The organism is Arthrobacter sp. GMC3, assembly GCF_002929305.1.
In the GTDB taxonomy this organism is placed as follows: domain Bacteria; phylum Actinomycetota; class Actinomycetes; order Actinomycetales; family Micrococcaceae; genus Specibacter.
The window spans coordinates 1-57671 of sequence record NZ_PJIO01000003.1 but is presented as its reverse complement, the minus strand read 5'-3'; the positions used below and the strand labels follow the sequence as shown (position 1 = coordinate 57671).

47 protein-coding genes (1 of these 47 running past the window's edge) are annotated in these 57671 nt (G+C 62.4%); 35 read left to right on the top strand and 12 right to left on the bottom strand.

Going from position 1 to position 57671, the window contains the following annotated elements; translation table 11 throughout:
• The 11 genes from CXQ94_RS06375 to CXQ94_RS06325 form a co-directional block, all read left to right on the top strand.
• Positions 1-814: the 3' portion of a dihydroorotase gene (locus tag CXQ94_RS06375; protein ID WP_104087404.1), read on the top strand. It extends 512 nt beyond the left edge of the window; 814 of the gene's 1326 nt are visible here — the last part of the coding sequence; the start codon falls outside the window, past its left edge; the stop codon is at positions 812-814.
• The gene (locus CXQ94_RS06370; RefSeq protein ID WP_258066803.1) at positions 814-1356 is read left to right on the top strand and encodes a hypothetical protein; all 543 of its coding nucleotides are present in this window, start codon (positions 814-816) and stop codon (positions 1354-1356) included. The genes CXQ94_RS06375 and CXQ94_RS06370 overlap by 1 nt, the downstream gene beginning before the upstream one ends.
• The gene (gene carA / locus CXQ94_RS06365; protein WP_104087403.1) at positions 1349-2533 is read left to right on the top strand and encodes a glutamine-hydrolyzing carbamoyl-phosphate synthase small subunit; all 1185 of its coding nucleotides are present in this window, start codon (positions 1349-1351) and stop codon (positions 2531-2533) included. Before CXQ94_RS06370 ends, carA begins: the two co-directional genes overlap by 8 nt.
• Positions 2533-5844 carry a carbamoyl-phosphate synthase large subunit gene (carB, locus tag CXQ94_RS06360; RefSeq protein ID WP_104087402.1) on the top strand — a complete coding sequence of 1104 codons (3312 nt, stop codon included), beginning with the start codon at positions 2533-2535 and terminating at the stop codon, positions 5842-5844. The genes carA and carB overlap by 1 nt, the downstream gene beginning before the upstream one ends.
• On the top strand, positions 5834-6673 hold the full coding sequence (gene pyrF, locus CXQ94_RS06355) for an orotidine-5'-phosphate decarboxylase (protein ID WP_104087401.1): 840 nt from the start codon (positions 5834-5836) through the stop codon (positions 6671-6673). The genes carB and pyrF overlap by 11 nt, the downstream gene beginning before the upstream one ends.
• 153 nt (positions 6674-6826) lie before the next feature.
• Positions 6827-7165: an integration host factor, actinobacterial type gene (gene mihF, locus CXQ94_RS06350; RefSeq protein ID WP_104087400.1), complete on the top strand. Its 339-nt coding sequence runs from the start codon at positions 6827-6829 to the stop codon at positions 7163-7165.
• Positions 7166-7188: 23 nt separating this feature from the next.
• A complete protein-coding gene (gmk, locus tag CXQ94_RS06345) occupies positions 7189-7788 on the top strand; it encodes a guanylate kinase (RefSeq protein WP_104088393.1) in 600 nt (199 codons plus the stop codon).
• 34 nt (positions 7789-7822) lie between these two features.
• Positions 7823-8080, top strand: coding sequence for a DNA-directed RNA polymerase subunit omega (gene rpoZ / locus CXQ94_RS06340; protein WP_104087399.1), 258 nt, complete (start codon positions 7823-7825; stop codon positions 8078-8080).
• Between the two features lie 32 nt (positions 8081-8112).
• Positions 8113-9411 (top strand): phosphopantothenate--cysteine ligase family flavoprotein, encoded by a 1299-nt coding sequence (locus tag CXQ94_RS06335; RefSeq protein WP_104088390.1) that lies wholly within the window; start codon positions 8113-8115, stop codon positions 9409-9411.
• Between the two features lie 76 nt (positions 9412-9487).
• Entirely contained in the window at positions 9488-10690 is a 1203-nt protein-coding gene (metK, locus tag CXQ94_RS06330; protein ID WP_104087398.1) for a methionine adenosyltransferase, read from the top strand.
• 154 nt (positions 10691-10844) lie between these two features.
• Positions 10845-12983 carry a primosomal protein N' gene (locus CXQ94_RS06325; RefSeq protein ID WP_181034102.1) on the top strand — a complete coding sequence of 713 codons (2139 nt, stop codon included), beginning with the start codon at positions 10845-10847 and terminating at the stop codon, positions 12981-12983.
• On the opposite strand, the gene CXQ94_RS06320 is transcribed toward CXQ94_RS06325, so the two are convergent.
• The 6 genes from CXQ94_RS06320 to CXQ94_RS06295 all read right to left on the bottom strand — a co-directional run bounded on the left by CXQ94_RS06320 (position 12980) and on the right by CXQ94_RS06295 (position 20583).
• Positions 12980-14575: an APC family permease gene (locus CXQ94_RS06320; RefSeq protein ID WP_104087397.1), complete on the bottom strand. Its 1596-nt coding sequence runs from the start codon at positions 14573-14575 to the stop codon at positions 12980-12982. The two genes, CXQ94_RS06325 and CXQ94_RS06320, sit on opposite strands and share 4 nt — an antisense overlap.
• Before the next feature lie 208 nt (positions 14576-14783).
• Positions 14784-16499, bottom strand: coding sequence for an HNH endonuclease signature motif containing protein (locus CXQ94_RS06315; protein ID WP_104087396.1), 1716 nt, complete (start codon positions 16497-16499; stop codon positions 14784-14786).
• Between the two features lie 142 nt (positions 16500-16641).
• Positions 16642-17697 carry a glycosyltransferase family 1 protein gene (locus tag CXQ94_RS06310; protein ID WP_104088384.1) on the bottom strand — a complete coding sequence of 352 codons (1056 nt, stop codon included), beginning with the start codon at positions 17695-17697 and terminating at the stop codon, positions 16642-16644.
• 47 nt (positions 17698-17744) lie between these two features.
• The gene (locus tag CXQ94_RS06305; protein WP_104087395.1) at positions 17745-18680 is read right to left on the bottom strand and encodes an alpha/beta fold hydrolase; all 936 of its coding nucleotides are present in this window, start codon (positions 18678-18680) and stop codon (positions 17745-17747) included.
• A 9-nt stretch (positions 18681-18689) separates the two neighbouring features.
• Positions 18690-19523, bottom strand: coding sequence for an aldo/keto reductase (locus CXQ94_RS06300; RefSeq protein ID WP_104087394.1), 834 nt, complete (start codon positions 19521-19523; stop codon positions 18690-18692).
• A gap of 49 nt (positions 19524-19572) precedes the next feature.
• Positions 19573-20583: a sugar-binding transcriptional regulator gene (locus CXQ94_RS06295; protein ID WP_104087393.1), complete on the bottom strand. Its 1011-nt coding sequence runs from the start codon at positions 20581-20583 to the stop codon at positions 19573-19575.
• Positions 20584-20780: 197 nt separating this feature from the next.
• On the opposite strand from CXQ94_RS06295, the gene CXQ94_RS06290 reads away from it, so the two are divergent.
• The 8 genes from CXQ94_RS06290 to holA all read left to right on the top strand — a co-directional run bounded on the left by CXQ94_RS06290 (position 20781) and on the right by holA (position 32536).
• Entirely contained in the window at positions 20781-22475 is a 1695-nt protein-coding gene (locus CXQ94_RS06290; RefSeq protein ID WP_104088381.1) for a glycerol-3-phosphate dehydrogenase/oxidase, read from the top strand.
• A gap of 82 nt (positions 22476-22557) precedes the next feature.
• Positions 22558-23307 (top strand): MIP/aquaporin family protein, encoded by a 750-nt coding sequence (locus CXQ94_RS06285; RefSeq protein WP_104087392.1) that lies wholly within the window; start codon positions 22558-22560, stop codon positions 23305-23307.
• 45 nt (positions 23308-23352) lie between these two features.
• A complete protein-coding gene (gene glpK, locus CXQ94_RS06280; RefSeq protein ID WP_104087391.1) occupies positions 23353-24867 on the top strand; it encodes a glycerol kinase GlpK in 1515 nt (504 codons plus the stop codon).
• A gap of 322 nt (positions 24868-25189) precedes the next feature.
• Positions 25190-27715: a leucine--tRNA ligase gene (gene leuS / locus CXQ94_RS06275; RefSeq protein WP_104087390.1), complete on the top strand. Its 2526-nt coding sequence runs from the start codon at positions 25190-25192 to the stop codon at positions 27713-27715.
• Positions 27716-27799: 84 nt separating this feature from the next.
• Positions 27800-28789 (top strand): DegV family protein, encoded by a 990-nt coding sequence (locus CXQ94_RS06270; protein WP_104087389.1) that lies wholly within the window; start codon positions 27800-27802, stop codon positions 28787-28789.
• A gap of 60 nt (positions 28790-28849) precedes the next feature.
• Positions 28850-29653 carry a ComEA family DNA-binding protein gene (locus CXQ94_RS06265; protein ID WP_104087388.1) on the top strand — a complete coding sequence of 268 codons (804 nt, stop codon included), beginning with the start codon at positions 28850-28852 and terminating at the stop codon, positions 29651-29653.
• Complete coding sequence (locus CXQ94_RS06260) at positions 29650-31443, top strand: ComEC/Rec2 family competence protein (RefSeq protein ID WP_104087387.1); 1794 nt, start codon at positions 29650-29652, stop codon at positions 31441-31443. Before CXQ94_RS06265 ends, CXQ94_RS06260 begins: the two co-directional genes overlap by 4 nt.
• Positions 31444-31528: 85 nt before the next feature.
• Positions 31529-32536, top strand: a complete 1008-nt coding sequence (gene holA / locus CXQ94_RS06255; RefSeq protein ID WP_104087386.1) for a DNA polymerase III subunit delta — start codon at positions 31529-31531, stop codon at positions 32534-32536.
• 100 nt (positions 32537-32636) lie between these two features.
• Here holA and rpsT read toward each other — a convergent pair whose 3' ends face one another.
• Positions 32637-32897: a 30S ribosomal protein S20 gene (gene rpsT, locus CXQ94_RS06250; RefSeq protein ID WP_104087385.1), complete on the bottom strand. Its 261-nt coding sequence runs from the start codon at positions 32895-32897 to the stop codon at positions 32637-32639.
• A 179-nt stretch (positions 32898-33076) separates the two neighbouring features.
• Entirely contained in the window at positions 33077-33631 is a 555-nt protein-coding gene (locus CXQ94_RS06245; RefSeq protein WP_104087384.1) for a type II toxin-antitoxin system PemK/MazF family toxin, read from the bottom strand.
• Between the two features lie 184 nt (positions 33632-33815).
• On the opposite strand from CXQ94_RS06245, the gene lepA reads away from it, so the two are divergent.
• The 4 genes from lepA (at position 33816) to CXQ94_RS06225 (ending at position 39647) form a co-directional block, all read left to right on the top strand.
• Positions 33816-35672 carry a translation elongation factor 4 gene (lepA, locus tag CXQ94_RS06240; protein ID WP_181034101.1) on the top strand — a complete coding sequence of 619 codons (1857 nt, stop codon included), beginning with the start codon at positions 33816-33818 and terminating at the stop codon, positions 35670-35672.
• Positions 35669-36898 carry a radical SAM family heme chaperone HemW gene (gene hemW, locus CXQ94_RS06235; protein ID WP_104087382.1) on the top strand — a complete coding sequence of 410 codons (1230 nt, stop codon included), beginning with the start codon at positions 35669-35671 and terminating at the stop codon, positions 36896-36898. Before lepA ends, hemW begins: the two co-directional genes overlap by 4 nt.
• Positions 36899-36979: 81 nt before the next feature.
• On the top strand, positions 36980-38896 hold the full coding sequence (locus tag CXQ94_RS06230; protein WP_104087381.1) for a LuxR family transcriptional regulator: 1917 nt from the start codon (positions 36980-36982) through the stop codon (positions 38894-38896).
• A gap of 151 nt (positions 38897-39047) precedes the next feature.
• Positions 39048-39647, top strand: a complete 600-nt coding sequence (locus tag CXQ94_RS06225) for a hypothetical protein (protein WP_104087380.1) — start codon at positions 39048-39050, stop codon at positions 39645-39647.
• Between the two features lie 10 nt (positions 39648-39657).
• Here CXQ94_RS06225 and CXQ94_RS06220 read toward each other — a convergent pair whose 3' ends face one another.
• Together CXQ94_RS06220 and CXQ94_RS06215 are read right to left on the bottom strand one after the other, a co-directional pair.
• A complete protein-coding gene (locus CXQ94_RS06220) occupies positions 39658-40050 on the bottom strand; it encodes a DUF4870 domain-containing protein (RefSeq protein WP_104087379.1) in 393 nt (130 codons plus the stop codon).
• A 59-nt stretch (positions 40051-40109) separates the two neighbouring features.
• Complete coding sequence (locus tag CXQ94_RS06215) at positions 40110-40961, bottom strand: DUF3097 family protein (RefSeq protein ID WP_104087378.1); 852 nt, start codon at positions 40959-40961, stop codon at positions 40110-40112.
• A 210-nt stretch (positions 40962-41171) separates the two neighbouring features.
• Here CXQ94_RS06215 and hrcA point away from each other — a divergent pair, with 210 nt between their 5' ends.
• From hrcA to CXQ94_RS06200, 3 genes are read left to right on the top strand one after another with little or no spacing between them, the layout of a single operon-like run.
• A complete protein-coding gene (hrcA, locus tag CXQ94_RS06210) occupies positions 41172-42185 on the top strand; it encodes a heat-inducible transcriptional repressor HrcA (RefSeq protein ID WP_104087377.1) in 1014 nt (337 codons plus the stop codon).
• Between the two features lie 53 nt (positions 42186-42238).
• Positions 42239-43372 (top strand): molecular chaperone DnaJ, encoded by a 1134-nt coding sequence (dnaJ, locus tag CXQ94_RS06205; protein WP_104087376.1) that lies wholly within the window; start codon positions 42239-42241, stop codon positions 43370-43372.
• A gap of 6 nt (positions 43373-43378) precedes the next feature.
• Complete coding sequence (locus CXQ94_RS06200; protein ID WP_104087375.1) at positions 43379-44146, top strand: 16S rRNA (uracil(1498)-N(3))-methyltransferase; 768 nt, start codon at positions 43379-43381, stop codon at positions 44144-44146.
• A gap of 3 nt (positions 44147-44149) precedes the next feature.
• On the opposite strand, the gene CXQ94_RS06195 is transcribed toward CXQ94_RS06200, so the two are convergent.
• Positions 44150-45025, bottom strand: coding sequence for a GerMN domain-containing protein (locus CXQ94_RS06195; protein ID WP_219816993.1), 876 nt, complete (start codon positions 45023-45025; stop codon positions 44150-44152).
• A 446-nt stretch (positions 45026-45471) separates the two neighbouring features.
• Between CXQ94_RS06195 and CXQ94_RS06190 the strand changes: the two genes are divergently transcribed.
• From CXQ94_RS06190 to CXQ94_RS06170, 5 genes are all read left to right on the top strand, one after another.
• Positions 45472-46620, top strand: a complete 1149-nt coding sequence (locus tag CXQ94_RS06190) for a PhoH family protein (RefSeq protein WP_104087373.1) — start codon at positions 45472-45474, stop codon at positions 46618-46620.
• Positions 46620-47093 (top strand): rRNA maturation RNase YbeY, encoded by a 474-nt coding sequence (ybeY, locus tag CXQ94_RS06185; RefSeq protein ID WP_104087372.1) that lies wholly within the window; start codon positions 46620-46622, stop codon positions 47091-47093. Before CXQ94_RS06190 ends, ybeY begins: the two co-directional genes overlap by 1 nt.
• On the top strand, positions 47090-48475 hold the full coding sequence (locus tag CXQ94_RS06180) for a hemolysin family protein (protein WP_104087371.1): 1386 nt from the start codon (positions 47090-47092) through the stop codon (positions 48473-48475). Before ybeY ends, CXQ94_RS06180 begins: the two co-directional genes overlap by 4 nt.
• Positions 48472-49437 carry a GTPase Era gene (gene era / locus CXQ94_RS06175; RefSeq protein WP_258066794.1) on the top strand — a complete coding sequence of 322 codons (966 nt, stop codon included), beginning with the start codon at positions 48472-48474 and terminating at the stop codon, positions 49435-49437. Before CXQ94_RS06180 ends, era begins: the two co-directional genes overlap by 4 nt.
• 120 nt (positions 49438-49557) lie before the next feature.
• Positions 49558-51159, top strand: a complete 1602-nt coding sequence (locus CXQ94_RS06170) for an LCP family protein (protein WP_104087370.1) — start codon at positions 49558-49560, stop codon at positions 51157-51159.
• A gap of 86 nt (positions 51160-51245) precedes the next feature.
• Here the strand turns inward: CXQ94_RS06170 and CXQ94_RS06165 are convergent, their stop codons facing one another.
• Positions 51246-53210: a M13 family metallopeptidase gene (locus tag CXQ94_RS06165; RefSeq protein WP_104088375.1), complete on the bottom strand. Its 1965-nt coding sequence runs from the start codon at positions 53208-53210 to the stop codon at positions 51246-51248.
• 275 nt (positions 53211-53485) lie between these two features.
• On the opposite strand from CXQ94_RS06165, the gene leuA reads away from it, so the two are divergent.
• The 4 genes from leuA to CXQ94_RS22855 form a co-directional block, all read left to right on the top strand.
• On the top strand, positions 53486-55228 hold the full coding sequence (leuA, locus tag CXQ94_RS06160) for a 2-isopropylmalate synthase (RefSeq protein ID WP_104087369.1): 1743 nt from the start codon (positions 53486-53488) through the stop codon (positions 55226-55228).
• A 257-nt stretch (positions 55229-55485) separates the two neighbouring features.
• Complete coding sequence (gene recO, locus CXQ94_RS06155) at positions 55486-56238, top strand: DNA repair protein RecO (RefSeq protein ID WP_104087368.1); 753 nt, start codon at positions 55486-55488, stop codon at positions 56236-56238.
• Between the two features lie 3 nt (positions 56239-56241).
• The gene (locus CXQ94_RS06150) at positions 56242-57060 is read left to right on the top strand and encodes an isoprenyl transferase (RefSeq protein WP_104087367.1); all 819 of its coding nucleotides are present in this window, start codon (positions 56242-56244) and stop codon (positions 57058-57060) included.
• Between the two features lie 127 nt (positions 57061-57187).
• A partial coding sequence (locus CXQ94_RS22855) for a hypothetical protein (RefSeq protein WP_219816992.1) occupies positions 57188-57671 on the top strand: 484 nt, incomplete at its 3' end.

Sequence of the window (57671 nt, the reverse complement as noted above, 5' to 3'; positions counted from 1 at the left end):
CGTCAAGGCGTTCGACGGGGTGATCGCCCAGCATGCGCAAGAACCCCGCCTCACCGAGGGCGCCCAGATGAACGAGGGCAAGGTCTCGGCAGTGCTCGGCCTGGCCGGCTGGCCCGCCGTCGCCGAGGAGTCCATCATCGCCCGCGACGTCCTGCTGGCCCAGCACGTGGGTTCACGCCTGCACGTCTGCCACGTCTCCACGGCAGGTTCGGTGGAGATCATCCGCTGGGCGAAGGAACGCGGCATCAACGTCACGGCCGAGGTCACCCCGCACCACCTGCTGCTGACCGAGGAACTGGTCCGCAGTTACAACCCCGTCTACAAGGTCAACCCGCCGTTGCGCGCTGACGCCGACGTGCACGCCCTGCGTGCTGCCCTGGCCGATGGCACCATCGACATTGTTGGAACCGATCATGCACCGCACCCCGGCGAAGCCAAGGAATGCGAATGGGCGTCGGCGGCCATGGGTATGACAGGACTGGAAACGGCCCTTTCGGTGGTGCAGGACGCCATGATCGAGACGGGGCTTATGAGCTGGGCCGACTTCGCCCGCGTCACCTCCACCACACCGGCAGCCATCGGACAGCTCGCAGACCAGGGACGCCCGCTGGAAGTGGGCGAGCCCGCCAACATTGTTCTGATCGACCCGGCGGCTCGCTGGAACGTTGACCCTTCCGCCATGGCCACCAAGGGCCGCAATTCCCCGTTCGCCGGCATGGAACTGCCAGGGAAAGTGGTGGCCACCTTCTTCCGCGGCCACCCCACGGTGCTCGATGGCGTGCTGAACACCCCTTACCGTTACGAGTCCAACTAGTGGGGGAGCGCACCATACCGGCGATCCTCACCCTGCTGCTGATCGTGGTGGTCTTTGGGATGATGTGGTGGGGCTGGCGCAACAAGCTCAAGCGCCAGGGCAACGTTGCCGAACTTCCCGAGGTTCCCGCCACACTGGGCACGCCCACCATGAGCGTGGCCGGACAGTACGTGACCACTACCTCAACGGGTGACTGGCTGGACCGGATAGCCGTTCACAGCCTGGGTGTGCGCACACCGGCGGAACTTGAGATTCACCCCGAGGGTGTGCTTTTGCGGCGCCGCGGCGCCCCGGATCTCTTTATTGCCACCGCGGCCCTGACCGAGGTCACCACACAAGCTGGCATGGCCGGTAAGTTTGTGGAAAAGGATGGGCTGGTGGTCATGAGCTGGCTACTGGGTGAGATGAGCGTTGACACAGGATTTAGAACCAAGGAGGCTGTTGCAAAACGCCCTTTGGTTAAGGCCTTGAACGAATTATTGGGCGGCGGCGACGATTTGCCTGACGCAGACATAAGCAGAAAGAACGATGAGAATGAGTGAAGCAACCATGCCTGCACAGGCGCTACTGATTTTGGAAGACGGCCGCACCTTCCGCGGCACCAGCTACGGCGCCGTCGGCACCGCGCTGGGCGAGGCCGTGTTCACCACGGGGATGACCGGTTACCAGGAGACCCTGACTGACCCCTCCTACGCCCGCCAGCTGATCGTCCAGACCGCCCCGCACATTGGCAACACCGGAGTCAACGCGGCCGACAACGAGTCCGCGAAGATCTGGGCTGCCGGCTACGTGGTCCGCGACGCGGCTCGCCGCCCGTCCAACTGGCGTTCGGAGGGAACACTCGACGACGAGCTCTCCGGCCAGGGCATTGTGGGCATCCAGGGTGTTGACACCCGTGCCATCACCCGCCACCTGCGCGAACGCGGCGCCATGAAGGCTGGCATCTTCTCCGGTGCCGACGCACTGCGCCCCGAAGCGGAACTGTTGGCCGAAGTCAACGCCCAGCCGTCCATGGAGGGCCTGCAGCTCGCTGAAGCCGTCAGCGCGACCGAAGCCTACGTCGTGGAGCCTGCCGACCACGGGTGGGACGGCGAGGCCAAGTTCGCCATCGCCGCGATCGACCTCGGCATCAAGGGCATGACCCCGCAGCGTTTCGCCGAGCGCGGCGTGCGTGTCCACGTACTGCCCGCCACCTCCACCCTTGCGGACGTTCAGGCCGTCAATCCCGACGGCGTGTTCCTCTCCAACGGCCCCGGAGACCCCGCCACCGCCGATGCCCAGGTTGCTTTGCTGCGCGAGGTCCTCGACGCCGGCCTGCCGTTCTTCGGCATCTGCTTCGGCAACCAGATCCTGGGCCGCGCCCTGGGCTTTGGCACGTACAAGCTGCGCTATGGCCACCGTGGTATCAACCAGCCCGTCATGGACCGCGCCACCGGCAAGGTGGAGATCACCAGCCAGAACCATGGCTTCGCCGTCGACGCCCCCAAGGACGGCGCCGTCACCGCCCCCGAAGAACGCTTCGGCCGCGTTGAAGTCAGCCACGTTTCCCTGAACGACGACGTCGTCGAGGGCCTGGCTTGCCTGGACATCCCCGCGTTCTCGGTCCAGTACCACCCGGAGGCCGCTGCGGGTCCGCACGACTCCGCCTACCTTTTTGACCGTTTTATCGACCTGATGGCCAGCACCGCCGCCGCGACCCAGACTGAGGAAAAGAACTAATGCCCAAGAGAGAAGATCTGAAGTCCGTCCTGGTCATCGGTTCCGGCCCCATCGTGATCGGCCAGGCCGCCGAGTTTGACTACTCCGGCACCCAGGCACTGCGCGTGTTGAAGGAGGAGGGCCTGCGGGTCATCCTGGTCAACTCCAACCCGGCCACCATCATGACCGACCCCGAGTTTGCAGACGCCACCTACGTGGAGCCGATCACCCCCGAGGTAGTTGAAAAGATCATCGCCAAGGAACGCCCCGACGCGATCCTGCCCACCCTGGGTGGCCAGACTGCCCTGAACACGGCCATCGCGCTGGATAAGAACGGCGTGCTTGCCAAGTACAACGTCGAGCTGATCGGCGCCAACATTGCCGCCATCGAGCTTGGCGAGGACCGCGAAAAGTTCAAGGGCGTCGTGGAGCGTTGCGGTGCCGAAAGCGCCCGCAGCCACATCATCCACACCATGGACGAGGCCTTTGAGGCCGCCAAGGACCTGGGCTACCCCATGGTGGTGCGCCCCTCGTTCACCATGGGCGGGCTCGGCTCCGGCCTGGCCTACAACCCGTCGGACCTGGAACGCATTGTGGGCCAGGGCCTGCAGTACAGCCCCACCACCGAGGTTTTGCTTGAAGAGAGCATCCTTGGCTGGAAGGAATACGAGCTGGAGATGATGCGCGACAAGAACGACAACGTCGTTGTGGTCTGCTCCATCGAAAACTTTGATCCCGTAGGCGTCCACACCGGCGACTCCATCACCGTGGCCCCGGCCATGACCCTGACGGACCGCGAATACCAGAACCTGCGCGACATCTCCATCGCCGTTATCCGTGAAGTTGGCGTTGACACCGGTGGTTGCAACATCCAGTTCGCGATCGAGCCCGACACAGGCCGCGTCGTCGTGATTGAGATGAACCCGCGCGTTTCCCGCTCCTCTGCACTGGCCTCCAAGGCGACAGGTTTCGCGATTGCCAAGATCGCCACGAAGCTGTCCCTGGGCTACACGCTCGATGAAATCCCCAACGACATCACGCAGAAGACCCCGGCCTCCTTTGAGCCGAGCCTTGACTATGTTGTTGTCAAGGTTCCCCGCTTCGCCTTCGAGAAGTTCCCGGCCGCGGACCCCACACTGACCACCACCATGAAAAGTGTTGGCGAGGCCATGGCCATGGGCCGCAACTTCACCGAGGCCCTGCAGAAGGCCCTGCGTTCCCTGGAGCAGAAGGGCGCCAGCCTTGACTTCTCCTCCGTCAACGCCCTGGACGTCCCCGATCTGATCGAGGCCGCCAAGCGCCCCACCACCGAGCGCCTCTCCCAGGTGCAGCGCGCCCTCCTAGGTGGCGGAACAGTAGAGGAACTCTATGCAGCCACCGGGATCGACCCCTGGTTCCTTGACCAGTTGGTACTGCTGAACGAGGTCTCCGTGACCGTCCGCCAGTCAACCGCGTTGACCCCGGAGATGCTGAAACTGGCCAAGCGCCACGGTTTCTCGGACGCCCAGATCGGTGCCCTGACCAACAACTCCGAGGCAGTGGTGCGCGGCGTCCGCCAGGCACTGAACATCCGTCCCGTGTACAAGACCGTGGACACCTGTGCGGCCGAGTTCAACGCCTACACCCCGTACCACTACTCCTCCTACGACGAGGAAGATGAGATCGCGCTGCACGAGAAGCCATCCATCATCATCCTGGGCTCAGGACCCAACCGCATCGGCCAGGGCATCGAGTTCGACTACTCCTGCGTGCACGCGTCAATGGCACTGCGCAAGGCCGGCTACGAGACCGTCATGGTCAACTGCAACCCGGAAACCGTCTCCACCGACTACGACGTCTCCACCCGCCTGTACTTTGAGCCGCTGACGCTCGAAGACGTGCTGGAAGTCATCGCGGCCGAGGAGCGCACCGGTGGCGTCATGGGAGTGTTCGTCCAGTTGGGCGGGCAAACCCCCTTGAAGCTGGCTCAGGAACTGGCCGACGCCGGTGTCCCCATCCTTGGTACCTCGCCGGAGGCTATCGACCTGGCCGAGCACCGCGGCATGTTCTCCCGCGTACTCGATGAGGCCGGGCTGATTGCGCCCAAGAACGGCACCGCCGTCTCCTTCAACGACGCCAAGAAGATCGCCGACGAGATCGGCTACCCTGTCCTGGTCCGTCCGTCCTACGTTTTGGGTGGCCGCGGCATGGAGATCGTCTACGACGAGGCGAACCTCTCCCGCTACATCAAGAACGCCACGGAAATCACCGAGGCCCACCCGGTCCTGATCGACCGGTTCTTGGAAGACGCCATCGAAATTGACGTTGACGCGTTGTTCGACGGCAAGGACATGTACCTCGGCGGCATCATGGAGCACATCGAAGAAGCGGGTATCCACTCCGGCGACTCCGCCTGCGTGCTGCCTCCCATCACCCTGGGCAAGGACGTTCAGGAGCGTGTCCGCAAGGCAACCCGCGCCATCGCCGAAGGCGTGGGCGTGCGTGGCTTGATCAATATCCAGTTCGCCCTGGCCGCAGACATCCTCTACGTGCTCGAGGCCAACCCGCGCGCCTCCCGCACCGTGCCGTTCGTCTCCAAGGCAACCGGCGTGCAGATGGCCAAGGCCGCCGCGCTGATCGGCACCGGCGTTTCCATTGCCCACCTGCGCAGCGTTCACCACATCCTGCCGGAAATCGGCGACGGTGGCACCCTTCCGGACTCAGCCCCGGTTGCCGTGAAGGAAGCTGTCATGCCGTTCAACCGTTTCCGCACGGTTGAGGGTCACGTTGTTGACTCCCTACTCGGGCCTGAAATGCGCTCCACCGGCGAGGTCATGGGCATTGACAAGCACTTTGACACGGCATTCGCCAAGAGCCAGGCCGGGGCCAACAACGCCCTGCCCGTCTCCGGCAAGGTCTTTGTCTCGGTGGCCAACCGCGACAAGCGCAACATCATCATGGCCGTCAAGCGTCTCGCCGATCTTGGTTACGAGATCGTCTCCACCGGCGGCACGGCGGACGTGCTGCGCCGCAACGGGATCGCCTCCACCACGGTCCGCAAGATTGCCGAGGGAACCTCCTCCGAGGGCGAAGGCACCATTGTTGACTTGATCAACAACGGCGAGATCGACATGATCTTCAACACCCCCACCGGCGGTCAGGCCCGTGGTGACGGTTACGAGATCCGCGCCGCAGCCGTCTCCAACGGCAAACCGTGCATCACCACCGTGGCCGAGTTCAACGTGGCCGTCCAGGCCATGGAGGCGCTGCGCACCTACGAATGGGATGTCACCAGCTTGCAGGAACACGCCAAGGTCCTGGCGGCTGGTCAGGCGCTGCAGCATGCCAAGTAGCAACACACCTTTCGGTGCCCGGCTGGCCGAGGCCATGGCCGCCAAGGGACCCCTGTGTGTGGGGATTGACCCGCACCCGGGCCTCTTGGCGGCTTGGGGCCTGGCCGATTCGGTGCAGGGTCTGAGAACTTTCTCACAGACCGTCCTGGAGGCCGTGGCCCCCTTGGCGGCGGCCATCAAGCCGCAGGTGGCGCTCTATGAGCGCCACGGTTCGGCCGGGCTGGCTGCACTGGAGGAGCTTCTGGCGGCCTCGGTGCAGGCTCAGGTTTTGACTATCGCCGATGCCAAGCGAGGGGACATTGGCTCCACCATGGCAGGCTACGCCGACGCCTGGCTGCGCGATGGTTCCTCACTGGCAGCCGATTCGGTGACCCTGAGCCCCTACCTGGGCTTTGAGTCGCTGCGGCCGGCTCTGGATTTGGCGGCCAGCAACGGACGGGGCGTTTTTGTCCTGGCACTGACCTCCAACCCCGAGGGCGCCTCCGTGCAGCATGTGGGCGGCAGCGAGTCAGTCGCCAAACGCATTGTGCAGGCGGCGGCGCTCGAAAATCAACGCTACGCCCAGGAGTCATTGGGTTCGGTTGGTTTAGTGGTTGGTGCCACGGTTGGCACCGCCCTGATCGATCTTGGCATTGACCTGGCCGCGGTGCATGGGCCGATCCTGGCCCCGGGGCTTGGCACCCAGGGGGCCACTGGTGCGGACATGCGGGCCACCTTTGGTCCCGCCTACCCGGCAGTCCTGGCTACCTCAAGCCGGGGCATCCTTGCCGCCGGTCCGGAGCTTGCAGCCCTGCGTGCGGCAACTGAACAAACACTGCTTGGCTTGTAGGGGGTAGGCCGCGCCCAAACGGGGACGGCCCTTGGATTGATTTTCCCGCCTCGGTGCGGATAGGTTCATGGGATACATTTCTTTGTGCAAGGGTCCTGCCAACGGCCCTGAGAAGGACCTGTCCGCACCGCAGCCACCGCAAGGAGCCTTTTCGTGAGTTTGCCGTCACTGTCTGACCAAGAACGCGCAGAAGCCCTGAAGAAGGCTGCGGCCGCCCGCACCGTCAGATCCCAGATCAAGGCCGACTTAAAGTCGGGGGCAGTTTCGGTTGCCGCCGTCATTTCCGCGGCAGCCGACGATCCGGCCCTGGGCAGGCTCAAAGTAACAGAATTATTGGAAGCCCTTCCGGGCATTGGAAAGGTACGTGCAACAGTGATTATGAGCGAGCTGGGGATTTCCCCAACCCGCCGAGTGCGAGGCCTGGGCATACACCAGCGCCGCTCCTTGGTAGATTTTCTGGGGCAGGCACACTTTCTAGGGCATGCACTGTGAGCGCCCGGGAGCACACAGTTCACGTGCCAGCCGAGAACACCGAACGCTTCAAGCCACGCAGCGGCGTGACGGTGCTGGCCGGTCCCACGGCTGTTGGCAAGGGAACCGTTTCGACGTTTATTCGCGACAACTACCCGCAGGTGTGGCTGTCCGTCTCCGCCACGACGCGCCCGGCGCGTCCCGGTGAGATTGAAGGCGTGCACTACTTCTTCAAGACCGCCGAAGAGTTCGATGCCCTCATCGAACGCGGAGACCTCCTGGAATGGGCCGTGGTCCACGGCCAGAACCGCTACGGCACCCTGCGCAGCACCGTGGAGGCGGCAGTACAGGCCGGCCGCAGCGTGCTGTTGGAGATTGATTTACAAGGCGCCCGGCAGGTCAAAGAGGCCATGCCGGAAGCAGATTTTGTGTTCCTGTCCCCTCCCAGCTGGGACGAACTTGTTCGCCGGCTAGTGGGGCGCGGCACAGAAACACAGCAAGAGCAGCAGCGGCGGCTGGAAACAGCTAAACTGGAACTTGCTGCCCAACCGGAGTTTGATTACACCATCGTCAACGATGATGTAAGCCGTGCCGCAGCCGAGCTTGTCACCTTGATGGGCCTCACGCCCAGCCATGGTGACTAACCGGCGTCACCCCATACACATTTTGGAGAAGTAATTGACTACACAACCCGAAGGCATCATCAACCCGTCCATCGATTCCCTGCTTGAGGCTGCGGATTCGAAGTATGGATTGGTCATCTTTGGCGCCAAGCGAGCACGACAGATCAACGCCTACTACGCACAGCTCCACGAGGGCCTGTTCGAGTACGTTGGCCCGCTGGTCGACACCAAGCTGAACGAGAAGTCGCTTTCCATCGCCTTCCGTGAAATCGACGCGGGCCTGCTGGTCTCCACGCCGGTCGAAACCGCGTAACTGCGGCGAGAACCACGTCACCGGTGACCGAGCTGAACATTGTTCTGGGGGTAGGCGGCGGCATCGCCGCCTACAAGTCGGCCCTGTTGCTGCGCCTTTTTACCGAGGCCGGCCACTCGGTTACAGTCATTCCCACCCAGGCCTCCACGAAATTTGTGGGGGTTGCCACGTGGGAGGCATTGAGCGGCCGTCCTGTCACCAATGACGTCTTTGACGCGGTGGACCAGGTAAACCACGTGCGGATTGGCCACGAGGCCGATCTCATCGTGGTGGCTCCCGCCACGGCCGACCTGCTCGCACGGGCTGCCGGTGGACACGCGGACGACCTGCTGACCACCACCTTGCTTATGGCGCGCGGGCCGGTGCTTTTTGCCCCGGCCATGCACACCGAAATGTGGCAGCACGCCTCCACTCAGGCGAATGTTGCCACGCTTCGATCCCGGGGTGTGAACGTTTTAGACCCGGCCGTGGGCCGACTGACCGGCCCCGACACGGGCCCGGGCCGTTTGCCCGAGCCCGAGGCGATCTTTGCCGCAGCCATGGCCCTGCTCGGATCCCCGGCCCCAGAAGCCCTGGACACTGCTCAGACTTGCGAAAAAGCTACAGAGCAGCCCGAATCCCCAGCAGTGAAGCAAGGCAGCCTCTCCGGGGTTCGGGTTCTGATTACTGCCGGTGGCACCCGTGAACCGCTGGACCCCGTCCGTTTCCTGGGCAACAAGTCATCGGGGAAGCAGGGCGTGGCCCTAGCCGAGGCGGCACTTGCCGCCGGCGCCGATGTGACCTTCGTCCACGCGCACATGGAGGTGGCGGCGCCCGCCGGGGCGAAACTCCAACGCGTAGAAACGGCGCTTGAACTACGTGCGGCAACGCTGGCAGCTGCGGCAAGTGCCGACGTCGTCATCATGGCCGCCGCCGTAGCCGATTTCCGTCCCAGCAACGTCTCGCAGGGCAAAATCAAAAAGCGGGACGACACCGCCGATCCCATCATTAACCTGATCCGCAACCCCGACATTCTTCTTGAAGTTGTGGCACACAGGGCCGCAGCGAACAGGCGGCAGCTCATTGTTGGCTTCGCCGCAGAAACCGGCGACGAACAAGGCGATGCCCGTAGCTACGCCGAAGCGAAGTTGCAGCGCAAGGGGTGTGACCTTCTGGTGCTCAACGAGGTCGGCCCGGGGGAATCCGGATCGGAACGGGTCTTTGGCCAGGACAGCAACAAGGTGCAGATTCTGTCCCTGGACGGCGCCAATCCGGTGCAGGCGTCCGGATCCAAGCGCACGGTGGCCAACGCCGTCGTCGCCCTCATAGCCGAACGGCTCGGCACAACTTAAAGTGCCAGTGTGAACGTGTGTTTCAATCCGTCCTCCACGCCCACGCAGCGTGTGTGAAAACAAGTAGAGTAGAGCAGTGACTTCAGCGAACCCCGTGCGCCTTTTTACCTCAGAATCCGTGACCGCAGGCCATCCGGACAAAATTTGTGACCAGATCAGCGACGCCATCCTGGATGCGTTGCTGGCCGAGGATCCCAATTCCCGTGTAGCCGTCGAGACCATGGCAACCACTGGGCTCGTTCATGTGGCAGGTGAGGTCACCACCGACGCCTACGTCGAAATTCCCGCTATTGTGCGCAACACGATTCTCGACATCGGCTACGATTCTTCGGCCAACGGCTTCGACGGCGCCCGCTGCGGCGTGTCGGTCTCGATCGGCCAGCAGTCACAGGACATCTTCGACGGCGTTTTCAACGCGTTGGAGGTCCGTGAGGGCACCGCAGTGGATGCCTACGACACCCAGGGTGCCGGGGACCAGGGCCTCATGTTTGGCTACGCCAGCAATGAGACCGCCTCCTACATGCCCACGCCCATCTTCTTGGCACACCGCCTCTCGGAACGCCTGACGGATGTGCGCAAGTCCGGGTTACTTTCTTACCTGCGCCCCGACGGCAAGACTCAGGTGACTATTGGCTACGACGGTGATACACCGGTTTCCGTGGACACGGTTGTTATCTCCAGTCAGCACGCCGAGGGCACGTCGTTGGACAAGCTGCGCGCTGACCTGCAGGAATTTGTGATTGCCCCGGTCATGGACGCCTCCGGGCTCGATGTGTCCGCGATCAAGACGTACCTGAACCCGGCCGGCCCCTTTGTGGTTGGCGGCCCCGTGGGCGACGCCGGCCTGACAGGGCGCAAGATCATCGTTGACACCTATGGTGGCATGGCTCGCCACGGCGGCGGTGCCTTCTCCGGCAAGGACCCGTCGAAGGTTGACCGTTCCGCCGCCTACGCCATGCGGTGGGTGGCTAAGAATGTGGTTGCCGCCGGCTTGGCCTCACGCGCCGAGGTTCAGGTGGGCTACGCCATTGGTGTCGCCCGTCCGGTGGGCGTCTATGTTGAGACGTTCGGTACCGAGACCGTTGACCCCCGGAAAATTGAGGACGCCATTGCGGCCGTCTTCGATCTGCGCCCGGCCGCGATCATCCACGATCTTGACTTGAAGCGCCCCATTTACGCCAAGACCGCGGCGCATGGCCACTTTGGCCGGGACGATCCGGACTTCACCTGGGAAAACCTTGACCGCGTTGACGCCCTGAAGGCGTTCTTCAACGCCTGAGAAGGCCACGTTATCCACAGCTAAGCACGGCCCGCCGGCATCATTGTCGGTGGGCTGTGCTTAGCTAGTTTTAAGCCGATGAACGTTCCGGCCCGTAATTCTTGAGCACGCAAGTCATGAGCACCAAAGTCATGAGCACGCAGGAAAGGACGCCATGGACCAGCACCTTGAACAGGGCGTGCAACTGAGCCTGCTCAGCGGCTTCGTGGGCAAAAAGCGTGTGGCCGATCCCCACAGCGGGGTGGAACTGGCGCGGTCCCTGCCGGTTGCGCAGGTGGTCATTGACTCGCCCCTGCCGCACCTTGACAGGATCTTCGACTATTCGGTGCCCAAGGAGCTCGACGACGACGCTCAGCCAGGTGTACGGGTGCGGGTGAAATTCTCCGGCCAGGACCTCAACGGCTTTCTCGTCGCCAGGGTTGCCACGTCGGAGAGTGAGCGCTTGGTGCCACTGAGCAGGGTCTATTCGGCCGTGCCCGTCCTGGCCCCACAGGTTTTGGAGCTGGCGCACCGGGTGGCGGCCCGTTACAGCGGGACAGTGGCAGACGTACTGCGCGTGGCCGTCCCTCCACGTGTGGCCAGCCTCGAAAAGGGGTACCTCAAGGCGGCTGCAGACCAGGCCGCCGCCCTTGCCGCGGTTGGCGGCACTGCGCCCGCCCTGACGGAAGCTGCACCGCCACCGCACCCCGGCCATTCGTTGTTCGCCGGATATCCCCATGCCGAGGACTTCATGACCCAGCTGGCCATGGGCGCCTCACCCAAGGCTGTGATGGCCTCGCTCACGGGCTACGGGCCCGCATCCTGGCATCATCAAATCGCCCAGATCGTGGCCTACTGCCAACTTTCCGGCCGTGGCGCCATTGTGGTGGTTCCGGACCTGCGCGACCTCGAACTGCTCGAACAAGCCTTTGCCTCGGTCCTGCCTGCGGGCACCTTCTTGAAGCTGACCGCCGACGACGGACCCACCCTGCGGTACGACAACTTTCTGCGCGTTCTGAGCGGCTCCGTGAAGGTGGTGATTGGCACCCGGTCGGCCGCTTATGCGCCAGTAGCCGATCTGGGCCTTGTCTGTTGCTGGGACGACGGCGACGAACTCCACATCGAACGCCGGGCACCCTATCAACACAGCCGTGACGTGTTGCTGTTGCGCTCGGAAGTTGAGGACACGGCCGTTCTCATGGCGGCACACAGCCGCAGCAGTGAATCCCAGCGCCTTGTTGCCACCGGGTGGGCGCAGTCCCTGGTTGCCGAGCGTTCAGTCGTCCGCCAGGGCACGGCCCGGGTCATCAGTACCGCGGACAGCTACGAGCAGGAACGAGATCCATTAGCCGCCCTGGCCCGTCTCCCACACCGCGCGTGGCAGACAGCCAAAACGGCTCTGGCAAGCGGGCCCGTACTGGTACAGGTCGCTCGCACAGGATATGCTCCGGCACTGGCCTGTCAACGCTGCCGTGACGTGGCCAGATGTGTCGAGTGCACCGGCCCACTCATGCAGTCCCGGGCAGACGGTTCCACCCAGATTCTTGTCACCTGCCGCTGGTGCGGGCGGGCTGAGGCAAGTTTCAGCTGCCCCAATTGCGGAAACCATGAGCTACGTGCCATCACGGTCGGAGCCTCTCGTACGGCGGAAGAGCTTGGCCGCGCCTTTCCCTCTGTCCCGGTCATAGCCTCGGCCGGGGACCACATCAAGGCCGTCGTAGCAGACCGACCCGCCATTGTGGTCGCGACCGTGGGTGCGGAACCTGTAGCCGCCCACGGCTACGCGGCGGCACTCCTGCTAGACGGGGACACCCTGCTGCGGCGCGAGTCACTGAGGTCGGGCGAGGACACCCTGCGTCGCTGGATGAATGCTGCGGCCCTCGTACGCCCGGCCAAAGACGGGGGCACAATAGTTGTCACGGCAGATGACACAGTCGAAGTATCCGCCCTGGTCCGCTGGGACCCCGCAGGATACGCCGAACGCGAGTTCCACCTTCGCCATGAATTGCACCTGCCGCCCGCTGTACGGGTTGCGGCGCTGACGGGCGGTGAAGCCGATGTTGTGGCCTTCACGGCGGCGCTGGAACTCCCGGACGAGGTGCGGGTCATTGGGCCGGCTCCCTTGGTCAACCCGTCCTCGTTTCGACCCGGTGGTGATCCCGAGCAGGCGCCGGACTACAGGACGCTGCTGTTCTTCCCCTATGCCATGGCGGGCAAGATCACAGGCGCCATGCGAGCCCTGAAAGCGGCCAATGCCGCCCGTCGAGTTGGCTCCCCGGTCCAGGTTCGCTGTGACGGGGTTGACGTCATTTAGAGCTCCGGTTCAAGAACGGTGGGGGAGGCAGGGCCGGACTCTGTCTCGTGGAAACGACGGGTCAGCGTCTGGCCGCGGAAGAACTGTGGACTTCTGATCCACCAGATCCCCATCAAAACCAAGCCAATGAGAAGACCACCCACTCCCACCACAGCCTCGGCACCGATACCGAAAATGGTCACGTTGTTTCCATTGGCATCAACAAGCCAATCAGGCTGGGCAAAGTTATACAGGCCATAGACGAACACCGCGGCGAGCATCAGTCCGCCGACCATGGGGTAGACGCCGCGCATGACGAAGTTGCGGAAAGATGACGTCAGCGTCTTGCGGTAGTACCAGGTGCAGGTGAAGCCCGTCAGGCCGTAGTAGAAGGCGATCATCAGACCGATGGAGCCGATCAGCGCCAGGAGCAAAGTGGGGCTGATCAAGGTGAAGATCAGGAAGAAAAGGGCCGAAACCAGCCCCATGCCGATAGTGGACCAGGTGGGGGTTAGGTACTTTGGATGCATCCGAGCAAAGTGTTCCGGAAGCGCCTTGTGTACCGCCATCGCCAGGGATGTTCGCGCCGTCGGCAAGATGGTGGTTTGAGTCGAGGCCGACGCCGAGGTCAGGATGGAGAACCCCAGAAGCGTCATCAAGATCGATCCCATGACCCCGCCACCGAAAAGTGCCGGGCCAATGGCGGAAAAGACATCGGCAGAGTTTGCCGGATTCGCCAGTCCGATCCCTTTGTCTCCAACGCCCGCGAAGGCAATGGCTGCAACGGTGACAATGCTGTAAGTGGCCAGCAGCAGGAAGGTGCTGATCACTGCCGCCCGCCCCGGTGTCTTGCCGGGGTCCTTGGTTTCCTCATTGACGGAAACTGCCGTGTCCCAACCCCAATAGATGAAGATGGCCGTCAACATGGCCGGTGCAATGGTCTGGCCGAAATTCAAGGTGAACGGGTTAAACCAATCCCAGTTGGGCATGATGGAATACGGTTCCGCGTTCCCCGAGTACACCCTGACCAGGGCAAAGACGGCGAAGAAGATCAAGATCACGACCTCGAATGAAAGTAGCACGTACTGCACGCGGGCAGATATTTCGATGCCGCGATAACAGATCCAGGTCATAACGGCGATCCACAGCAGGCCCGCAATGGTGGTGGCTGTCGTGTTCGAGGCCAGGGCCGAGACGGCTGGAAAGCCAAAACCGCCAACAAAGGTGAACGAGTACGCTCCGGCGATTTGGGCCAGGTTCGCCATGACGATGATGTCGGCGATGATGATGCCCCAGCCGCCCATCCACCCCGTTTTTGGTCCAATGGCCCGGGAGGCCCAGGTGAACGTGGTGCCGCAATCGGGTTCTGCCTTGTTTAGTTCCTGGTACGCCACGGCGATCAGGTACATGGGAATGAAAGCCAGTAGAACAATTCCGGGGGCCTTCACCCCGGCCACCAAGCCTCCGCCGACCACGATGAAGCCGAGGCTGGCTGCCAAACTGTAGGCCGGCGCCGTTGAGGCGATGCCAACTACCACGCTTGAGACTAGGCCGAGGGCCCCGCCCTTCAATCCTTTGTCATTGACTTCGTGAGATCCTACTGTGCTGGACATATGACTTCCAACCGCTATGGCCGGACCGGCCGGCAAGGGTGGATCCGTGGGGCTGCCAGTATGCGCAGGGCCACGGATCCGATTCTTCTATGCGAAATCATCTACCTACATGTGGCTTCGCGCAACTATTTTCTACTTTGCCCGCCAAGTAGAACGCCTTGCCCCGCAAAGTGGGAAGCCATGTGGGCCCGGGGATCCCTGCGCCGGCCTAGGGCTGCCGGTATCCGCGCATTTCTTCAATGGCGTTGATGATGATCGCATCCGGGATCAATGGCGGAGTATTGGGGGTTGACTCCGGAGGATACAGGTGGCCAGCTGGCGAGATCCACCCGGGTCTCGCGGCGGGGTCGTGGGAGGTGGCGGGCGTCCACCCGTTCATGATTCTGGTGCCAGATCCCGGGACGCGACCGTTCCTTGCAGCATTGTGGGCCAGCCTTCTTTTCCCCTCCCGGGACTTGCCATCCTTGAAGTGCTTGAGTCGATGGTGGGTGCCACATTCACTCCTGAGATTCTCCGGAGTTGATGCCCCTCCGTTTTCCCATGCAAGGACATGATCGAGTTCCGTGTCAGCGGTGACGGTGTTGCAACCGGTGAAAACGCAGGTGCCATCGCGTGCGCGCAGCATTGTTCTGGTGGCACCGGAAACCCGGTATCGGGTGGGATCCATGGAAAGATACTTGTTTGTGTAGGGGTCCACCATGATCCGGTACAGGGTGGGGCTGCCGGCGGCCAGTTCCCTGGCCATGTTTGGCGGGATGGGGCCGTATCCCTCAAGTTCTGCTGGCTCATTGGACCGTCCCAGCAGCGTCAAGAGAGGAATAGTGACCAGGACCTGGGCCAACGGTCGTGTGGAGCTGCCTGGCACCGTGTCCGCGCTAGCTGGTGCGGGTTCATCGGTATCCGGCGCCATGTCCGGTGCCTGTCCAACGGGGAAGGTGCCGTGGTTTTGTGCCGGAGGTGTGCCCGTCGCAAGAAGCCATTGCACGAGCACATCCACGCGCAGTTGCGTCAGGGTGCGGTGCTCGCTGGATCCCTGCAGGGTGCGTGCGGTACGCGTTGCTTGGTTCCAGATCCCTTGTGCGGCGTCGGCCGGCAGGAACATTGATAGCCACGACATGCCGTCCTTGTCGGGCAACAGCACCAGCTTTCGCTCAGAAATGGCCATTGCGTGTCGGGTGGCGATGATGTCCGGATGGGTGCGTTCCCTCAGGCGACGGGCCTGCACAAGGAATTTAGGGGTGGTCATTCCCGCCGCCAGTTCCAGAAGTTGGTGTTCGAATTCAAACAGTGCCGTCTCCGAAACAGCAGGGCATCCCGATGGAGTTTGCGACTCACCCAAGGTCTCAAGGTGGTCAAGGACAGCGGTCGCGTTGCGCCATGAGATGGAACCGTTGGACAGTGCCGTCAGGGTATCCGGATGCTGGCGCACTAAGGAGGTGCATTGCTTTTTCAATGCCGCACCGGAGTGCTGGGGAAGGCCTAGGGCCGCACTGAGCTCGGCTGTTGTGGAGATCGAGAGGACTTCCTGCTGCCAGGGATCCAGTTCGGATACCTTGCCGAGTCGGGTGGATGCGGCGTCGAGCCGCTCAATGGCTCTGGCCTTGAGCGCTGCAATGCCGGATTCGATGAGCGCAAGGCTGCGCAGGGTGGAGACGGAACACAGGTACTCGGCCTCGGCCAGTGCTTCGACCGAATCAATGATCAGTTCTGTGGAGGCGACGGGAGGATGGGGCTCGCCGGCCAGCTGGCGTGCCCGTGCGAGGGGGTCGGGCACAGAGACGTCTTGGCGCTCTTGTCGCCGGGGCTGGGATACCGGATCGACGAACTGATAGGCGGCCACAATGCCGGGCGCCGGGGACCATGACCCTGCCGCGGGCTGTCTGCCTGCGGTCGGGGGTGTCATCTCCGGCTGGAATTTTTCCATGTATCAATTCCATCACCATCATTAGAATATGTAAACGATTAATTGTTCTAATGTTGAAAACTATACGAATACTTATACCTGCGGAGGGACGAAGATCAATCGACGACCGTGAAGGCGTCGCTCTGGCCGCGGAGCCGTGCGCCTAGGCGCTCCGAAGGTGTTCCGCGATCGCCAACAACTCCCGGGCGGAGGCATCCCAACTGAACGCGCCCGCGCGGGCCACCGACGCCGTCGAACTCTCCGCCCAGGCACCCGGCTCGGCTAGGGATCGGACGGTCGCGGCAAAGTCGGCGGCGGAATCCGCCGGTACATAGTGCGCTGCGTCCCCGCCCACCTCACGGAAGATCTCCGTGTCTGCGACGACCACCGGCGTTCCTAGGGCCATAGCTTCAACGAGTGGCAGGCCGTAGCCCTCGGCCTTGGACAAGGTGACCAACGCCGTCGTGCGCAGCAGCATTTGGTCGTATTCGGCGTCGGTGACACCGTTGTGGAAGACGACCGTTGCACCGGCTGGAACCAGCGACTCTAGCTCCGCGCGACGTTGCGGGGTGATGCGGCTAAGGAGGTTCAGCGTGAAGTCTGGCAGCGCGGCCATGCCGGCAATGAGCGTTTCCACGTTCTTGTACGGCATGAAGGAGCCCATGTACGTCAAGGTTTTCTCGGGCGCAACGGCGGGATCTCGCGGCGTGCGGTCGCCCTGGGGTGCGTTGCCGATGATCCGGATGGGCTTCTTCGTGAGCTTGAATTTGTTCATCAAACCCAGGGTGGTCTGGCTGATGGTCGCCACCACGTCGGCACGATTCAGCAGCACTCGCTGCGGCCAGTAGGCCTTGTGGTAGAGCCGCCACAGTGCTCGCACGGGCGCGGGCAAGAACCCGGGCGGGGCTGGGTGCTCGTAGTAAATGAGGTCGTGAAGGGTCAATACCAGCGGGTATTTGCGGCCCCAGCTACCCATGGTTTGCATGGGGCAAAAGACCAGATCGGCGCCCAGTTTGTTCACGTGCCGGGAGACGAAAAGTTCCAAAGGCGAGAGCGGCGAGTTGATCTTCACCCACGGCAGCGCCGGCAGGAGTGCCAGCTGTCTCTCATCGTGAATGAGCATTGTCACCTGGGCGTAAGGGGCGACGGCGGCCATCAGCGAGGCGCCGTACCGGCTGATTCCGTCGTGGTGGTCCATGCGTGTGAAACGGGCGTCCATGACGATTTTTGGTTGCGGGCCGGCAGGGGCCGGCGTGGTGCTGGCAGTCACGGGGCGGGATGCCTTTCCAGGAAGTCGATGATGGCATTCGCTGCCGGTTCGGGTGTTTCATAGTGGATCAAATGGCCGACGTCGGCGATGACCACCAATTCAGCCTCGGGCAGCAATTTCACGAGTTTGCGCTGGTTGGGAAGCGTGGCAATCTCATCCTCGGCGCCAGCAATGAGCAGCGTGGGCAGCGTCAACGCGGTGGCCACTTCGCGCACGGTACCGCTGACCGAGGCCTGGAACGACTCCAGGAGCATCTCGCGGTTGGCGAAACCGCTGAAGTACGCATGGTGCTGGGCGTGGATGAATGCCAACAGCTCTTTGTCCCTGGTCTTGGCCATGGTCACGCTCATGACCTTGACTATCAGCTTGCTGCGCAGCAGGGCGTTGCCCAGGGATGCTGGCAGCTTCGCCGAAGCCCAGTAGTAGAACACCGCCAGCTTGGTCATGACCCCTTTGGGCCCCTCAAGGGCAGGGGAGGCGATGGGGTTCACCAGGATCAGGGGATAGACCCGGCCCGGACGGGCGGCGACAAAGTGGCTGACCACAATGGATCCGAAGGAATGGCCCAGCAAGACGGTGTCGGGTCCCAGGCCCAAGGTTTGCAGGAACGTGTCGAGGAACTCGCCATAGCCGGCAATGGAATGCGTGTGGTCCTTGAATGCGGGGGAGAGGCCGAAGCCTGGAAGGTCCGCCATGACCACGCGGTGTCCGGGCAAGAGCTCCACCACCCGCTCCAGGCCGTGGTGGTCGCCGCGAAAGCCATGCACCATGACAATGGTGCGGGTGGCCGCCGACTGCTCAAGGGGCTCATAGTCCCAGTAGTGCACGGCTGTGGCCAGCACCTCAACGGTATGCGCAGATTTCCTGGTGTCGAGGTCCACCACAATGGGCGGGCCGGCCGGCGTCGTACGCTTCTTCACGCTTGAGTTCATCAAATAAACCTAGTTCACCTGGGTGGGATTGGAGCCTGAGCGGTGGCCGCGATCCATGGCCGCGATGGTGTCCATCTGCGCGGCGCTCAGGGCGAAATCAAAGACCCGCAAATTCTCGCTGATGCGCTGGGCCGAGCTGGCCTTGGGAATCACCAGATGCCCGGACTGGATATGCCAGCGCAGCACAATCTGGGCCACGGAACGCCCGTGGAGGGCGGCGATGCCGGCGAGGTCTGGATCGTCCAGGAGGCCGCCACGGGCCAGCGGGCTCCAGGCCTGGGTGGCGATGCCGAGTTCTGCGTGGAGGGCGCGCAGTTCGCGTTGTTGCAGCCACGGGTGGAGTTCGATCTGGTTCACGGCGGGAACCACATCGCAGGCGTCCAGCAACTGGCGCAGGTGCTCGGGTTCGAAATTGCTCACGCCGATGGCGCGCACGCGGCCTTCCCCGTACAGGGTTTCCAGTGCCTTATACGTGGGGATGAAGAGTCCCTGTTCGGGGCATGGCCAGTGGATGAGGAACAGATCAAGGGAGTCCAGCCCGAGCCGTTCCATGGACTCATCGAAGGCGCGCAGCGTGGCGTCATAACCGTGGTGATCGTTCCACACCTTGGAGGTCACAAAGAGGTCTTCCCTGGGCGTGCCGGTGGCGACGGCGGCACGAATTGCGGCGCCTACCCCCTCCTCATTGCCGTACAGGGCGGCGGTATCTACGCTGCGGTAACCGGCGTCGAGGGCGGTTGAGACCAGGTCGGCACAGTCCTGGGCGGGGACCTTGTAGACCCCGTAGCCGAGGGCATCCATCAGTACGCCGTTATTGAGAGTGACTTTGGGGGAAGAATGCATACTTATGACTCTAGACGAGTAGAGCGGGGATGCCGCTCGCTAGAGCTCGCTAGAGGCCGTCCAGGCTGTTCAGGAAGCCAAATATCGGGTCATTGGAGGCGGTTTCTTGTTCCACTAACTCCCGGGCCGTGCTCTCGTCCAAGATTAGGTCGGTAGCAAGTCCGGCCGCGAGTGCGCCACGGAGGCCCTTAATTTTCCGGGCACCGGAGACCACGCAAATACGACGCCGGATCTTGCGCAGGCTGTCCAGGCTAGGACCGCTGGAGCGGTCGTTAAGCACGATTCCGGCATCGCTGCCATCGCCGCGGAAGAACACAGTTGCCACATCGCCAGCCACCCCACTGGCCTCGAGTGCGTCGATGTCGGTGGAGTCTAGGTAGCCGCCAACGTAGACGTGGCTGGGGACGTCGGCATCCATGGATCCGACCCCGAAGATGGCGATGGTGGCGCGTTCCTGGAGATCCAGGATGCGCCTGACGCTGCGTTCCTCCCACATCATTCGCTTGGTTTCTGCGTTGTCGAAGAATGCTGGTACCGGGAACTGTTCCACCTTGGCGCCGTAGGCAGTGCCAAAGCGGCGGATGATCTCGGAGGCGTAGGTGATGCCGGTGGTTTGGGTGTTGCCTGCCCCGTTGAGCTGGACGATGGTGCTGCCATGGGTTGTTTTACGGGTCAGGTGCCTGCTGACGGCGCTGAGCGTGGAGCCCCAGGCCACACCAATCACCGCGTTGGAGTCCACAAGAGGTGTAATGGTGCGGGCAGCCTGCATGCTGACCCGGTCCAGGACGTCCACCTCGTTGAGAGTGTCCGCCACGGGAACAACGTGGACCTCCACCTTGTAGCGATTGCGGATGGCCCGTTCCAGCTCGGGCGCCCTGTCCGAGGGGGTCTTGATTTGGATCTGCACCAGGCCGCTCTCTCGGGCGGCCGACAGGAGCCGGGACACTGTGGAACGGGACGTTCGAAGTTCACGGGCAATGGCGTCCATCGTCTGATCCTGCAAATAATACATTTGTGCAGCACGGAGTGCGTCTGACTGCTTTGTTCGCTTGGTTGGCATAAGAACTCAGACCTTTCTGCACGTTTGTGCAAGGATGTTGACTATATTTTCCATCTGTTCAAACAATAATGGGAACAGGCGTCATTGGCGCAAAGTAACGGGACTCGAATGAGGTCAAGTTGAGAATCCTTGGTAATGCCGGCAAGAACACAGAAGCTACCGATCCGCAGGTAGCTGTGCGTCCTGGGGTGCAAGCCATGCGTGAGCGCCCGCATGCCAAGGTTTTGATTATTGGTGGCGGCATCAACGGCGTCGGAACCTTCCGTGATCTTGCATTGCAGGGAGTCGACGTGACCCTGGTGGAGCGCGGCGACTACTGCCAAGGTGCCTCTGGTGCCTCCTCGCACATGATCCATGGTGGCATCCGCTACCTGGAAAACGGCGAGTTCCGTTTGGTGAAGGAATCCGTGGTTGAACGGAATCGTTTGCTGAAGATTGCGCCGCATTACGTCAAGCCGCTGCAGACCACCATCCCGATTTTCAGCACCTTCTCCGGCATCATGGCCGCACCCGTGCGCTTCCTCACGCACAAGCAGGGCAAGCCGCAGGAGCGCGGCGCGTTCCTGATCAAGGCCGGCCTGACCATGTACGACGCCTTCTCACGTGATGGTGGCACCGTACCCCGCCACGAGTTCAAGGGCCGCGCCAAAGCTCTGGCCGAACTGCCCGACCTGGATCCGAAGATCAAGTACGCGGCCACCTATTACGACGCCTCCGTGCACAATCCCGAGCGACTCACCCTGGACGTGCTCCAGGATGGCGAGAAGGCGGGGCTGGCAGACGGCACCGCCAACGCCCGTGCCACCAACTACCTGGCAGTGACCTCCATCAACGACGACGGCGTCGAACTCACCGACCAGCTCACCGGGGAGTCGTTCACGTTTACCGCCGACGTCATCGTGAACACGACAGGCGCCTGGGTAGATGAAACCAACACCGCCATGGGTGCGCTGACCAAGTTCATGGGCGGCACCAAGGGCTCTCACATCGTCCTTGACCACCCCCAACTCCTGGCAGCCTGCCACGGGCGCGAAATCTTCTTCGAGCACACCGACGGCCGCATTGTGCTGATCTACCCCATGGGGGACAGGGTCCTGGTCGGCACCACCGACGTCGACGCCGACATGTCCAAGGACGCAGTTTGCACGGAAGAGGAGATTGACTACTTCTTCGATTTGATCGGCCACGTGTTCCCTGCCATCAAGGTCACCCGCGAGGAAATCGTCTACAGCTTCGCCGGCGTCCGCCCGCTGCCGCGGCACGATGAAACCGCACCCGGCTTCGTCTCCCGTGACTACCGCATTGAGCGGGCAGATCGTGCAGTCGGCGGAGCCACGGTTCCCGTACTCAGCCTGGTCGGCGGGAAATGGACCACCTTCCGTGCCCTGGCCGAACACATGAGCAACGACGTCCTGGCCATCTTGGGCGTTGAACGAAAAACTTCCACTGCCAAGCTCCCCATCGGCGGCGGTGCCAACTTCCCCGCGGACGACGCCGGAATTGAAGCCTGGATCGCCTCCCATGTCAGCGACACGATCGACGCCGCCCGTGCCGGGGTGCTGTTGACCCGTTATGGCACCCGCGCCGAGGCCGTCCTGGCTTACCTCGCTGATGGGGACGACGAAGCTTTCGATTCCACTCACGAGCTGAGCAAGCGAGAGATCGCCTTCATGGTGGAAAACGAACAGATCGGCCACCTCATCGACGTGCTGATTCGCCGCACATCCTTGGCCTTCCGTGGACTGGTCACCAGCGAATTGCTGGCTGAAACGGCCTCCGCACTGGCCGGCCCCCTGGGCTGGTCGGAGACAAAGATCGCCGAAGAAATCAGCCACGCCCAAAGTATTCTGGCCCGTTTCCACGGTGTCCAGGTTCAAAGCTTGATTGCCTGACGCCCCTGGGGCAAAGGGGGCTCAAGAACAGCGGATCACTCGCGTTCCGCTTTCCTAAGTGAATATATAGAAGGAGTCAATGATGTCTCTTGGAATTGTGTTTCTCTCGGAAGTGATGGGAACCATGATGCTCACCCTGCTGGGTTGTGGCGTCGTGGCAAACGTTGCACTCAAGGGCACGAAAGGCAACGCCGGCGGGTTTCTCCTCGTCAACTGGGGTTGGGGTCTTGCCGTTATGGCTGGTGTCTTTGTTGCCGCTAAGTCCGGCGCGCACCTGAACCCGGCCGTAACAGTGGGGCTGCTCTCCAGCGGTGCAGCAGACTATGCACCAAACGTAGCCGTCTCATTTGCCTCCACCATGACCTACTTCGGTGGTGAAATGCTTGGTGCGTTCATCGGTGCAGTGGTGTGCTGGTTGGCGTACAAGCAGCACTTCGACAACGAGCCAGATGCTGCTACCAAACTGGGTGTCTTCTCCACGGGGCCGGCCATCCGCAGCTACGGCTGGAACGTTGTCACAGAGATCATCGGCACCTTTGTGCTGGTCTTCGTGATCTTGCACTTCGGTGGTGGCGTAAGTGGACTTGGTCCGCTTCCGGTCGCACTGTTGGTTGTTGGTATCGGTGCGTCCCTCGGTGGACCCACCGGCTACGCCATCAACCCGGCACGTGACCTTGGCCCGCGCATCGCCCACGCCCTGCTCCCCATCAAAGGCAAGGGTTCCAGTGACTGGAGCTACGCCTGGGTTCCGGTTGTTGGACCGTTGATCGGTGGTGCCTTGGGTGGCCTCATGACGCACTGGATGCCTTCACTGGTAGCCGCAGCTTCCTAAAACAAACGCCATGCATTGCTGTAGTACTAACAAAGGAAACTTTTGATGTCACAATATGTAATCGCAATTGATCAGGGAACCACCAGTAGCCGGGCGATCGTTTTCGATCATGACGGCAACATTGTTTCCACCGGGCAGCTCGAGCACGAGCAGATCTTCCCCAAGGCCGGCTGGGTGGAGCACAATGCCACCGAAATCTGGAACAACACCCGCGAGGTGATTGGCACCGCCTTGGCGCAGGCCAACCTGACCCGCCACGACATCGTCGGCGTTGGCATCACGAACCAGCGTGAGACCGCCGTCGTCTGGGACAAGAACACCGGCGTGCCCGTGTACAACGCCATCGTCTGGCAGGACACTCGCACGCAGGACATCGTGGACGAGCTGGCGGCCGACGGCGGCGTGGAGCGTTTCAAGTCCAAGGTGGGACTGCCCCTGGCCACTTACTTCTCCGGCACCAAGATTAAGTGGATCCTGGACAACGTCGAGGGTGCACGGGCCAAGGCGGAGGCCGGTGACCTGCTCTTTGGCAACACGGACAGCTGGGTCACCTGGAACCTGACAGGTGGGCCCGACGGCGGCGTGCACATCACTGACGTCACCAACGCCTCCCGCACACTGTTCATGGATCTGGAGACGCTGGCGTGGGATGACGATATCTTGGCCGTCTTTGGCGTGCCGAAGTCCATGATGCCCGCCATCAAGTCCTCTTCCGAGGTCTACGGCCACGTCCACACCTCGCAGTTGCTGCGTGAAGTTCCCGTGGCTGGCATCCTTGGTGACCAGCAGGCGGCCACCTTTGGTCAGGCCGCGTTTGAAGCCGGCGAGGCCAAGAACACCTACGGCACCGGCTGTTTCCTGATCTTCAACACGGGCGAGGAAATCGTTCACTCCAAGAACGGCCTGCTCACCACCCTGGGCTACAAGCTTGGCGATGCCAAGCCCCATTACGCCCTTGAGGGTTCCATCGCCGTCACCGGTTCGCTGATCCAGTGGCTGCGCGACAACATCGGCATGATCAGCTCCGCGCCGGAAGTTGAGACGCTGGCCGCTGCCGTGGAAAACAACGGCGGCGTGTACATCGTGCCGGCATTCTCCGGCCTGTTCGCACCGTACTGGCGTGCCGACGCCCGCGGTGCCATTGTCGGGCTGACCCGCTTTGTGAACAAGAACCACATTGCCCGGGCAGCGTTGGAAGCCACAGCGTTCCAGACCCGAGAGGTGCTTGACGCTGTCAACGCCGACTCGGGCGTGGACCTGACCGAGCTGAAGGTCGACGGCGGCATGGTCGCCAACGACGCGTTGATGCAGTTCCAGGCCGACATCCTCGGCGTACCTGTCATCCGGCCCAAGGTCACCGAGACCACGGCCTTGGGTGCGGCCTATGCCGCAGGTCTGGCCGTTGGGTTCTGGAACGGTCTGGGGGAGCTTTCCTCCAACTGGGCCGAGGACAAGCGCTGGGAGCCGAACATGGACTCCGCAGAGCGTGACCGCCAGATGCGTTTGTGGAAGAAAGCTGTTACCAAGTCCATGGATTGGGTCGACGAGGACGTGCTCTAGCGAGTAAGGCGTATGTGCCGCAGCAACCTCCGTCGAGAAGGGGGCCCGCCCGCTTCGCGGGCGCCCGAAGCCGCTCCCGGCCCCCTTCTCGACTTCGGTTGCTGCGGCGCGTTGCGTTCGGCCTATTTCCGCCGTTGCCAGACTTACTATTTAGTTTTGTATGTGCGCTAAAGTGGAAAGATGCATACAAGCCTCCTCCTTAGATAGCCGCAAATACTTTTGCGGCCGCCCCTTGCTGAGTCGAGGGGCTTTTGTGTGTAAAGAGCTTGACAGCGTAAATAGCGTGACGGCGTAAATAGCGAGACGGTGCAAGAAGCCAATGATGAACGAAAAGGCAGGGTACGTGAGCGTGCAGTCCCAGACTGAAGAAAACAGCGAAGAGGGCGTCTACAATTTCGCCGCAATGGAAGCCAAATGGCCGGCCATCTGGGACGATCTAAAGGTTTTCACGCCTCTTGACGACGGTTCCAAGGAACGCCGCTACGTCCTTGACATGTTCCCGTACCCCTCGGGCGACCTTCACATGGGCCACGCCGAAGCATTCGCCATGGGCGACGTCGTTTCCCGCTACTGGCGCCAGCTCGGCTATGACGTGCTGCACCCGATCGGCTGGGACTCCTTTGGCCTGCCCGCCGAGAACGCCGCCATCAAGCGCAATGCCCACCCCAGCGAGTGGACGTATGCCAACATCGACACCCAGGCGGAGTCGTTCAAGCGCTACGCCATCTCCGTGGACTGGTCACGCCGCCTGCAGACCTCAGACCCCGAGTACTACCGGTGGACTCAGTGGCTGTTCAAGCGTTTCTATGAGCGCGGGCTGGCCTACCGCAAGAATTCTCCCGTCAACTGGTGCCCCAAGGACCAGACCGTGCTGGCCAACGAACAGGTCGTCAACGGCGCCTGCGAACGCTGCGGCACCATTGTGACCAAAAAGTCCCTGAACCAGTGGTACTTCAAGATCACCGACTACGCCGACCGCCTGCTCGATGACATGGACGCGCTGAAGGGCCACTGGCCGGACCGCGTGCTGGCCATGCAGAAGAACTGGATCGGCCGTTCCGAGGGCGCCCACGTCACCTTCGCCATTGAAGCCGCGGGGGAGGGTAAGGCTGCCCAGGAGCTGACAGTCTTCACCACCCGCCCCGACACCCTGTACGGGGCAACCTTCTTTGTGGTTGCCGCCGATGCGCCGCTGGCCCTCGAGCTGGTCACCGCCGAGCATGCCGAAGCCCTCAGCGAGTACCGTGAACAGGTCAAGGCACTGAGCGACATTGAGCGCCAGTCCACCGAGCGTCCCAAGACAGGTGTCTTTACGGGCCGCTACGCCATCAACCCGCTGACGTCTGAGAAGCTGCCCGTCTGGGCCGCCGACTACGTGCTGGCCGACTACGGGACAGGCGCCATCATGGCGGTCCCCGCCCACGACCAGCGTGACCTGGACTTCGCCAAGGCATTCGACCTGCCAGTCCGGGCAGTTCTGGACACCGGCATGGAAGACCCCGCGGAAACGGGCGTTGCCAGCACGGGCGAAGGCACACTGATCAACTCCGGCGAGCTAAACGGCCTCTCCAAGGCAGAAGGCATCCCGGCCGCGATTGACGTCCTGGAAAAGCTGGGCACCGGCAAGAAATTCGTGAACTTCCGCCTGCGCGATTGGCTGCTCTCCCGCCAGCGTTTTTGGGGCACGCCGATCCCGATCATCCACTGCGCTGACTGTGGCGAGGTCCCGGTTCCCGACGACCAGCTGCCTGTGGGCCTGCCGGAGAACCTGCGCGGCGAGGACCTGTCCCCGAAGGGCACCTCGCCCCTGGCCGCGGCCTCGGACTGGGTCAACGTGGACTGCCCGCAGTGTGGCGGTGCCGCCAAGCGCGACACCGACACCATGGACACGTTCGTGGATTCCTCCTGGTACTTCCTGCGTTTTGCCTCTCCTGACTTCACCGAAGGCCCGTTCGATCCCGCCAAGATCAATGACTGGATGCCGGTTGGCCAGTACGTGGGCGGCGTGGAACACGCCATCCTCCACTTGCTGTACGCCCGCTTCTTCACCAAGGTCATCCACGACATGGGCATGCTGGAAGCCACCGAGCCCTTCAGCGCACTGCTGAACCAGGGCCAGGTGCTCAACGGTGGCAAGGCCATGAGCAAGTCGCTGGGCAACGGCGTGGACCTGGGCCAGCAGTTGGACAAGTTCGGCGTCGACGCCGTGCGCCTGACCATGGTCTTTGCCGGACCTCCCGAGGACGACGTCGACTGGGCGGATGTTTCGCCGTCGGGCTCGGCGAAGTTCCTGGCCCGTGCCTGGCGATTGGCCCGCGACGTGGACAGCGCCCCGGGTACGGACCCGGTCACCGGCGATGCCGCCCTGCGGTCACTGACGCACCGCACCGTTCACGAGACCAAGGCGCTGCTGGAAGGCCACAAGTTCAACGTTGTGGTCGCCAAGCTCATGGAACTGGTCAACGCGACACGCAAGGTTATTGACTCAGGTGCCGGCGCCTCTGACCCGGCTGTCCGTGAAGCAGCTGAGGCCGTTGCCATTGTGCTGAGCCTCTTTGCCCCCTACACGGCCGAAGACATGTGGAACACGCTGGGCCACCCGGCGTCGGTGGCCAATGCCGGATTCCCCGCCGTGGATGAGGCGCTGCTTGTGGAGCAGAGCGTCACCGCCGTGGTTCAGATCCAAGGCAAGGTCAAGGACCGTCTGGAGGTTTCCCCGGACATCACCGAGGATGAACTCCGTGAACTGGCCCTCGCTTCGGAGGTCGTTCAGAAAGCCCTTGATGGCCGCGGCATCCGCACCGTGATCGTGCGTGCGCCTAAGCTTGTCAATATCGTTCCGGCGTAAGCGGTACTTGGGCATAATCTAAGCAGTGCCCTCCCGACCCGCAGGGGCCGGGAGGGCACTTTTTTGCAGGGAAGGTGGCGGGTCATGGCGGCAGATGTTGTCTCAGCGCGTGACTGGCTGCGCCATCAAGTTCACCGGCTGCGTCCGCGTCCCACCCCCGCAGAGCTTCAGGAGCCGGCCCGGCCACGGATCGCCATTGTGACCGATTCTGCTGCGGCCTTGCCTCCGGAGTGGGTCGACGCGCACAGTGGCAGTGGACAGCTTTCAATAGTCGCCATGCCGGTCATTATTGGTGAAGACGTCTTCTCTGACGACGACGCCGAGCTGGAGACCCACATTTCTCTCGCCCTGGCCTCGGGCACGGCCGTGCGTACGTCCCGGCCGTCACCGGGACAGTTCGAGAAGGCCTACCGGGCCGCCGCCGAGGCCGGATTCGATGCGGTGGTTTCCATCCACATCTCCAGCAAGCTTTCTGGGACCTTGGACGCGGCGAAGCTGGCCGCAGGGCGGGCAGAACTACCCGTGCTGATCCTTGATTCCGGCACCGTGGGGATGGCTCAGGGGGTGGCTGTTCAAGCAGCCATTGGCGCCATTGAGGCGGGGGAAGGCGCTGAGGCTGTGCTGTCCGCCGCGCAAACCGCTGCGGCCGCCACAACAGTGTTCTTCTACGTCCCCAGCCTCGAACAATTACGCCGGGGCGGACGCATCAGCTTGGCGTCATCCTGGGTGGGCACCGTGTTGGACATCAAACCACTTCTGGGTATCCGGGATGGCTCAGTGGTTCCCCTGGAGAAGGTTCGAACCGCCGTTAAGGCAATCGCCCGCCTGGAAACACTGTCCGTTGCCGAGATTGCAAGCCGCGAACCCGGCACTGCACGCGTGAGCCTTCACCACTTCGGCAATGAGCAGCAAGCCCGCACCCTCAACGATTCCCTGCACGCGCGCTGCCCCGGGCTTGGCGACGGCGACATGACCCGACTGCCGGCGGTTTTGGCCGCTCACGCCGGACTTGGCGCCTTGGTAGTGGTCGTTTCGGAACGCTTCGTTCCTCCACAACCCGTGCAGGGTCCCTAGCCGTCAACAAAAGCCGGACCTGGTCCGCGACCCCCGCGGCGCTGTGCTTATCGTCATCTCATGGGCGGTGACGGCGAGGAATTAGCGTGGACTCCGGCACCCGGTACGCCGGGCGGGAGCGGGGGAGCCGCGGCCAAGGGTCCCCGCTGGACCACTTCACTGCGGGCGGTGGTCCTCCTGCTAGCCATTGCGGTTGCGGTCGTCGCCGTGCTGTGGCTGCAGCAGGTTGGTGTTTCCGGTGCCGCGGAACAATTGGCATCGCAAGAGGCCCCCAAGCTCGGTGTGCCACCCCTGTCCGCCGGGACGGCTCCGCCCGGAACAACCGCTGTGACATCGTCCCCAGTGTCGGAGGTTCCGTTGCCTGCGCCGGGGCAGAGCGGGGCAGGCGTCGTGGTTCATGTTGTCGGCGCTGTGCAGCACCCGGGGGTGGTGAGCCTTCCGGCGGGAAGCCGGGTGCTCGCAGCCATTACGGCCGCAGGAGGAGCCCTGCCCTCGGCCCAGTTGCAAGCGCTCAACCTTGCCGCACTGGTGCAGGATGGTGCGCAAATTCTAGTGCCCACCCAGGAGCAGGTGGACGCAGGGATCCCATCCGGTCTTGGCGCATCCGGTTCTAGCTCAGTGGGTGCAGCCGAGACGGGCGAGGATCCGGGACGCAAAGGTGGCTCCGGCGGGCTCATCAACCTCAATACGGCCACCGCAGCCCAGCTCGATGTGCTGCCCGGTGTCGGTCCGGTCTTGGCAGAACGGATCGTGCAGTGGCGAAAGGACCACGGCCCTTTCAAGGCGGCTGAGGAACTAGACGCTGTCCCGGGGATTGGGGCGAAGATGCTGGCAACCTTGCGCCCGCTGGTAGTGGCGCCATGAACAGCCCACGGCCCCGCTGGGCCCACTTTGCCACGGTAGCCGTGGTGGAACCCGAACCCGGAGAGGTTAAACCACCCCCTGCCAGGATTGGCGGCGTCGTATCCGCCAGGCTGGCGGCTTCGCTCAGGGACGCGTCGCGCCCGAGGGACGCTGGGCATCGGCCGCGCCCCGACCTTCGACTGGTTCCCGCCGTCGTGGCCGTATGGGCGGGGGCCGCATTCTCGATTGGAACGTCTTGGCGCGTCGCCGCGGGTGGGGCAGGTCTCTGCCTTGTTGCGGGAATCATCCTTGGCTGGATTTTGTGCCGCCGCTACCGCTTGGTCGCAGGTGCCAGCCAGGGTACGGGGGTGATGGCAACCGCCCTGGTGGCTGCCGTGTGCCTGGGCACGCTGCTGGCCGCCGTGGGGCTTCGATTGCACGATCGGGAACGCTCGCCCCTGGTCCAAGCCGTGACCCAGGGGGAGTCCTTCAACCTCACGATGAGGCTCACATCCACGCCTCGGGCCCTCACGAATTCCCGGTCCCAGCAGCAGGTGATCTTCGACGCCGTCGTCCTTGAGGCCACCGCCCGCGGCCAGAATATGAAAGGACCGCTGAGCATACAAGTGATCGCCGGCGCCCAGTGGGCGCAGCTGCCTGAAGGCACCATCGCCTCCACAGCCGGCACCATCGCCCCTGCCCGGGATCGGGACGGCTCTGGGGGATTTTTGCGCCCGGCGACAGGCCCACTGCGGGTCCGGGCTCCCTCTGATTCGCTGGCCCGTCAAATGCGCACCGCGTGGGCCCAGGCGTCACAACGGATGTGGTCCTCCCTGTCCCCGGACACCGCCGGATTACTACCGGGCATGGTGATGGGAGACCGCAGCGCCGTCCCACCGGCACTGTCTGAGGCAATGAAAACGGTGGGGCTAAGTCACCTAACGGCTGTCAGCGGCGCAAATTGCACTTTGGTCCTGGCGGCGTTCGTGTTCGGATTGCGGACCGTGCACCTGCCCAGGGGCCCCACCGCGGCCGGGGCGGTCGCCGGACTGGCCGGGTTCGTGGCCGTTGTTGGCCCCGATCCCAGTGTCTTGCGCGCGGCCGTCATGGGAGGCATAGGCTGCCTTGCCGTCCTCAGCGGTCAGCCAAAACGCGTGGGTGCCCTGCTGTCGGTGAGTATTATCGGTCTTCTCGTTTTCGATCCCTGGCTGTCCATGGACTACGCGTTTATCCTCTCCGTCTTGGCGACGCTGGGACTGCACCTTCTGGGGCGACGCTGCGCGCTCTGGCTTGGCGTCTGGATGCCATGGTGGCTGGCACAGGCCCTGGCCATTCCACTGGCGGCCCAGCTATTTTGCGGGCCCGTCATTGTTTTGCTGGCTCCGCGCTTGACCCTGTTCACGGTGCCAGCGAACATGGTGGTGGCGCCGGTAGTGGCCTTGGTGACCACTGCCGGAACGTTCGGTATGGCCGTGGCGCCGTGGTGGCCCTGGCTCGCCCACGGCTGCGCTGCCATGAGCGGTGTGGGCGCCTGGTGGGTTGCCGTGGTGGCCAGATGGATGGCGGGCCTTCCTGGCGCTTCCTTGCCGTGGCCGGACGGCGCCAGGGGTGTAATTCTCATGGCGCTGATGAATTTGGCTGTGATCCTTGCCTTACTCGGCCTAGTGGAGCGGCGCCGGCTTGTCTTGCTCGTGATTCGGGCCAGGAACTGGCTGCCGCCGGGGCTCAGATTCCTCCTGGGATTCCCTTTTCTCGCCGTAGCCTCGGCAGGGGGTGCGGCACTATGGACGCTGGCGGTGCTGGGCCCATGAGCGGCTTGGGAATCACGGGCCTTGATGGCACAGTAGAACCCGTGAATACACCATTGAGCGGATCAAGACTGAGCGGACAGAGCCTGTGAGTCCGGCGGCCAGGCCAGCCCCACGCGCTGCTGGCGGCGTTGACTGGCGCGATGTCCCACTTGCCCCGGTGGTACTGCTTTTTGGACCCGAGGACTTCATTGCCAGTCGCGCCCTTGATGGCCTGCGCAAAAAACTTCGGGCGAACAACCCCGATCTCGAACTGACCACACTGGACGCCGGGCAGTACACCTCGGGGCGGTTGGGCATGATCGCCAGCCCGTCGTTGTTTAGTGAGCCCAAGCTCATCGAGGTCTCCGGCCTCTCGTCCATGAGTGATGACTTCCTCCTTGACACGCTGGCCTACCTGAAAGACCCTGCACCGGATGTCACGCTTGCCCTGGTGCACAGTGGCGGTACGCGCGGCAAGAAGCTCCTTGACGCGCTCAAGGCTGCTGGGGTACCCCGTGTGGACTGCCTGGCTCTGAAGAAGGACCAGGAGAAGGCGGCGTTTGTCACCCAAGAGTTTCAGCTGGCCAAGCGCCGGATCGATGCCCAGGCTGTGCGTGCCCTGGTAGCAGCACTCGGCGCCAACCTAGCCGAACTGGCCGCAGCCTGCCAGCAGCTGATAGCCGACACCACCGGCATGGTCGGCAGTGATGTGGTGGACAAATACTACGGTGGCCGGGTGGAGGCAACGGCGTTCAGGGTTGCCGATGCCGCCCTAGCCGGCAATGCGCCGGCTGCGCTGTCCACCCTGCGTCATGCACTGTCCACCGGGGTGGACCCGGTGCCCCTGGTGGCGGCCCTGGCTATGAAGGTCCGTCAAGTCGCCAAGGTCCATTCGGCCCGGGGGAGCTCGGCACAGTTGGCGGGGGAACTCGGCATGGCACCGTGGCAGGTCGACGCCGCCCGCCGCGACGCCGGCCATTGGAGTAGCGAGGGCCTGGTCGCCGCCATCAAGGTCTTGGCCGAGGCCGACGCCCAGGTCAAGGGGGCCGCGAAGGACCCTGTCTACGCCGTCGAACGCGCCGTCATCACCATCGCAACCTCCGCCAGACACTAAGCGAGGCGCCAGCTCAGGCATTGACCCGGCGCCTATGCAAGAAGGGCCCCCACCAAATGGTGGGGGCCCTTCTTTGAGTTGCGAAGCAGATCAGCTTCTCTTAGAGGGCGTTAACCTTCTTGGAGATGGCCGACTTGCGGTTGGCAGCGTTGTTGGCGTGAATAACACCCTTGCTGACAGCCTTATCCAGCTTACGAGCTGCATTCACCAGGGCAACCGTAGCTGCATCCTTGTCGGCCTTGGCCACTGCCGTGTTTACTGCACGGATAGCGGTCTTCAGCTCGGACTTCACCGAGAGGTTGCGCTGACGCGCCTTCTCGTTGGTGAGGATGCGCTTCTTCTGAGACTTGATATTAGCCACGTTGTATAACTCTCTTTTGATACGAAAATACGGTCGTAGAGGGCGTAGCTTGGCCATTGACAGCTGCGTGGGGATGCTCGAAAAATGGTGAACGTCAGGCCAAGCTGTTGTACCCGCCGACCTGCACGGGCACACACAAAGCTAAGTTTATCAGACACCGGGCCAGTTGCGCCTGGTGGTTACTTCCAGCCGTGTCGCTGACGCAGGCCACTGGCCACGGCGCCGAAGCGCCGGGCATCAAGGACCGCGCCTTCGCGGCGCATATCGGCCGGGGAAACCTGCAAGATCCTGTCTAGCTTCACCTCGCTGGGGCGGCCCTGCCGGTCCCAAGCGCCGGGCCCAATGTCGATGTAGTCGTTGTCAGCGCGCCGGTCAGCGCTATGGTCCTTGCTCGTGAGCATCAGTGCCAGCAGCCTTGCCCCTTCACGGCCCACCAACAGGACGGGCCGGTCCTTGCCCTGGCTGAAATCTTCCTCATACGGCACCCAGGTCCACACGATTTCCCCAGGGTCGGGCACGCCGTCGGGCTTGGGAGCGTAGAGAACTTTGGAGGTGCCATTGAAGTCACCGGGATAGGGCGAGCGCAGGCCTGTCGCTGAACCGGGCGACGCCGGGCGGGCACCGGATTTGGCGTTGGGGGCCCTACGGGTGGGCGTTGCCGTCTTCCCGGGCTTGAAGAACGCGTCGGCAAGGCCTCGCAGAAGGCCAAGAATTCTCTCAGTGGTGGATGCCATGGCACCAAGAGTATCGAATGGCAGGAGTACTTCGCAGGGTCGGCCCGTCGGTTCTGTGGCGGGGGCCTAAACGTGGGAGACTTGAGGCAATGAGTGTCCGCCGGTTCCCCGGCAGGACACAGCCCTGCACGGCGACGGCGAATCAGCTGGTGTCCCTGCGTCCATGTAACAGTAAGGAACACTAGTGTCACCCATGGCCCGCACTGCTCCGGTGCCCGCCGCTACCGATCCGGCGATCATCAGAAACTTCTGCATCATCGCTCACATTGACCACGGGAAATCAACCCTGGCGGACCGGATGCTCCAGCTCACTGGAGTCGTTCAGCAGCGTGACATGAAAGCCCAATACCTTGACCGCATGGATATTGAGCGTGAACGTGGCATCACCATCAAGTCCCAGGCTGTCCGCATCCCATGGGAAGTCGATGGCACGGCGTACTGCCTGAACATGATCGACACCCCCGGGCATGTTGACTTCACCTACGAAGTTTCCCGGTCGCTGGCCGCCTGTGAAGGCGCCATTTTGCTCGTTGACGCCGCGCAGGGCATTGAGGCCCAGACGCTCGCGAACTTGTACCTGGCCATGGAGAACAACCTCACCATCATTCCGGTGCTGAACAAGATCGACCTGCCTGCGGCGCAGCCCGAAAAGTATGCCGCGGAACTGGCCAATCTCATCGGTGGAAAACCCGAAGATGTGCTCATGGTTTCCGGCAAGACCGGCGCCGGGGTTGAAGAGCTGCTGGACCAGATCGTCCGCGATCTGCCGGCCCCGAAGGGCGACCCTAACGCACCGGCACGCGCCATGATCTTCGACTCCGTGTATGACACCTACCGCGGCGTGGTCACCTACGTCCGTGTCATTGACGGCAGCCTGAGCCCGCGTGAAAAAATCCAGATGATGTCCACTCGCGCCACCCACGAGCTGCTCGAAATCGGTGTCAGCTCCCCGGAGCCCAAGCCCTCCAAGGGCCTAGGCGTTGGCGAAGTTGGTTACCTCATCACGGGCGTGAAGGACGTGCGCCTGTCAAAGGTTGGCGACACTGTCACCACCTTCAACAAGCCGGCCACAGAGGCCTTGGCCGGGTATCACGATGCCAAGCCCATGGTCTTCTCCGGCTTGTACCCGATGGACGGCACTGACTACCCGGTGCTGCGGGACGCGCTAGAAAAGCTCATGCTCAATGACGCCGCGCTGATTTACGAACCGGAAACCTCTGCGGCCCTTGGCTTCGGTTTCCGTGTGGGTTTCCTGGGCCTGCTGCACCTGGAAATCACCCGTGAACGCCTGGAACGGGAACACAATCTGGACTTGATTTCCACGGCTCCCAACGTGGAGTACGAGGTCACCCTCGAGGACAAGAAGGTTGTCCACGTAACCAACCCCAGCGAATACCCCTCGGGCAAAATCGCAGAGGTGCGCGAGCCCATGGTGGCGGCCACGATTCTGGCTCCCACCGAATTTGTTGGCGCCATCATGGAACTGTGCCAGACCCGCCGAGGCATCCTTGGCGGAATGGACTACCTCTCCGAGGATCGGGTGGAGATCCGCTACCGTCTGCCCCTGGCCGAGATTGTCTTTGACTTCTTCGACATTCTCAAGTCCAAGACCCGTGGCTACGGTTCACTGGACTGGAAGGCCGACGGCGATCAGGTCGCCGACCTTGTCAAGGTCGACATCCTGCTCCAGGGTGAGCAGGTTGACGCTTTCTCCGCCATCACCCACCGTGACAAGGCGTACGCCTACGGTGTCATGATGACCGGCAAGCTGCGCGAGCTCATCCCGCGCCAGCAGTTTGAGGTGCCCATCCAGGCGGCCATCGGTGCCCGCATCATTGCCCGTGAAAGCATCCGAGCCATCCGCAAGGACGTTTTGGCCAAGTGCTACGGCGGCGATATCTCCCGTAAGCGCAAGCTGCTGGAAAAGCAGAAGGAAGGCAAGAAGCGCATGAAGATGGTGGGACGCGTAGAGGTCCCGCAGGAAGCCTTCATCGCCGCACTGACAACTGCCGAAGCACCCAAGGACAAGTCGAAAAAGTGACACCCAGCGCTTTACCCCTTGGCGATCCGGCTCCGGCCGACGGTATCCTGCCCGCGCAGGCTGCCGTCGGCGCGGCGGACCGCAAATTCAGCTTGTACGCGCACATCCCGTTCTGTGCCGTACGTTGCGGCTATTGCGACTTCAACACCTACACGGCCACTGAGCTCGGCGGCGGCGCCTCACAGGATGCCTACGCCGAAACCGCCGTCCGGGAAGTGGAATTCGCCGCCCGGGCCTTGGCCGCCTCTGGCTTGCCGCCGCGCAAGCTCAGCACCGTGTTCTTTGGCGGTGGCACGCCCACCCTGCTGCCCGCCGGAGACCTGACCCGTATTCTGGGTGCCGCCATCGAACTCTGGGGACTTGAGGACGGGGCCGAAGTCACCACCGAAGCCAACCCTGACTCGGTTACCCGTGATTCTCTGCAGGAACTGCGCGACGGCGGCTTCACCCGCGTGTCCTTCGGCATGCAGTCAGCCGTTCCGCATGTACTGAAGGTACTGGACAGAACGCACAAGCCCGAAAGGGTTCCGCAGGCCGTGGCTTGGGCCCGCGAAGCAGGTCTGAACGTCAGCGTTGACCTGATCTACGGTACGCCGGGGGAGTCGCTGGCTGACTGGGAAACGTCGGTTCGCACGGCACTAAGCTATGGACCGGACCATATTTCCGCTTATTCGCTGATCGTGGAAGAGGGCACCAAACTGGCCGCCCAAATCCGTCGCGGCCAGGTGCCGAACATTGACGACGACGACCACGCCGTGAAGTACGAACTCGCCGACGCACTCTTCAGTGAGGCCGGCCTGAACTGGTACGAGGTCAGTAACTGGTCCCGCACACCGGAGGATGCCTGCCAGCACAACCTTGCCTACTGGCGCGGCGACGACTGGTGGGGGATTGGCCCCGGCGCCCATTCTCACGTGGGAGGAGTGCGCTGGTGGAACGTCAAACACCCCACCGCCTACGCCAACAGGCTCGACAAGGGAGAATCGCCCGCCGCGGGCCGCGAAACCCTTGACGCCGACACCCGGGCCATGGAGCGCATCATGCTGACCTCGCGCCTGTCCGAGGGCCTGGCCATTGAGACGCTCAGCCCCGAAGCCCGCAAGGCTATTGCCGGGCTTATTGCCCAAGAACTGGTGGATCCGCTCAAGGCCTTCGCCGGCACCTTGGTGCTTACGCTTAAGGGTCGCCTACTGGGCGACGCCGTCACCCGGGCCCTGCTGGACTGAGCACTGCCGGCTTCTTGCCGACCGGTCTAATTTCGCACGTAGAAAGCCCTCTCGTCTGCCCAATCGGCGGTAAATTGAGGTATGCCAACCATGCGAGCTCCGGCATTACCTGTCAGCGTTGAGCAGCGGTTTGAGCTGACGCGGATGGCAGGATCGGGGCAATTGCCGCACCGCTTGGTGATACAGGCAAGTGCCTTGCTCATGGCCGCTGACGGTGAAGCGACTGAGCAGATCGCCCAGATATGCGAGGTCCATCCGGACACTGTGCGGCGCTGGCGGGCCCGGTTCGCCCGGTGCGGTCTGGACGGGATGGGTGTGGCAGCCCAGAGTCAGGCTCCGTTGCCTGTGCAAAGTGACGCGACGCTCCTCCAGGCTGCGGTGCTGCGCGGAGATGTTCGGGAAATCCGGAATCTGGTCGATGCCGGTCTCCTCGCCGGAACTGATGATTCACCATCGAAGGCGCAGCTGTTGGCGGCACGCTCCTACGCGCACATCCTCACTTCCGATTTTGTTGCTGCGTACGACGACGCCCGGACTGGCTTGGAAATGGACTGCCAGCGATCGTTGTTTCTAGCCCTTGCCGCGTGGTCTTCCGGGATGGGTGGCCTAGAGCGCGGCGGCTCCGACACCGCGACCGTTGAATCCGTGGTCGCGACAATCCTGGGGCACAGCGACGCGGAGTTTCTCAGTGACCGCTGGCCGGCCGCGCTCACCGCTGAAGCCGCCATGTCGGTGGGACGGCTCGATCTGGCGGAGACGGTGGCTCGTAGGGTGTGGCTGGGCTCGGGGACTAACGACCCGCCCGAGGCTGTCTTCGCCGGACAGACCCTGGTTCGGGCCTTGTTGTTTCAGGGGCGCCTGGACGAGGCGGACGCCTTGGCGCCCCAAGTTGAACAAGCATCCCAACGTCATGGCTTGCTTGCGCTCCAACTAGTGGTTCGAGGATCGCTCGCGTATCTCGACGCCTTACGTGGCCGCGACAGCTTGGTGAGAAGTGCGGCCGCTTCCATAGACGCTTTGGCGGCGCAGTGCCCGCCCAGCTACCTGGTAGCCGGCGCCATGGTGCTAGCCGCCTACGCGCTGGCCACCGCTCAACACGCCCAATTAGCCGCCGATGTCCTGTTACGCGGCGCCGGTGGACCGCAGCTGCCCAACATCCAGCTCGTAGACCGCGCCTACGGGTATGAGCTGCTGGTCACGGCGGAACTGAGCCTTGGCGACCTTATGGCGGCCCGGCAATGGGGAGATATGGCCGCGGCCCTGACGGGGTTGCCGAGAGAGGGCATGGCGGCCGCGGCCATCGGGCGCATAAGGGCGCGGCTTGCGGTTGCCGACGGCGAGGTGGTGGCCGGTGCAGTCCTGGCAGATCAGGCTGCCGTGATCGCGCTCGGCAATGCCGGGCACCTCGATGAGACTCGTGCCCGGCTGCTGGCGGGTTCGGCCCTGCTGGGTGACGCCGACGACACCTGGCCGGCAAGACTCGCCCTCTCCAGTGCCCGGGATCAGGCCACACTGCTAGGAGCCACATCGCTGGCCGTGCTGGCCCGCCGCGACCTGCGCAGCATCGGATTGCGATTAATCGGCGTACCCCAGGCGCCCATGACTGCCCGTGAGCGTGAAGTAGCCGAACTGCTGCTCACGGGCGCATCCAATATTCGCATTGCCGCTACGCTGACGGTGTCGCCGCGCACCGTGCAAAGCCACGTTGCCCGCGTCCTGAAAGCCCTCGATCTATCCTCACGCGCCGAAGTGCCCCATGTCCTCCACCCCGACGGAGAAGTCCTCCACGCTGATGGCCATCGGGGCTCCACGGTATGGCTTTGCTTGACTCCGCGGCAGCGGCAGGTGGCCGACCTTGTCAGTCGCGGCTACACCAACGACGGCGCCGCCCGAACCTTGCATGTCTCCACCAAGACGATTGAAAAACACTTGGGGGATATCTACCGCCGCCTCGAAATTGACTCCCGGACGGCACTGGCAGCCCGATGGTCTGGATAACCTGAAAGCGAGATCCGCCATTCCCCTACTACCGCCGGCGGCACCCAAGAATCACCATTAAGGCATGGACAGAGAATACCCGGCTCGTCACACGGATCAGGAACAAACGATCCTTGCGGGCTTGCCACGCGAACCAGTAGGAACACGGCCATTGACACATCACCGCGGACGTCACTCTCGGGCCATCGCGGCCTGCGTCCTGGGCATCACCATGCTGAGTGGATGCTCGACAAGTAGCGTCGCCGCCACGCCAACACATTTGGGGCAGACCTCCGCCTCCACTGCCGCACCCACTGCGGCACCGGCTGCGGCACCGGCGTCGAACGCTCCCGCACAGGCCATCGATGTCTGCACCCTCTTCCCGGCCGCGACTGCATCCCAATCCACCGGCCTGGACTTGTCATCCTCCACCGTCATCAATGCCAGCGCCGGGATGTATGCCTGCAGCTACGCCAGCACCGGGAGCACCTCCGCCGACATTGAGTCCGAGCTCAACATCACCGTGTACACAAGTGCGTCTCCGGTGACGCTCGATGCCCTCAAGACGGTTCTCGACGCAGCCGCGTCCCAGGCCGCCCCCACGGTGCCCATTACTGGGGTAGGTGAGAAGGCGTACGCCAGTGACGACGGAACGATTGCCCAATCCGGCAGCTACATTGTTCAGGTCGCCGGACTGGTCTTTGACATCACAGGCGACCACACAGCCAGCGGTGCCACGGCAAAGGCAGTTCTCGCGGCGCTAGGCCAATAGCCTAGGAATCCTAGTGGATACGGCGCAGGTTTAGGGCGTAGCGGTAAGGGTTGCCCTTGCTGACGGCAACGGCCGCGATGACGGACCAGACCGTCAAAACGACCCAAATGAGCAGTGCGAGCATAGACAGCGGGGTGCCTGCGCCCGGGTCAACGAGGTTCAGGATCAGGGCAATAAGGTTCAGCGCAAGAGCCAAAATGGTGGGGGGCAGTGTGAAGTTCAGGGCCTCGCGGGACTCCTGTGCCGTGAACGGTCCACGGTCCTTGAAGACCTTGTAGATGACGGCCGACGGGACGCAGCCCAGGATGCCGCCACAGTGGGCCAAAAATGCCCACTGCTTGTCTTCTGCGGGAGTAAGCGGGGGCTTTGCCGGATTGGTGTTCTGATTCCCGGGAATGCTCACAGTGACTTGCCTCTCAAAACGGTTTTAGTACTGCTCAGGCGTCGTGCCTGTTGCACTTACTAGGATACTGGCGCGGTTAGGAAGTCAATGACTTCTTCCACCCGGCCCAGCAGCGATGGTTCCAAATCCGCGTAGGAATTCACCCGGGAGAGCAGACGCTGCCAGCCGATGCCAATGTCCTCAGCACTCTCGTGGGGCCAGCCAAATGCGGCCAGAATGCCCAGTTTCCATTCAATATTGCGCGGGATTACCGGCCAGGCAGGGATGCCAAGGGTGCTCGGTTTGATCGCCTGCCATACGTCGACGTAGGGGTGGCCCACCACCAGTACGTTGTTCTTGGCGGCGGGGGACTTCATGAGATCGGCCACAATCCGGGATTCTTTTGAATGCGGCACCAGATGGTCCACCAGAACACCCAGCCGCCGGTTGGGTCCGGGCGCAAAATCCTTGACGGCGGCCGTCAGATCGTCGATGCCGCGCAGGGGTTCGACGACGATGCCTTCCACACGGAGGTCGTGCCCCCACACCTTTTCCACGAGTTCGGCGTCGTGCTTGCCTTCCACCCAGATGCGGCTGGCCTTGGCAACTTGCGCGCGCAGGCCCTCCACTTTAACGGAGCCGGAGGCCGTGAGCAGCTTCTGTGGTGGGGAAGCTGCTGCAGCCGGGGCAACCACTTCCACCGGTTCTCCGTCGATCAGGAAGCCAAAGCCGAGGGGAAAGGCGCGGACCTTTTCGCGCTGGTCCGCCAGTTCCATGATGTGCATGCCGCCGGACTTTTCAATCCTGACCACGGCCCCCACCCATCCCGTCTGGACGTCCTCCACCACCAGTCCGCGGGTCGCCGGGACTTGGCGCAGTACGCGGGCCTTGGGCGCGCTGAGGTCTTGGGGCCCCCAATTGTTGAACTCCACGTTGATTGTGCCCTTTGCTTGTTGTAAGGCTCGCCGGTACGCCGGTGGCTGAATATTCAATGCTAACAACTGGAACTGCGCAGCGGACTTTGTGCCGTGCCGGGAAGTGTCCCCTCGTAAGTATTAGACTTAGCACTTGAGTGGGTAGAGTGCTAACGCAATGCCGAAAGTGCCACCCAAAGTGTCAAGGGCCGCGAGGAGGTGCCAGTCATGAGTGAACCTAGGAAACTGGAAGTTCTGCGAGCCATCGTGGAGGACTACGTCCACTCCCGTGAGCCCGTCGGTTCCAAGGCCCTGGTTGATCGCCACCACCTCGGCGTTTCAAGCGCCACCATTCGCAATGACATGGCTGCGTTGGAGGAGGAAGGGCTGATTACGGCCCCCCACACCAGTTCCGGGCGCATCCCCACAGATAAGGGCTACCGGCTCTTTGTCGACCAGATTTCTTCCGTCAAGCCGCTCTCAGCGGCCGAGAGGAGGGCCATCGCCGTCCTGCTCGACGGATCCACGGACCTCGACGACGTTCTTGAACGCACCGTTCGAGCCCTGGCCCAACTCACCAACCAGGTGGCAGTGGTCCAATACCCCAGGTCCGCCAAAACCACTGTTCGCCATATTGAGTTCGTTTCCCTCGGCCCCCGGCAGGTGCTGCTGGTGCTGATCCTGACCTCTGGCAAGGTGGAGCAAAGCGTCATCGATGTGGGTGCCACTATCGACGACGTTCGGCTGGGCAGTTTGCGGCAGGTTTTCCTTGCCGCCGTGGCAGGCACGCCTGTGGGGAAGCTGCCCACCGCACTGGCACAGTTGCCCGGCGCCGTCCCCGCCAATGATCAAGATACGGTCCGGAAGCTGGCACATGGGCTGACGCAGCTGGCCCAGGCGGCACGGGAAGATAGAATTGTGCTGGCTGGAACGGCGAACCTTGCCCGTTCCAATGTCGACTTTCCCCTAAGCATCGGTCCTGTGCTGGATGCCCTGGAGGAGCAAGTGGTACTCCTGCGCCTTTTGGAGCAAATGGCGCAGGATTCCATGGGCATGGCAGTGAGTATTGGCCGTGAAAATCCGCACGATTCCCTGGCCGAGGCTTCGGTGGTGGCCACCAACTACGGGGTTGGCGAAAGCGCCAAACTTGGTGTGGTGGGCCCTACCCGGATGGACTATCCCAACACCATGTCAAGTGTCCGGGCGGTTGCCCGGTACTTGTCCCGAATTTTGGCCGGTTAGACGGCTTTGACAAAGAACAACCTTGTACACGTTCCACTGGAGAGAGCAAGACTTTGAGCAACCACTATGACGCCCTGGGTGTCTCCCGCGATGCCACGCCTGAAGAAATCAAGAAGGCCTACCGTAAGCTGGCCCGCAAGCTGCACCCCGACGTTAACGACGCCGCGGACGCACAGGATCGTTTCAAGGCGGTCACTCATGCCTACGAGGTCCTCTCCGATCCCGGCAAGCGACGCATCTACGACACCACCGGCAACGAAAACGGCAACAGCAACGGCGGCGGTGGCGGCAACTATGACGGCCAGGGGTTTGCCTTCCAGGACATCTTTGAGACCTTCTTCGGGGGCGGTGGCGGGCAAGGACACGGCCCGGCCTCACGCATGCGCCGAGGCCAGGACGCCCTGATCACCGTCAGGATCGACCTGAGCGAAGCCGTGTTCGGTGTCAACAAGAAACTGGAAATCGACACCGCAGTCACCTGCCCCACCTGTGAGGGTAGCTGCTGCCGCCCCGGCACATCCCCGGTCACCTGCGACGTCTGCAACGGCGCCGGCCAGATTCAGCGCCCCATGCGCTCCATCCTGGGTAACGTCATGACACTTGCCACCTGCAACTCCTGCCAGGGATTCGGTACCCGGATCGAAGATCCCTGCAATGAGTGCATGGGTGAGGGCAGGGTCCGCAACCGCCGCACACTGACCATCAAGGTTCCAGCCGGTGTAGGCACCGGCACGCGCATCCAGCTGGCTGGCCAGGGCGAAGCAGGTCCGGCCGGCGGCCCGGCCGGTGACCTGTATGTGGAGATGAAGGTCAATAACGACCCCGCCTTCCTGCGCGAAGGTGACGATCTGCACGCTACGTTGAGCGTGCCCATGACCGCTGCCGCGTTGGGCACCGAACTGACGCTTGAAACATTCGACGGCGAGCAGCCCATCAGCATCAAGCCGGGCACGCAGGCCGGGGAAATCATCACCTTGCGCAACCTGGGTGTTACCCACCTGCGCGGCTATGGCCGCGGGGATCTGAAAGTTCACATCCATGTGGAGACACCCACCAAGCCGGATGCCGCCCAGGAAGAACTGCTCAAGCAGCTTGCTGCCCTGCGCGGGGAAACTTTTACCGAGGGCAAACTGGTCAGCAGCGGCGGCATGTTCGCCAAACTGCGTGACAAACTCGGCAACCTCTAGGACCCGATGAGCAATCCTGTCTTTTATGCCGAGGTCAACGAGCTGGCGCCCCTGGTGGTCGGAGACTCATTTGACCTCGGTGGTGCCGAGGGGCGCCATGCCGTCACCGTGAAACGGCTCGCGCCCGGCGAACCCGTTGACCTGTGCGACGGCGCCGGCTTGCGTTTGGTGTGCACGGTTACCGGCTCGGAGGCCGGGACGTTAACCGTCCGCGTTGACCGCCTCAACCCGCCTGAGACCGACGGTCTTGAGCTTGTCCTGGTCCAAGCCCTTGCCAAGGGTGACAGGGATGAACTTGCCATCGAAACGGCAACCGAGCTGGGCATTGACGGGGTCGTGCCGTGGCAGGCCGAACGCTCCATCGTGCGATGGAAGATGGACAAGGCAGTCAAGGGTCCGGTGAAATGGCGCAATGTGGTGGCCATGGCGGCCAAGCAGGCTCGCCGGTCACGAATTCCGTGGGTGGGGGAGTTGGTGGGCACGCCCGGCCTGGTAGAGCTGATCGGCTCGGCGGAGCTCGCCCTGATCCTGCACGAAGATGCTGTCGACACACTGCCTGCGGTGGTGCGGGACTGGCGTGCCCAGGATTCCGATTCACCGCGCGGGCGGATTGTCATGATCGTGGGACCGGAAGGCGGCATGAGTGCTGCCGAGGTTCAGGCGTTCCTGGCGGCCGGGGCTCGCACGGCACTTTTGGGAAAGCATGTCCTGAGGTCCTCCACGGCCGGTCCCGCCGCCGTCGTACTTTTGAGCCAGGAACTTGGCCGCTGGTAGCAGCTAGGGACCCTCGACGGTCACGAGCTTGGTGTCGATGCCAATCTGTTTCCCCGGTGTTTCCGGCTCGGAGATGAACACGGAGAGCAGATAACTCCCGGGCACCGGTGTGACGTCGAAGGCATAGTTGCCCAGCGCACTGGGGCCGGCGGGCAAAGTCACCGAACCGGACAAATAGGCGCTACCGGCCTTCCCGTCGTTAACGCTGGCCAGCGACCATTGGAGGACTCCGGTGGGGGAGATACCCTGGCCCGAAACTTTCAACGGATTGGCCTTAGTACTTGCACCGTTGGCCGGATCGATGATCCACACCGGTGCCAGAAACCGTGAGTCTCGGGTCAGTGGCTTGTCCAAGGCGACGTGACCGAACGCGTTGTATCCGGTGTGCCCGTCAACGAGAACCGATACCTGAACCGCGGAGGAGGAATCGATGAGTCCGGACATGGCCGCCGCCGCCGTGGCCGTGTACACCAGCTGCGCCACCGACCGTTCGGCAATGCCCTGATCTACTTTTTGACCGAAAGCATCGGCGGAAATATCTACGGTGATGACGTTTTTGGCGGAGATCGACGCTCCCAGCCGGGTCGGTGCGTTCCACACCGAGAAATAGTCCGGATCCTGGGGGCGCCGGGTCATCATGGCCCGCAGGGAAGAGACTATTGGGTCATCCGCCGTGGCCGGGGTGGTGAACTCACGGTACAGGTAGACGGAATCGTTGCTGTGGCCAAGCCAGTAGACAGGGATCGACGCGCTGGCGGCTGCCGTTTCTAACGGTGCACTCGTGACCAGGCTACTTGCCGGAACGTTACCCGTGGCCGGCATGACGGCGTCGTGACCCGTTGCATTTGCCGAGCACGATGTGGCCGTTGCAACAATCACAGTGAGCGCGATTCCCACCCGAATGCTGGTCCACGCCTGCCGGGGACGGGAACTCGGAGCATCGGAAGTGTCCCTGCGCTGCAGCGGGCGAGTTGGCGCAAGAACGCGCTCTCGTGGGGTGCCTGGCGGGGTGGGCATTCGGATGACTAGCTCACTTTTTCTCAATAGTTTCCTTGGCCGGGCTGCGGCCTTGATGGCGATCCAAGCCTCCCCAAACGCTTTGAACCTTCAATAGCTTGGCATACTGGCGTGCCCGTTTCGCCGGTAACTGAGGAATCTGAGCGAACTGAAACCGTATTGAAACACTAAAGAGACCTACATCATTTGGCGGCCCGCGCCGCCGGCGCCGGAGTGGACTAAGATTGAAAGCGGGAGCGATGTGCTCTTGCCGCCGGTGAAAACCGGTACTACAAAGGAGAGAAAACAGGCCTGGGACGGCCGCACTTATGCCAGAGACAACAGAGAGCCGCCGCGATGACTTTTCCGAAAGCGGTAGTGGACGGCCATTCCCGCATTCCTTGGATGGAACCCGCACTGAAGTAGTGCACTTTTCTTCTTCCGAGCAGATGGTTGCGACTCTTGGTACCCAAGATGAGGGCCTGCGCATGGTGGAAGGACTGTACCCGGACGTGGCGTTTCTTGCCCGTGGAAATGTTCTTTCCATTACCGGGCCCAGCGGCACTGTCCCGCGCATCATGCACCTCATGGAGGAAGCCAGGGCCATGGTCGCCCGGCACGTCACCATGGACGGGGCACTGTGGGAACAACTCGTCACCATGCTCAAAGCCCGCCCGGAGGCTTCGGTGGTTGACATTCTCACCCAGGACATCCTCTCCTCCCGGGGCCGTACTATCCGTCCTAAAACTCTCAATCAGAAGAACTATGTCGACGCCATTGACAGAAATACGGTGGTCTTCGGCATCGGCCCGGCAGGCACCGGAAAAACGTACCTGGCCATGGCCAAGGCGGTGCAGGCTCTGCAGCGCAAGGATGTCAGCCGCATCATACTCACCCGGCCCGCCGTCGAGGCGGGGGAGCGGCTCGGCTTCTTGCCGGGAACCCTCAACGACAAGATTGACCCGTATCTGCGGCCACTTTACGATGCGTTGCACGACATGATGGACCCGGAGACCATCCCGCGCCTGATGGCCGCGGGCACCATCGAAGTTGCCCCCCTTGCCTACATGCGCGGGCGTACCCTCAACGACGCGTTCATCATCTTGGACGAAGCCCAGAACACCACCCCGGAGCAAATGAAAATGTTCCTGACCAGGCTGGGATTCGGTTCAAAAATTGTCGTCACCGGTGACATCACCCAAGTCGACCTGCCCAGTGGGACCAGGTCCGGACTGCGGGTGGTGGAGGAAATATTGCAATCAGTGGATGACATTAATTTTTCCATCCTCGATGCCAGCGACGTGGTCCGCCACCGTTTAGTGGGTGCCATTGTCAGCGCCTACAACGACTGGGACGAGGAACACCACACACTTGTCAGCCCGCACACCCTCCCCCCAAACATCCGCAACGCAAACACCGGCGCGAAAACTGCCAGCCAGGCTTCGGCCAACCAGACACCCAAGGAACCCAGCAACTGATGAGCATCGAAATAAACAATGAGTCCGGCGTAGAAGTCCGCGAGGAAGAGCTCGTCAAGCTTGTGCGGCACATCCTGACGCAAATGCATGTTCATCCCGAAACTGAAGTCTCCATCATCATGGCCGATGTCGAAAACATGGAAAAACTCCACATCGAATGGATGGACGAGCCCGGCCCCACAGATGTACTGTCCTTCCCCATGGACGAACTGCGCCCGGGAACACCGGAACGTCCCACCCCGGCCGGACTCCTCGGTGACATCGTCCTATGCCCCGTGGTAGCCCAGGAACAGGCAGTAGCGGCAGGCCATTCCATGGAGGAGGAGCTTTTGCTGCTCACCACCCATGGGATCCTCCACCTCCTAGGCTACGACCACGCCGAGCCCGAGGAAAAGGAAGAAATGTTCGGCTTGCAACGTGAACTGCTCTCCAGCTACCTGGGTAAGGCTGCCCCCCGGGAGACGATGCAGTGACCGCTGTCTTACTGCCGGTCATGGGGATCATCTTCATGGCCATCGCCGCATTGCTGACAGCCATTGAGGCAGCACTTAGTTTTTTCCCCCGGCACGACGCCGAGGCCGTTTCGGCGCACAGCCGGGGCACATCCTTGGCAAAGATCCTGGCCGAACCGGCCACACACCTGAACGCGTTGCGGTTTTGGCGAGTCTGGTTTGAAATGGCGGCCGCCGTTGCCGTGGCCTTGTTCCTTCTCGAAGTCATGAACAATGTCTGGTTGGCCGGACTGGTCGCCACGGTGGTCATGGCCGCCATCAGCTTCGTGCTGGTTGGGGTTTCCCCGCGACGCCTTGGCCGCATGTACGCGGGTGCATTGGTGGGCCGTACGGCCTGGTTGGTGCATGTGTTGTGCCGGATTCTTGGACCTATCCCCGGCTGGTTCCTTAAGATTGGCGGCGCGGTGGCAAAGGATGCCCCCGGGCATGATGACGCTTTTGTCACGGAGGAGGAATTTCGGGAATTCGTTGACCGGGCCAGCGATTCAGAAATGATCGAGGACAACGAGGCCGAACTCATCCACAGCGTGTTTGACCTGGGGGAAACCCTGGTGCGGGCCGTCATGGTCCCGCGCATGGACATTCGCAGCATTGAGCAGGGTTCCAGCCTTGAAGATGCTCTCGACGTCTTCCTGGACTCGGGCTTTTCACGGGTACCTGTCATTGGTGAAAGCACGGACCACATTCTGGGCATCCTCTACCTCAAGGACCTGGTGGCAACATTGCACCGTCTCGGTGACGATGATCCCCGGCCCGCCGTGGAAAACTTGGCCCGCAGCGTCCGGTACGTTCCGGAATCCAAGCCCGTGGATGACCTCTTGAAGGAACTTCAAAGCGAGTCAACCCACGTGGCCATTGTTGTTGACGAGTACGGCGGCACCGCGGGACTGGTAACACTGGAAGACTTGATCGAGGAGATTGTCGGCGAGATCGCGGACGAATACGACTCGGTGGCACCAGACGTTCAGGGCCTGGGCCAAGGTCGTTACCTGATCCGCACCCGCATGGGCGTTGACGACCTGGGTGAACTCTTCGGCAAGGAACTTGACGACGACGAGGTGGACACCGTGGGCGGCCTCCTAGCCAAACATTTGGGTAGGCTCCCCACCGTGGGCAGCACCGTGGTGGTTTCGGGGATCCGCCTCGTGGCGGAGCGTATGGAACCTGCGCGCAACCGGGTCAGCCACGTCGTGGCAAGCCTGGTCGTTGCCAGCCCTGAGCAGACCACCGAAAATGGTAGTAACAGCAGCAACATCGAAAACCTCAGCACCCAGCATCACCTCTTCGGCGAAGCGCCGTCGAGAGACTCATCTCACAGAACAACCACACAGGAGCAACCATGAATAAGAAAAAGGGCAACTTGGCCATGCCATCGCCCAAAGCTGATGGGTTCCGTGCAGGTTTTGCTGTGCTGGCTGGCCGCCCCAACGCAGGCAAGTCGACACTCACCAACGCTCTGGTGGGGCATAAGGTTGCGATCACTTCGGCCAAGCCGCAGACCACCCGCCACACCATCCGCGGGATTGTCCATCGCGACACCTTTCAGTTGGTCCTCGTCGACACGCCCGGGCTTCACAGGCCTCGAACATTGTTGGGAAAACGTCTCAACGACCTCGTGGCGGACACACTCTCCGAGGTCGATGTCATTGGATTCTGCCTGCCGGCCAATGAAAAGATTGGCCCCGGTGACCGCTACATTGCCCAACAGCTGGCAAATGTTGGCAAGCAGGCTGTTGTGGCCATCGTAACCAAGACCGACACCGTTGACCGCCAGGCCGTCACCGATCAGCTCATCGCCGTAGAGAAGCTGGGACGTGAAGTGCTCGGTGAAGCCGGGTTCGCCGCGATCGTCCCCGTCTCGGCGGTGGAGGATTTCCAGGTTGAGTCATTGGCTTCAGTCTTCTCCGAGTTCCTGCCCCTGTCCCCGGCCCTGTATCCGGATGGTGAACTGACGGATGAGCCCGAAGCCGTTATGGTGGCAGAGCTCATTCGTGAAGCAGCCTTGGAGGGAGTTCGTGACGAGCTCCCGCACTCCCTCGCGGTGGTGGTTGAGGAAATTATTCCCCGTGAAGGGCGCAGCGAGGACAACCCGTTGTTGGATGTGCGGGTCAATCTCTACGTGGAGCGCCCCTCGCAAAAAGCCATCATCATTGGCAAGGGCGGGGCACGCCTGCGTGAGGTGGGCACCAACGCCCGGCATGCCATTGAGGCGCTCCTGGGAACCAAGATCTACCTGGACCTGCATGTCAAGGTGGCCAAGGACTGGCAACGAGACCCGAAACAGTTGGTTAAACTAGGGTTTTAGTCCTTGCGGGCCGCCGTCTGGCGGCCCGCAAAAGCCAGTGATGCGCCTGCCTGTGGGGATGTTCCCAGATTTGGCCGGTAAACTTGCTGGAGTTCTTTGTTCACAGCGAAAGGTTTATTCATGGGGCGACGCCGCGCCGACTCGGCCGCAGCCAACGTTGCAGGCACCCCTCATCAGGAACCGCCTGTGGAGAATGAACCCGCTGGCAGGCATTTTAAGGGTCGCCGCAAGGCCCCGTTGTGGCTGAAGATTGTTGCCGTCACACTCAGTGGCGCCCTGGTCCTCGGCCTAGGAACTGCTGGCGTCCTCGTCATGAGATTGCAAGGTAACGTCACTACTGCGCCGTTGAATGCGGCTGTTTCCAACGGGTCAAAAACCAAGACGCCGGAAGAGCCCAACGACTCCATGCAGGTCTTGATTTTGGGTACCGATACACGCGCCGGCGCGAATAGTGAATACGGCACGGAAGCGGATTCCGCTGGCGAGGGCCAATCCGATGTCATGCTTTTGATGAACATCTCGGCGGATAACTCCCAGGTATCCATCACCAGCTTTCCCCGTGACTTGATGGTGCCCATTCCCGATTGCCTCTCTTCGGTGACCGGGAAAGTGGTCCCCGGCAGTACCAGTGGCATGCTGAACTCAGCGCTCGGGGCAGGACCCGGATGTACCGTTGCGGCCATTAACGATCTCACCGGGTTGACGATCGACCACTTCATGCTGGCAGACTTCACCGCCGTCAAACAGCTCTCCACGGCCCTGGGCGGCGTTGAAGTGTGCGTTGACCATGCCATGTACGACGTCAACGGTTCCTTCCTACGACTGCCGGCCGGCAAAAGTCTGGTGGAAGGCGAACAGGCCCTTGCGTTCCTGCGCACCCGGCATGCCTTCGGCGATGCCAGCGATCTTGACCGCATCAAGGCCCAGCAGTATTTCCTGGGTTCCATGGCTCGCAAGGTCACCAGCGAGGGGACACTTACCAACCTGCCCAAGCTGTATAACCTGGCCGATGTGGTGACGAAGAACCTCACCATTGACCAGGGGCTGGCCAACGTTCCCGCCATGATCGGCATTGCCAACCGCCTGTCCAAGATCAATTTGGCCAACGTCTCCTTCGTTACTGTGCCGTGGGAGGCCTATTCGGGTGACAGCAACCGCGTCCAGCTCAAGGAGCCCGAGGCCGGACAGTACTTTGCGGCCCTGCGTAACAACACGGCCCTGACCAAGAGCGCCGCAGATGCGGCTGCCGCTGCCTCGACTAGTGCTACCGCTGCCCAGACATCGGCTGCGGCAACCTCGTCGGCTCCGGAGCCCGCCTCATCGGCTCCTGCGGCTCCCGCGTACAACAAGGCGATCCAGCCCATCAGCGTCCAGAACGCTACGGCCATTGTCGGGCGCTCTGTCGAATTACTCAAGGCCCTGTCGGGCGCCGGATTCACCTCGTCATGGTCCGGTGGTGACGTGGCCGCTCAGAATGAGACAAAGGTGCTCTACGGCACCGACATGGCCGACGTTGCCGCCGATGTAGCAGCGCTCTTCAAGCTTCCTGCCAGTGCGCTCCAAGCCGATCCCACCGTCACCGGTGTGAAGCTTGTGGTGGGCACCGACTGGAGCAGTGGAACACAATTTGGCACGGTGACAGTACCGCAGGACATTGTCTCCAGTACGGCAGATCAGACCGGTGCCTGCCTAACGGTTAACCCGGCCTACTACACCTACTAGGACCGGCCCGTGATCGTTGCTTAACTAGTTGAGGCGGCTACCCATCAATGGGAGCCGCCTCAACTATTTAAGCAACCAGATCCTTGCTACCAGATGCGCACACGCTCGGCAGGATCCAACCACAACCCGTCCGCCGGCGTCGTGGCGAAGGTGTCGTGGAAGGCATCCAAGTTGCGCACTACCGCGTTGCAGCGCCATTCCGACGGTGAGTGCGGATCGATGGCCAGGCGTCGGATGGCTTCCTCGCTCCGGATCTTGGTGCGCCAGCATTCGGCCCAGGAGAAGAAGAAACGTTCCTGCCCGCTCAGACCGTCAATGACGGGGGGCTTGGTGCCATCCAGGCTGAGTCCATATGCCAGGTAGGCGATGGCCAGCCCGCCAAGGTCGCCAATGTTCTCACCCAAGGTCAGCTCACCGTTGACAAACTCGCCGGGAGCCGCGGTGGGGGAGAGCACATTGTATTGGTCCACCAGTTTCGCCGTCAGCTTCTCAAAGGAAACACGGTCCTCATCGGTCCACCAATTGCGCAGCGCACCGCTGCCGTCGAACTGGGAACCCTGATCGTCGAAGCCGTGGCCAATCTCGTGACCGATCACGGCACCGATCCCACCGTAGTTCGCGGCGTCGTCGGCCTCCGCGTCAAAGAATGGCGGCTGCAAGATGGCGGCAGGGAAGACCACTTCGTTCATGGTCGGGTTGTAGTAGGCGTTCACCGTTTGCGGGGTCATGAACCATTCTTCGCGATCGATGGGCTCACCGATCTTGGCCAGCTGGCGGGCCAGCTCAAAGGCACTGCTGCGTTCAATGTTGCCCAACAGATCCCCGGGCAGGATCTCCAGGGAAGAATAATCGCGCCATTTGGTGGGGTAGCCAATTTTCGGCGTAAACGCGTCGAGTTTTGCCAGTGCCTTGGTGATGGTTTCCTGGCTCATCCAGGTGAGCTCGGAAATACTTGCCCGGTACGCCTCAATCAGGTTCGCAACGAGAACCTCCATGCGATCCTTGTGCGTTTCGGGGAAATGCTCAGCCACGTACAGCTGGCCCACAGCCTCGCCCAGCGACCCCTCCACCAGGGCCACGCCACGCTTCCAGCGGTCCCTGATGTCCGGCGTTCCACTGAGCGTGGTGCCGTGGAAGGCGAAATTGGCGTCAACGAAGGCCTTAGACAGATAGGGTGCAGCACCGGAGATGGTGCGCATAGTCAGCCAAGCCTTCCAATCCTCCAGGCGCTCCTCCACCAGCAGCCGGACCTGCCCGCGGAAGAAATCGGGCGTTGCCACCACCAACTCGGCGCTCTGTTCGGCGCTGACACCCAGCGCCTCCAGCCACAGCTCCAGGGCTGGCAGGAGCTCCAGGGCGTCAAACTTGTCCATCAAGTTGTACGTCTTTTGAGGATCGCGCAAGGACACTTTGTCCAGATGTGTTGCGGCGATCTCGGTCTCCAGCGCCACCACCGTCTCCGCCTTGGCGCCTGCGTTCTCAACCCCCGCTAGTTCCAGCATGGTCTGCACGTGTGCCAGGTACGCGGTGCGAATCGGGGTGAACTTTTCATCCCGGTAGTACGACTCATCCGGCAGGCCAAGACCGGACTGGAAAAGGTGCAGCAGCGCACGCTCCGGATTGCCGGCGTCGTTGTTCACGTAGCCGCCAAACAAGCCGTCGCCGCCCTTCCTGTCCAGCTCACCCATCAAGCTGACCACGGCGGCAATTGAGTCAGCCGCTGCAATCGCCTCGAGCGCGGGGGCAAGGGGTGTGGCCCCGGCAGCCTCCACTGACTCCTCGTCCATGAATCCTGCGTACAGGTCACCGATTTTCCCGGCAATGCCCCCCAACTCGGCATCAGGCTGGGCGGCCGCCGCAGCAGCGCGCTCGATGATGGACCGCACAGCATTTTCAGCCTCGTCCCTCAAGGTGACGAACGAACCAGTCAACGCACGGTCGCTGGGAATGACCTCAGTGGCCAGCCACTTTCCATTGACATGTTCGTACAAGTCATCCTGCGGGCGAACATTGGCGTCGATATTGCTGAGATTGATACCGGAATGCGTCAAAAGAATCCGTCCCCTTTGTTTGTTCAAACATGTTGCCTCGCCTTGCCGGTCAGCGCCGAACATTGTTCAACGACCCGCGCAATAGTGAGCTCTTTCACCATCATCCTACGCGGCGTGTTAGGGTAAAAATGTGCGCACTGGAATGCTTCTTCTTAGCTGCCGCGGCGAGGCCTCGACCACGTTGAATTGATCAACTTGGCAATGGCCACCCTCGCTGCGGTGTTCGTGTTGCCCTGGCCGGCCCCCAACTGTTGAACAAGATTAAGGTCACCTCCATGCGAAACACGCAAAAGCCCTCTGGAATGCCAGCACACCGCTACGTCCCGTTCCAGGACCAGATTTCCATTTCCCTGCCGGACCGCACCTGGCCGGACAAGGTCATCACGAAGGCTCCACGCTGGTGCGCGGTGGATCTGCGTGACGGCAACCAGGCGCTCATCGACCCCATGAGCCCGGGCCGGAAGATGAAAATGTTCCAGCTGCTGGTGAAGATGGGATACAAGGAAATTGAAGTCGGCTTCCCCTCGGCCTCACAGACAGATTTCGATTTTGTTCGCCAGCTCATTGAGGGCGGCCACATTCCTGATGACGTCACCATCCAGGTCCTGACACAGGCGCGCGAACACCTGATCGAGCGCACCTACGAGTCGTTGGTCGGCGCCAAGCAGGCAATCGTCCACCTGTACAACTCGACGTCCGTGCTCCAGCGCCGGGTCGTGTTCAACCAGGACGAGGACGGTATCTTGGACATCGCCCTGCAGGGCGCCCGGCTGTGCAAGAAGTACGAGGAAACGCTGCAGGACACGCACATCACGTACGAGTACTCGCCGGAGTCCTTTACCGGAACCGAGCCGGAATACGCCCTGCGTGTCTGCAACGCCATCGCCGACATCTTCGAGGCCTCGGCTGACAACCAGGTCATCATGAACCTGCCAGCCACGGTAGAAATGGCAACACCGAACGTATACGCAGATTCCATCGAGTGGATGAGCAGGAATCTGCACCCGCGCGAGGGCATCATCTTGTCCCTGCACCCGCACAATGACCGCGGCACCGGTGTGGCTGCTGCCGAGCTGGGCTACCTGGCCGGCGCAGATCGGATTGAAGGCTGCCTCTTTGGCAACGGCGAACGCACCGGCAACGTTGACCTGGTCACCCTGGGCCTGAACATGTTCACCCAGGGCATCGATCCCATGATCGACTTTTCCGACATCGACGACATCCGTCGCACCGTTGAGTACTGCAACCAACTGCCCGTAGCCGAGCGCACCCCCTACGGTGGAGACCTGGTTTTCACGGCCTTCTCCGGCTCACACCAGGATGCCATCAAGAAGGGGCTGGAGGCCCTCGAGGCCGACGCCGAGGCTGCCGGGAACGCGGTATCCGAGCACACGTGGGCTGTACCCTACCTGCCCATCGACCCGAAGGACCTGGGCCGTAGCTATGAGGCCGTCATCCGGGTCAACTCGCAGTCAGGCAAGGGAGGCGTGGCCTACCTGCTCAAGAATGAGCACAACCTGGATCTGCCCCGCCGCGCCCAAATCGAGTTCTCAGGTGTCATCCAAAAGCGCACCGACACCGGCGGCGGCGAGGTCAGCGGCACCGAGTTGTGGTCCATCTTCACCGACGAATACCTGCCGGCAGAAGTATCCGACAACGCCTGGGGCCGCTACCACATTGGCCCGTTCACCACCTCAACCGACGACGACGGCGAAATGACACTCATCGCCAAGATGACCATTGACGGGGTGACCACCACACGCACAGGCACCGGCAACGGACCCATTGCGGCGCTGTTGGCCATTCTCGGCGAAGACGGCGTCGACGTTCGAGTCCTGGACTACTCCGAGCACGCACTCTCCGAAGGTGGCGACGCACGCGCTGCGGCCTTCGTTGAATGTGCCGTGGGCGAGCGAGTCCTGTGGGGCATCGGCATTGACGCCAACACCTCCACGTCGTCACTGAAGGCAGTCATCTCGGCCGTAAACCGCGCCGTTCGCGACGCCCAAGGCGCCTAGTCCCCACGGCCTCCCGGGAAATCGCTGACGCGATTTTCCGGGCCCCTCGGCCGCGTGGGCCCACCACGGCTAGTCGGGATGAACGTCGAGGCGATTTCCCGGGCCCCTCGGCCGTGTGGGCCCACCACGGCTAGTCGGGATGAACGTCGAGGCGATTTCCCGGGCCCCTCGGCCGTGTGGGCCCACCACGTCCGGCTCGGGTGATCGCTGGCGCGGTGCAATCAGCTACGCCAGTGCAATGGTGGGAGAATGGATACGTGTCCAACCAATCCTTTTCTGCGCGCACTTACCGGGATGACGCCGTCGTACTGCGAACCCACAAGCTGGGGGAAGCAGACCGGATCATCACGCTGCTGACCCACCATCACGGACAGCTGCGGGCCGTGGCTCGCGGGGTGCGCCGAACCAGTAGCAAGTTTGGGGCCAGACTGGAACCGTTCATGGTTGCCGACCTTCAGCTGGTCAAGGGTCGCACCCTGGATATCGTGACGCAGGCCGTGGCCAAGGGTAGTTACGGTGATGCGATTGCCGCCAACTACGACCGGTATGTTGTGGCAGCGGCAATGACCGAAACCGCTGAACGGTTGACCGACGTCGACGGGGAAACATCCTCGGCGCACTACTTGTTGTTGGTGGGCGCGCTTGCCTCGCTCAGCCGCGGGGCGCATTCCGCGGAACTCATTTTGGACTCATACCTCTTGCGGGCCGTCTCCATCGCCGGCTGGGCACCAAGTTTTGGTGACTGCGCACGATGCGGCGAGCCGGGCCCGCACGGTGCCTTCAACGCGTCCTTGGGTGGCGCCGTTTGTCACGAGTGCCGCCCGCCAGGGTCGCCGGCACCTGCACCGCAAACCATGTTCTTACTGGCGTGCCTGCTCTCCGGTGATTGGACCGGGGCAGACGCATCGGAAAATATTCATCGTCGCGAGGCTGCCGGCCTCGTGGCCGGTTATGTTCAATGGCATTTGGAGCGCACTGTGCGTTCCCTGAAACTTGTGGAGCGTGTCTAACCCGTGGCCGTACAACGCAGCAGTCGAAGCACGTCAAAGCCAACCGTCGTGGCCCCCTGGCCGCATCCTTCGGGGGAGGGGATGCCGGTCATTCCTGCACAGTTGATTCCACAGCATGTGGCAATTGTGATGGATGGCAATGGCCGTTGGGCCAACCAGCGCGGATTACCCAGGGTGGAAGGCCACAAGGCGGGCGAGCCAGCGCTGCTGGACGTCATGGCTGGCGCCATCGAAATGGGCATCAAATACGTCAGCGTGTACGCCTTTTCCACGGAGAACTGGAAGCGCTCACCGGAGGAAGTTCGCTTCCTCATGGGTTTTAACAAAGATGTATTAAGACGCCAGCGGGACCAACTCGACGCCTGGGGTGTGCGCATTCGCTGGTCAGGCCGCAAGCCCAGGCTTTGGGGATCCGTCATCAAGGAGTTGGAAGTCGCTCAGGAACATACGAAGGACAACGACACCATTACGTTGACCATGTGTGTTAACTACGGCGGACGGGCGGAAATTTCCGACGCCGTTGCTGCCCTTGCCGCGGACGTCGCCGCAGGGCGACTCAGCCCCAAGGCGGTGTCCGAGAAGACGATCCAAAAATACCTGTACCTGCCCGACGTTCCGGACGTCGATTTGTTCCTGCGCTCTAGTGGAGAGCAGCGGCTCTCCAACTTCTTGCTGTGGCAAAGCGCCTATGCCGAGTTTGTTTTCATGGACACGTTATGGCCCGACGTCGACCGCAGGACTTTGTGGGCGGCAGTGGACGAGTACGCCCGCAGAGACAGGCGGTACGGCGGCGCCGTGGATGCGGCCAAGTCCGCGATCTGATGCGCAGCTCCGGTCGGCACACGATCCGTTTGATCGGTTTTGAAACAATGTTGTGCTAGATGTAAGTTCTCGAATAAAGATTCTAAAAACTCTTCCGTTGGTGGTGGATCGGGCCTAAAATGGGGGTATGGGTACCGCCGATCGGCCCGGTAGCAGGAGGGTTTCCACCCCGTCCGGGCCAGAGTTTTTGGATCAAGGCCCCGGGCATGGCTCGGGGGTAGTTGGTGGCGGTTCTCTTCCCGGCGATGACTGCGGGGATGTCTATGGCGATGACGTGGTGATGGCCCGGTTGGTGGCTAGTGATCCGTTTGCTGATGATCCGATGATGCTTAATGTCACGTGGGTGGGGCCGTCGCGGGAGATTTCCGCGGAGGAATGGGCGGATTTGTTTCTGCCCTCTGGTCCTGTGTCGGGGCAAGGGACAGCAGCACCAATCGTGGCAGCGACACCACTAATGTTGCCGTTGCCAGACTCGTTGCCGTTGCCAGGCTCGTTGCCGGTGCCGGACAGGTTGCCTGACTCTTTGCCGGTGTCGTTGTCCGGGGTGGGTGAGGTGTCTAGGGTTGCGGTGATTCGGGCTTCGGTTCCCGATCACCCCAAGGCGCCCCGGA

Coding starts and splice junctions, on each gene's coding strand:
- carA (WP_104087403.1), top strand. CDS start 1,349: ATGAGTGAAGCAACCATGCCTGCACAGGCGCTACTGATTTTGGAAGAC.
- carB (WP_104087402.1), top strand. CDS start 2,533: ATGCCCAAGAGAGAAGATCTGAAGTCCGTCCTGGTCATCGGTTCCGGC.
- pyrF (WP_104087401.1), top strand. CDS start 5,834: ATGCCAAGTAGCAACACACCTTTCGGTGCCCGGCTGGCCGAGGCCATG.
- CXQ94_RS06325 (WP_181034102.1), top strand. CDS start 10,845: ATGGACCAGCACCTTGAACAGGGCGTGCAACTGAGCCTGCTCAGCGGC.
- CXQ94_RS06320 (WP_104087397.1), bottom strand. CDS start 14,575: ATGTCCAGCACAGTAGGATCTCACGAAGTCAATGACAAAGGATTGAAG.
- CXQ94_RS06315 (WP_104087396.1), bottom strand. CDS start 16,499: ATGGAAAAATTCCAGCCGGAGATGACACCCCCGACCGCAGGCAGACAG.
- CXQ94_RS06310 (WP_104088384.1), bottom strand. CDS start 17,697: ATGGACGCCCGTTTCACACGCATGGACCACCACGACGGAATCAGCCGG.
- CXQ94_RS06305 (WP_104087395.1), bottom strand. CDS start 18,680: ATGAACTCAAGCGTGAAGAAGCGTACGACGCCGGCCGGCCCGCCCATT.
- CXQ94_RS06300 (WP_104087394.1), bottom strand. CDS start 19,523: ATGCATTCTTCCCCCAAAGTCACTCTCAATAACGGCGTACTGATGGAT.
- CXQ94_RS06295 (WP_104087393.1), bottom strand. CDS start 20,583: ATGCCAACCAAGCGAACAAAGCAGTCAGACGCACTCCGTGCTGCACAA.
- CXQ94_RS06290 (WP_104088381.1), top strand. CDS start 20,781: ATGCGTGAGCGCCCGCATGCCAAGGTTTTGATTATTGGTGGCGGCATC.
- CXQ94_RS06285 (WP_104087392.1), top strand. CDS start 22,558: ATGTCTCTTGGAATTGTGTTTCTCTCGGAAGTGATGGGAACCATGATG.
- glpK (WP_104087391.1), top strand. CDS start 23,353: ATGTCACAATATGTAATCGCAATTGATCAGGGAACCACCAGTAGCCGG.
- leuS (WP_104087390.1), top strand. CDS start 25,190: ATGAACGAAAAGGCAGGGTACGTGAGCGTGCAGTCCCAGACTGAAGAA.
- CXQ94_RS06270 (WP_104087389.1), top strand. CDS start 27,800: ATGGCGGCAGATGTTGTCTCAGCGCGTGACTGGCTGCGCCATCAAGTT.
- CXQ94_RS06265 (WP_104087388.1), top strand. CDS start 28,850: ATGGGCGGTGACGGCGAGGAATTAGCGTGGACTCCGGCACCCGGTACG.
- CXQ94_RS06260 (WP_104087387.1), top strand. CDS start 29,650: ATGAACAGCCCACGGCCCCGCTGGGCCCACTTTGCCACGGTAGCCGTG.
- CXQ94_RS06245 (WP_104087384.1), bottom strand. CDS start 33,631: ATGGCATCCACCACTGAGAGAATTCTTGGCCTTCTGCGAGGCCTTGCC.
- CXQ94_RS06230 (WP_104087381.1), top strand. CDS start 36,980: ATGCCAACCATGCGAGCTCCGGCATTACCTGTCAGCGTTGAGCAGCGG.
- hrcA (WP_104087377.1), top strand. CDS start 41,172: ATGAGTGAACCTAGGAAACTGGAAGTTCTGCGAGCCATCGTGGAGGAC.
- CXQ94_RS06200 (WP_104087375.1), top strand. CDS start 43,379: ATGAGCAATCCTGTCTTTTATGCCGAGGTCAACGAGCTGGCGCCCCTG.
- CXQ94_RS06190 (WP_104087373.1), top strand. CDS start 45,472: ATGCCAGAGACAACAGAGAGCCGCCGCGATGACTTTTCCGAAAGCGGT.
- ybeY (WP_104087372.1), top strand. CDS start 46,620: ATGAGCATCGAAATAAACAATGAGTCCGGCGTAGAAGTCCGCGAGGAA.
- era (WP_258066794.1), top strand. CDS start 48,472: ATGAATAAGAAAAAGGGCAACTTGGCCATGCCATCGCCCAAAGCTGAT.
- CXQ94_RS06170 (WP_104087370.1), top strand. CDS start 49,558: ATGGGGCGACGCCGCGCCGACTCGGCCGCAGCCAACGTTGCAGGCACC.
- leuA (WP_104087369.1), top strand. CDS start 53,486: ATGCGAAACACGCAAAAGCCCTCTGGAATGCCAGCACACCGCTACGTC.